Source organism: Xanthobacter sp. 91 (assembly GCF_000702385.1).
GTDB lineage: Bacteria > Pseudomonadota > Alphaproteobacteria > Rhizobiales > Xanthobacteraceae > Xanthobacter > Xanthobacter aminoxidans.
Genome location: NZ_JNIB01000001.1, coordinates 613,486 through 671,156, shown reverse-complemented (window position 1 = coordinate 671,156; position 57,671 = coordinate 613,486). Strand labels below are relative to the sequence as shown.

Here is a 57,671-nt window from a genome sequence, read left to right as displayed (position 1 = left end):
CACTGTAGAGGCTCACATCGCCCACCGTGACGGTGCGCGGCGTCGCGTGGCGGATCACCTGGCCGACGCTGAAATCCTCGAAGAAATTGCCCCGGTTGGTCTTGCTCATCTAGGGTCCCCCAATTCGTCGCCGCATGTTGCAGAGCCCGTGGGTGCGACGCAACAGGCCGAAGGGAGAACGTGCCGAATCTCGGCCGCGATGCGGGATCGGCTTGACGCATACCCCCCTAATAGTCCTCATGGGGCGTTCCGAGGCGGTGCTGGGCCGCTCCGGGAAAACGCAGCGGGCAAGAGGGGGCATTCGTGTCGGGTTCGGCGAGCCAGAATCTGTCGTTCAAGGCCATGATCTTCACGGCCTGCCTGTTTCCCTTCTACATCCTCGCCGCGACGCTCACCAATTCGGCGGCGATCCTCACCGACCTCCTTGCCACCTCCTTCGACCTTACGGCGCTCACCGCCTGCTGGCTGGTGCTGAAGCTCGCCCACAAGGCCCATGCGGGCAAATATGCCTACGGCCTCGGCAAGCTGGAAAACCTCGCCGAGCTGATGATCGCGCTGCTGCAGACCATCCTGGTGGTCATCGCCGGCACCCGCGCCATCATCCGCGTGATGCATCCGGAGGGCGTGGATGGCGCCGAGCTGGGCCTGTTCGTGGCGGCCATGGCGGTGATCGGCAATGTGATCCTGAACCGCAAGGCGACCCGCCTCGCCCACGAGACCCATTCCCCGGTGCTGGCCGCCCAGGCCCGCGTTCACCTCGTCTCGGCCATCGCCTCAGGCTCGGTGTTCACGGTCACGGTGATCCTGTCGATCTTCAACAACATCCCGATCCTGTACTACCTCGATCCGCTGGGCTCGTTCGTGGTCATCGGGTTCATGATCTACAACATCTACGCCATGCTCTCGAACTCGGTGGCCTCGCTGCTCGACCAGGCCATCGACGAGGCGGGGCAGTTGCGCATCCTCAAGGTGCTCACCACCCACTTCGACGATTTCGACGAATTGGGCGACATCCGCACCCGGCAGTTCGGCGGCAAGATGTTCGTGGAGCTGCATCTCGGCTTCGAGAGCGACTGGACGGTCGCCCGCGCCCGCGCCGTGGTGGCCAAACTCACCGAGTCGGTGAAGCGGGAGTTCCGCGAGGCCGGCGACGAGGTGGACGTGTCCATCGTCCTCATGCCCGGCCATGCCGCGGCTGCCGAGGCGAAGGCGGTCTGATCCACCGTCGCGCGTCTCCGATCGGCGATCCCGGATAGGCGCTCCCGATAGGCGATCGCTTGGCGCGGGCTCAGTGCTCGGAGAGCACGACCTCGTCCGACCACTCGCCTTCCACTTCCTTCACGATGGCCTGCCCGCAGATGACGCGGCCCTGAACGGTGTCGAAGGTGAGCGTGGGCGCACCGTGGAGCTGCCAGCCCCGGTTGAGGGCTGCGGACACGCGCTTGCAGAAGGCGGCGTCGTCAGGGCCGGTGAGATAGCGATAGAGCTTCATGGTTCAGTCCCCCCGGGGGTGTCAGAGCCGCGCGCCGATGCGACGGGCGACGGCGTCGCGCTTGTCCTGGAAGCCCTGTGTCCGTCCCCGCACTTCCTCGACGAGGCGGGGATCCTCCTGGTCGCGGGGTGGGAAGGGCGGTTCGGGCTGGTATTCGATGGCGAGGGTGATGCGCCGCGCCTCGTCCTCGCCGGCGATCTCGCTCGCCAGCGCCAGCGCAAGGTCGATCCCGGAGGAAACGCCGGCGCCGGTGAGGCGATTGCGGTCGATGACCACCCGCTCCTCCACCGGAATGGCGCCGAGGTGGGCGAGCTGCGGCAGGGACAGCCAGTGGCAGGTGGCGCGGTAGCCCTTGAGCAGCCCCGCGGCACCAAGGATCAGCGAGCCGGTGCAGACGGAGGTCACGTAGCGCGCGCCGTCCGCCATCTCCTGCAGGAAGCCGAGGGTTTCCCGGTCCTCCATCAGCTCCAGCTGGCCCGGCCCGCCGGGCACGAACAGCACGTCGCAGTCGTGGATTTCCTTAAAGGCGGCGGTGGGCATGATGGAGAGGCCGGCCACGTCCTTCACCGGCTTGGTGCTCGTCTTCCAGACAATGTCGATCTTCGCGCCAGGCAGCCGCGCGAACACCTCGAACGGGCCGGTGAGGTCGAGCTGCGTCATGTCCGGGTAGGCGACCATGACGATGTGCAGGGGCGCGGGAGCGGTAGGTGCGGAGGGCGTGGTCATTGTGCGGTCAGCCGCGGGCGGCGATGGCGTCGGCCAGCGCGACGGTGCGCTTGGCCATCTCGGCGTGGAGCAGCTCCACCATGCGGCCGTCCAGCGTGATAACGCCCTTGCCCGCATTCTCCGGCAAAGCGAAGGCCGCGATGATCGCCCGGGCGCGCGCCACATCGGCCTCCGGGGGGCTGAAGGCGATGTTGCAGGGCTCGATCTGGCTGGGGTGGATCAGCGTCTTGCCATCCATGCCGAATTCAACGCCCTGGGCGCATTCGGCCTTGAAGCCTTCGAGGTCCTGGAACTGGTTCCACACGCCGTCCAGCACGTCCACGCCATAGACGCGGGCGGCGGCGACGACGAGGCTCAGCCAGCCGACCATGGGCGCGCGGCCGGGCACAAGAGCGGCGCGGGTTTCCTTTGCGAGATCGTTGGTGCCGAGAACGAACACCGAAAGCCGGGTCAGCGGGTCCTGCGCGGCGGCGGCGATGGCCTTGATGTCGAGGATCGCCAGCGGCGTCTCGATCATCGCCCAGACCCGCGTGGTGGCGGGCACGTCCAGCGCCTTGAGGCGGCGGCCCACCGTGACGAGCTGTTCCACCGACTGGACCTTGGGAAGCAGGATCGCGTCGGGCGTGGCGGATGCTGCGGCTTCCAGATCGTCCGGTCCCCACGGCGTGTCCAGGCCGTTGATGCGGATGACCACCTCGCGCGGCCCGAAGCCGCCGGCCTTCACCGTCTCGACGATGCGGCCGCGAGCCTCAACCTTGGCGTCGGGGGCGACCGCGTCCTCGAGGTCGAGGATCACCGCGTCCGCCGGAAGGGTGCGCGCCTTCTCCAGCGCGCGGGCGTTGGAGCCGGGCATGTAGAGGACGCTGCGGCGCGGACGGATGGACGCGGCGGAATTTCCCTCGGACATGACGGCTCCTCGACCGATGTGGCGGGCGGCGCCCGCATTTCTTCCCTGAAATCGGTAAAGCGCCGCTCCGGCTTTGCAAAGCGGATTTTGCCGCGCTGCGGCAGAGCTGGTCAGGCCGCCGGAAAACGGGAGGCGTCAGCGTGCCGGCGGAGCGGCGGCCGGCTCGGCACCGGGGGGCGGCCAGGTGAAATCGTCGGCCCGTCCGCGAACGGGCGGCGGCGCGACACCGTCCTTCAGCACCTTCGCGGCGGAAGCGGCGCTGGTGGACACCTGAACCGCATCGGGGCGCGCTTCGCGGCCTGTCGCCGGCGCACCGGCGAGGGCCGAGGGCCGCTCCGGTCCGCTGGTCGCGTCCGGTGTCGCAGAGGCCTTGGCGCCGCCGCTCTCCTCCAGCATGCGGTTGATGTCCTTCTGCACGAAGAAGGCCAGCTTTCGCCCGCCGGCGCGGGTAAAGCGTACGCCATCGTTGAATCTCAGGCGCCTGCGCTGGCCGTCCACCGCCGGGCCATTCGCCATGTACTTCCCGTCCTCGTCGACGAAGCCGTCCCAGACGTTGGCAAAGGTGAGCCCCGCGCGGGCGACGCGGGCACGCAGGATTTCGTTCAGCTTGGCGTAGTCGTCGGACAGCTGGCCGTTGGCTACGGGGGCAAGGCCGACCACGATCACCCGGCCCGCCTTTTCGCGAAGCGCGGCGAGCACCTCGTCGACGCGCTTGCCATAGAGCTCGCTCCACCGCTCGGTCAGCGGCTGGGCCTGGCCATCGCCATCCTTGATGGGCTGGAGGTCGTCGGCGCCGAGCGCAACGACGGTCACGGACGGCCGTGCGACAGCGATCGCATCGGGAAGGCGGGCGAGCCAGTCCACCGGCGTCGGCAGGAAGCCGCTCTCGTCAACCGTGTTGTCGATGATCGCGATGCGCTGGCGTTCCGGCACGTAGGAATCGGCGAGGCCCTGCGCCAACTGCCCCGCCATGCGGTCGCCCAGCACCAGCACGAACTGGCTGGGCGGTACGCGCTTGCCCTGGCTCGCGGCATCGGCGGAGCCATAGACGACGCCCGTCGGCTCGGCCGGCGCCTGGGGCTTGGCCTGCTGGGGCGGAGGAAGGACCTCGGGTTGGGGCTGGAACGGCCACCAGCCGGAATTCTGCGGGGGGCGCTGCTGCTGCTGCCGCTGCTGGGGCTGAGGATTGCCGCGTGGCACGTTGGCCGGGGGGCGCAGGAAGAAGAAGAAGTCGTTCTGCGCGAAGGCGGGGCGGGCCGAATCGGCGGCCAGCGTCATCCCCGTGAGGAGTGCGAGCAGCAGCAGGGCGAGGGGATTGAGCCGCACGGACAAACGGCCTCGCCTCCGGCTCGGCCCGGTCTGGGAAGAACGTGTTTCCGCTGCGCGCCACATATCCTAGCAATGGACCAGCGCGGCGGCTCAATCAAGGCGTCCGCGGAGCTGGGAGGCGCCGGGGCAGGTTCGCGGCCGGGAGCAGCGGGCCCGCTGCCGGAGCGGATGGCGACGCTTCGTCGAAATAGGTCGCGTCGCCGAGCTTTTCGAAAACGAAAAAGGCCGCCAATGGCGGCCTTCCGGAGGAACGGAGCTGATTGCGCTCAGTTCAGCTTGGTCCTGACCTCGCCGATGGCGTGGGAAATCAGGCGGTCGGAGACATCGCCGGTAGCGGCACGACCCAGCAGAACCTCGGCGGCCTTGGCGGCAGCCTCGGCGGCGATTGCCTTCACATCGGCCACGGCCTGGTGCTCGGCCTGGGCGATCTTGTCCTCGGCCATCTTGGTGCGGCGGGACACGAAGTCCTCAAGCTTGGCCTTCGCCTCGGCGGCGAGGCGCTCGGCCTCAGCCTTGGCGGCGGTGACGATGGATTCGGCCTCGGCCTCGGCCTCGCGCTGCTTGCGCTTGAACTCGGCAACGAGCTTCTGCGCCTCTTCCTTCAGCCGGCGGGCTTCTTCAAGCTCGGCGGAGATGCGCTGACCGCGGCTGTCGAGCGCGGAAGCGATGGCGCGGTGGGCGCCGGCATAGATGAGGATGCCGACGAAGACCACGAAGGCGATGGCGACCCAAAGTTCAGCCAGTGACATCTCGTTCATAACGTGGTCCTCGGGTCCGTCTGCGTCCGCCCGGTCCGGGCCTGCGCGACGTTGAAACGTCAGGGTCTCGTCGAGAACGCGAACCGATCAGGCGCGTTCAAAATTCCAGAACCCGGCTGCCCTGAAGGCGCGCGGGGGTCGCGACCCTCAGGCCGCGTCCTTCTTGGCGAGGGCGCCGTCGACGGCCTGTTCCACCTCGTGCTGAGCAGGGCTCGTGCCGATGAGGGTGGAGACGATGGCGCCGGTGGCGTCCACGGCGATGCCCTTCACATGGGTGAGGGCCTCGGTCTTGGTGGAGGCGATGCGCTCCTCGGCGGCAGCGAGCTTGGTGGCGAGCTCCGCCTCGAGCGACTTGCGGTTGGCGTCCTGCTCGGCGTTGAGACGGTTGCGCGTCTCGCCGGCGATGGAGTTGGCCTTGGCGCGAGCCTCGTTGAGGGCCTTCTCGTAGGCCGCCTGGGCGGCCTCGCTGTCGGCCTTGTGCTTCGCCGCTTCCTCAAGGTCGTCGGCGATGCGGTCGTGGCGCTCTTCCAGGATGCGACCGATGCGCGGCAGGGCGATACGGCTCATCAGGAGATAGAGCAGGCCGAAGCTCAGGGCGAGCCACAGCAGCTGCGAGGCGAAGGTGGTGCCGTCGAAGGGCGGAAAGTGGCTCTTCTTGCCGTGCTCTCCGGCCGCATCCGCATGTCCCGTACCGGGAGCTGCGGCGGCAGGCTCGTGGGTCCCGTGCCCGGCGGCGCCGGTGGGAGGAGCCGCCTGCGCAACCACGGCCGGCTTGCCGGCAGGATCGCTCGCCGCCGAGACGGGAGCGCCCATCAGGACCGCACCCGCAAACGCCAGCGCGACAGTCACTTTCCACGACTTCATCATGGCTTGCCCGCCTTCGCACCTGTCAAGACATGGGTGTCTCAAGCACAGGTAGTCAATCACTGCGCCCGGGCGCTTGGCGCCCGGGAGACCTCTTCCGTCGCGAACCTGAAATCAGGCCACGAACAGCAGGACGAGGGCGACGACGAGCGAGAAGATGCCGAGACCTTCCGCGAGCGCCGCGCCGATGAACGCGCGGGCGAACTGGCCGTCGGCAGCCGACGGGTTGCGCAGGGCGCCGGAGAGGAAGTTACCGAAGATGTTACCGACGCCGACGCCGGCGAGACCCATGCCGAGGCAGGCGAGACCGGCACCAATGAACTTACCAGCTGCGGGATCCATGGACTGCTCCTTCAAAAACTCGAGTGTTGGGGAAACGGCGGAACGGCGAGGCGACGTCCGGGTCAGTGACCCGGGTGGATCGCGTCGTTGAGGTAGATCGAGGTGAGCACCGCGAACACGTAGGCCTGCAGCACCGCCACCAGAAGCTCCAGCGCGGTGAGCGCCACGATCATCAGGAAGGGCAGCGTCGCGCCGAACCAGCCGGCGACACCGGCGGAGGCGAGGCCCACCACGAAGAAGGCGAACACCTTCAGCGCGATATGGCCAGCCAGCATGTTGGCGAACAGACGCAGCGACAGGCTGATGGGGCGGGAGAGGAACGAGACGACCTCGATCACCACCAGGAAGGGAAGCAGGAAGCCCGGGACGCCCGACGGCACGAACAGGTGCAGGAAGTGGGTGCCGTGCTTGACGAAGCCGTAGATGATGACGGTGCCGATCACCAGCAGCGCCAGGGCGGCGGTGACGATCAGGTGCGCCGTGACGGTGAAGGTGTAGGGGATCAGGCCCACCACATTCGCCACCAGCACGAACATGAACAGCGAGAACACCAGGGGAAAGAACACCATGCCCTGGTTGCCGGCGCTGTCGCGCACCATCTTGGCGATGAATTCGTAGCTCATCTCCGCCGCCGACTGCGCCCGGCCCGGGACCAGCGTGCGGCCGCGGGTGGCGTAGGTGAGGAAGAAGAAGATGATCGCCACGATGCCGAACATGAACACGGCGGCGTTCGTGAACGAGAATTGCACGCTGCTGAAGTTCAGCAGGTCAACGTAGCGCTTGATCTCGAACTGGTGGATCGGATCGACGGTCATCCGAACGCGCCCCCTGCCATCGCGGCCTCGGCCGCTGAACCCAAGATCACGGCCGAAGCCGCCAAATACATCAACAGGTCGAAATCCGTCGCCGGACCCGGCCCAATGACCCGGACGGCTCGCGCCGCCCCGAAAACCCGATCCCGCCGCGCCTAGCCCCTTTGCCGAGGCGGCGCCCGTCAGGACTTGCCAGGGCCGATCTTCCGGCCTTCGCCGGACGCCCTCAGCATGTTCGTCACGCCTGCGGCAAAGCCAACCAGCGTGAACACGATCAGCCCCCAAGGCGTGATCGAGAAGAAGCGGTCGATGCCGTAGCCGATGAGAGACCCCACCAGAACGCCCGACACAAATTCGGCACCCAACCGGAAGGCAAGCGCGACGCCCGATTTGGACGAGGTATCCTGCTCTTTTGGAGCCGGCACCTCGGCTTTGGCGCGCACGTGGCCCAACGAAGTGTTGAGCCGCTCAAGCCTTGCGGAGAGCTCGGTATCGCTGGGCCGGGAGCTTCCCGCCCCGTCCGGTCCGCTTTTGCCTCCTGCGGAGGTATCGTCAGGTCCGGACATGGCGCAAGTTCCTGGCTCCGGTGGAGGACCGCAGCCCTCTCCCTTGAACCGCGGCGCACCATAGTTGCGTCAAAATTGGGTGTCAAGGCGGCCGTATATGGTATCAAGCTGCTGAAAATAAAAGAGAAAAATGTGGCTGCGACATCGTGCTTCGCCGTCTCGGCGCTGCCGCCGCGGAAAGCTTGCGCCTGCCAGCTTCAGCGAGGGCCACTCCGTCGTGACGGAAAGGTCCCGCTCAAGCGTGCTCCAAAGCGTTACACAGCCTCCCGCAGGCGCTCTGCGCTCTGCAGATCCACCGACACCAGACGGGAGATTCCCCGCTCCGCCATCGTCACCCCGAACAGGCGATTCTGGTGGGCCATGGTGATGGGATTGTGGGTGATGGTGAGGAAGCGCGTGTCCGTGAGGCGCGTCATTTCCTCCAGCAGGGTGCAGAATCGCTCCACGTTGGCGTCGTCGAGCGGCGCGTCCACCTCGTCCAGCACGCAGATGGGGGCGGGATTCGTGAGGAAGACGGCGAAGATGAGCGCCATGGCGGTCAGCGCCTGCTCTCCGCCGGAGAGCAGCATCAGCGTCTGCGGCTTCTTGCCCGGGGGCTTGGCGATGATGTCGAGGCCGGCCTCCAGCGGATCGTCCGCATCGGTGAGCACCAGTTGCGCCTCGCCGCCGCCGAACAGCGTGTCGAACAGCTTACGGAAATGCCCGTCCACCACCGCGAAGGAGGCCTGAAGCCGTTCGCGCGCCTCGCGGTTGAGGCTCTGGATGGCGGCGCGCAGGCGGCGGATGGCCTCGTTCAGGTCGTCGCGCTCGGTGGTCAGCTTGGTATGCTGGGCCTCGGCTTCTTCCAACTCCACGTCGGCGCGCAGGTTCACGGCGCCGAGTCGCTCCCGGTCGCGCTTCGCCCGCTCCAGCGTCGCCTCGATGGCCGCGACGTTCGGCGGCGGGGATGAGTCGGTGAGGCCGGCTTGTTCGCGGGCGAGGTTCGGCGGGCCGTCGAGAATGTCGGCGATTTCGCGCTGGAGGTCGTCGCGGCGCTGGCGGGCGCCCTCCAGCCGGGCGTCGGCGCGGGCGGCCTCGGCCCGGGCGCCGGACATGGCTTCCAGCGCGTCGCGGGCGGCCCGGTCGGCGGCAGCAAGTGCCTCCTCGCCCTCGGCGAGCCGGTCGGCAGCCTCGCGGCGGGCGGCCTCCGCCTCTTCCAGCGCATTCATGATTGCACGACGGCGGCGGATGAATTCGGAGGGCGCTTCCTCGATCTCGGCGAGCTCGGCCTTCGCCTCGGCTTCTCGGGCAGCGACCGCGGCAAGCCGTTCCCCGGCACCTCCGGCGCGCTGGCGCCAGGAGCGTTCTTCCGCGGCGATGGCTTCCAGCCGGCGCATGCGCTGGGTGGCATCGCGTCGCAGCGCATCGAGCCGGGCGCGGGCCTCGGCCACGGCGGCGCGGCGCTCGGCGGTGTCCGCACGGGCGCGCGCCAGCTCCGATTCGAGCACCTGCGGCGTGTCGAGTGCGGCGAGCTGGCGCTCGGCATCGGTCAGCGACGCCTCCGATTCGGCCCGCACGGCGGCGAGGCGGTTGCGCGCCTCGGCCAGTGCGGAGAGCCGCGCGAGATGCTGGGCGGCGCGGCGCTCGGCCGCCTCCAGCGTGGCGCGGCTCGCCTCGGCGGATCGCTGCGCGGCGCGGCGGGCCTCCCGGGCGAGATTTTCGCCCTCGGCGGCCTGACGCAAGACGCCTTCGCGGTCGGCGAGGGTCGCGCGCACTTCGTCGAGATGTGCTTCAGCCAGCGCCGCCTCGGCCTCGATGTCGGCGAGCCGATTGCGCTCGGCGAGGCGGCGAGCGGCGGCTGTGGGGGCGTCAGCGGCGGCAACCACGCCGTCCCAGCGCCACAGGTCCCCCTCCATGGAGACGAGGCGCTGGCCGGCCTTCAGCCGGCTTGCTAGCGCGGGACCGTCGGCGCGGGCCACGATGCCCACCTGCGCCAGCCGTCGTGCCAGCGCCGGGGCGCCGGAGACGAAGCGGGAGAGGGGCTGGGCGCCGTGCGGCAATGGGGGGTCGGACGGGTCCAATGCCGCACCGGCCCAGCGGGCGGGGGCGGCGCCGTCCACCGGCAGGTCGAGATCATCGCCCAAGGCGGCGCCGAGCGCCGTCTCATAGCCCTTGGCGACGGTGACGAGATCGGCCACAGGCGGGAAGCGCGCATCGCTGGACTGGAGCACCTTCGCCAGTGTTCGCGCCTCGGTCTCCAGACGGCCGAAGCGCGCCTGCGCTTCGGCGAGGGTCGGGCGCAGTTCCTCAATGGCGCGGCGCGCGACAGTGTGGGCCACCTCGGCGTCGATGCTGGCTTCCTCGGCCTCGGCCAAGGCGTCGCGAGCGGCCTCGGCCTCCATGCGCAGGCCTTCGAGGGCGTCGGTTCCGGCCTGCTGCTTCAGGCGGCTTTCCTCGGCCTCCACGGAGGCGCGCTCGGCGGCGTTGCGCACCAGCCGGTCGCGCGTCTCGCGCAGAAGCTGCTCCAGCGAAGCGCGGCGGGCGCCAAGATCGGCAAAGTGCGCGGTCTTTTCCTCAAGGGCGCGCTCGGCCTCCTCCAGAAAGGCGGCGGCCTCCTCCTGCATGTCGGCGGCGATGGCTTCGCGCTCGGCCGCCTCCTCCTGCTCGAAGCGCAGGTTTTCGGCCTCGGTGGCGAGACGCTCCAGCACGCTCTCGGCGTCGTGGGAGAGGGCCTCCTCGCGGGCGGTATCCTGAGCCAGCTGAACGAGACGACGTTCCAGCTCCTCCTTGCGGGCGGCAAGACGCGCCTCTTCGGCGTCCAGCTCCTGCCGGGCATGGGTCAGGCGCTGCAAGGCGGCGGCGGCTTCCGCCTCCTTCTGGCGGAGCGCCGGGAGCGCATGGGCGGCAAGGGCCTGAAGGCGCGCGGCCTCGGCCTGCAGGCGCGTGTGCTCGGCGCCATCGCGCTTTGCGGCTTCAACGGCTTGCTCGGCGTCGGCCAGCGCCTTGGTGACGTCCTGCCAGCGCAGCCAGAGCAGGGTTGCCTCGCACTGGCGGATTTCGGCGGCCAGCGATTTGTACCGCACGGTCTGGCGGGATTGGCGGCGCAGGCTGTCCACCTGTGTGCCCAGCTGCGTGATGACGTCTTCCAGCCGCAGCAGGTTCTGCTCGGCGGCCTTCAGACGGGTCTCGGCCTCATGGCGGCGGGCGTGAAGGCCGGCGACGCCGGCGGCCTCTTCCAGAATGCGGCGGCGGGCATTGGGCTTGGCGCCGACGATCTCGCCGATCTGCCCCTGCCGCACGAGGGCGGGGGAGCGGGCGCCGGTGGAGGCATCGGCGAAGATGAGCTGGACGTCGCGGGCACGGACGTCCTTGCCATTGATGCGGTAGCTCGATCCGGCGCCGCGCTCGATGCGGCGGACGATCTCCAGCTGGTCCCACTCGTTGAAGGCGGCAGGGGCGGTGCGGTCGGAATTGTCGAGGTGCAGCACCACCTCTGCGGAATTGCGCGCCGGCCTCCCCGTGGTGCCGGAGAAGATGACATCCTCCATGTCGTTGGCGCGCATGGCCTTGTAGGAGCTTTCGCCCATCACCCAGCGCAGCGCCTCGACAAGATTGGACTTGCCGCACCCGTTCGGCCCCACCACGCCGGTAAGGCCGGGCTCGATCAGGAGATCGGTGGGCTCGACGAAGGTCTTGAAGCCCACGAGCCGCAGGCGGTCGAACTTCATGCCGCGATCTTGGCTGTGGGAATGGGGAACAGGGTCATCGCCGCGGGGTGTGCCAGCCTTTCCGGTGGAGGTCAAACCAGCGTGCATGGGCCATCACCCCCGCGCAAGCCTTGGTTTGTCAACGATCCACAGGGGGTGCCTTGTGCGTCGGCGGGAGGTGCACGCAGATGCGTCTTGTGGTTGCGCCGGCGCCTCCTGCCTTACCTTCCACCGTTGAAAAGGGTACAAGGCGGCAAGCGCCGCATTGCGTCGGTGTGTCTGCGCCCCATTTATGGGGGGCCGACCCGGCGATGGCGCCTTCGGGCGCTGCGGGGCTGGATTTTCGGGGATTGCGACACATGCTGCTCAATCAGGCAGGCGCCACGGGTGCCAAACCGGCTGCGGGTTCGGACAGCGCCGGCGGCGACATCATCGACACCACCACCCAGACCTTCATGGCCGAGGTGATGGAGGAATCGAAGCGCCGTCCGGTCCTCGTGGATTTCTGGGCGCCGTGGTGCGGCCCGTGCAAGACGCTGACGCCGGTCATCGAGAAGGTGGTGAAAGCCGCCAAGGGCAAGGTGCGCCTCGCCAAGCTGAACATCGACGACCATCCGGTGATCCCCGGCAAGCTCGGCATCCAGTCGGTGCCCACCGTCTATGCCTTCGTGAACGGCCAGCCGGTGGACGGTTTCATGGGCGCCCTGCCGGAGGGGCAGGTGAAGGCGTTCATCGATCGCCTCATCGGGCCTGCCACGGACGGACTGGAGGAAGCCCTTGCGGCGGCCGAAGGCGCGCTGGCGGATGGCGACCTGACCGCTGCGGCCGAAATCTTCGCTGGCGTGCTGGGCGAGGAGCCGGACAATCTGAAGGCCCTCGCCGGCCTCGTGCGCACCCAGGTCGCGGCTGGCGCGCTGGAGCAGGCCAAGGCGACGCTGGCGCTTGCGCCCGCCGACAAGGCCAACGACCCGTCCGTTGCCGCTGCCCGCGCCGCCCTCGATGTCGCCGAGCAGGCCGCCTCGCTGGGGGACCTCGCGACGCTGCAGGCGAAGCTCGACCTCGACCCGGCCGATCATCAGGCCCGCTTTGATCTCGCGATCGGGCTCAATGCCAAGGGCCGGCGCGAGGACGCGCTGATCCACCTGCTCGACATCGTCAAGCGCGACCGCGCCTGGAACGAGGATGCCGCGCGCAAGCAGCTGGTCCAGTTGTTCGAGGCCTGGGGCCCGACCGATCCGCTCACCCTTTCAGGACGTAAGAAATTGTCGGCGATCATGTTCGCCTGAGAGCGCGGCCTTTCCTTATTCCGGGGCGAGACGCAGCTTTCGATCATTGGTCGATGCGCTTTGCCGACGCGGACGGAGTTTCGCTCGAAGGCGCTCGAGAAGGATTTTTTCGTGGCTAACAACCGCAATTACCTGTCGCCGGCGGACATTCCGCCGGTGATCCCCGTGTTTCCGCTCACCGGTGCCTTGCTGCTGCCGCGGGCGGAACTGCCGCTCAACATCTTCGAGCCGCGCTATCTCGCCATGGTGGACGATGCGCTGGCCGGCGCGCGGCTCATCGGCATGATCCAGCCCGACGAGGCGGCGCCTGCGGGCGCGAGCGGACCGGCTGTGCACAAGGTGGGCTGCGTGGGGCGTCTCACCCAGTTCGGCGAGACCGGGGACGGGCGCTACCTCATCACCCTGAGCGGCATCTGCCGTTTCCGCGTGGTGGAGGAGATGGCGGTGACAACCCCCTATCGCCAGTTCCGCATCGATACGGCCCTGTTCGCCGAGGATTTCGATGTCTCGGCCGGCGAGGCGGAGGTGGACCGGGAGGCGGTGCTGGCCGCGCTCGCGGCCTTCCTCGACGCCAACAAGCTGGAAGCCGACTGGGACGGTATCCGCCAGGCCGGCACCGAGACTTTGGTGAACGCCCTTTCGGTGATGTCGCCCTACGGCGCGCTGGAGAAGCAGGCGCTGCTGGAGGCGGAGAACCTCAAGGCCCGCGCGGACATGCTGGTGGCCATCACACAGATGATGCTGGCCCGCATGCCGGGGGACGGCGAGGGATCGCTCCAGTAGCTCAGGGCTCTACCGCAAAGCGCAGCCGGCCCGCCGGGGCGAGGGTGCGGGCGTCGAAGGTGCGGATCTCGGTCGCGCCGTTGACCTCGATGGCCACCACCACCACGTCGCCGGAGACGGCGGTGGAGACAATGCGGGCGCCCTTGGGCAAAAGCGCGGTCATTTCGCCCGACGCAAGCGGTTTCGCCCGGATCATGCGATAACCGATCACGCCGAACACGGCCGCCACCCCCAGCACCATGACCAGCATGGAGATGCTGGAGAAGCGGCGGAACTTGCGGATGACGCGCTCCTGTTCCGGCGTCAGCGCCTCTTCGGGGGTGTCGATCTGGGGCGGGCGGTGGAACATGAGGGGCCGGGGCTCCTGACGGGACGAGAATGAACGCGAAGACGACCGAAGCTGCCCTTGTCGACGGCTTCGACGACCTCACCGACGACATCGGGCCGGACGAAGCCGGTCAGGACGCTGGCGCGAGCCTCACCCTCGCCGTCGCCCCCGAGGATGCGGGGCAGCGGCTGGATCGCGTCCTGGCGCGTCTTGCGCCCGAACTCAGCCGCACCCGCATCCAGCGTCTCGTTGCGGAAGGGCAGGTGTCCATCGGCGGGGGAGTGGTAGGGGACGCGGCCGCGAGGGTCAATGCCGGCGAGGTCTACACCCTGACCCTGCCGCCTCCCGAGCCGGCCGAGCCGGTGGCGGAAGACCTCCCGCTCACCATCGCCTTCGAGGACGATCATCTCATCGTCATCGACAAGCCGGCCGGGCTGGTGGTGCACCCGGCGCCGGGCCATGCCTCGGGCACGCTGGTGAACGCGCTCCTGCACCATTGCGGCGACAGCCTCTCCGGCATCGGCGGGGTGCGGCGGCCGGGTATCGTCCACCGCATCGACAAGGATACGTCGGGCCTGCTGGTGGTGGCCAAGTCCGACGCCGCTCACAAGGGCCTCGCCGCCCAGTTTGCCGACCATGGCCGTACCGGGCCGCTGGAGCGCGCCTATCTCGCTTTTGTCTGGGGCGTACCCGAGCCCCGCGGCCGGGTGGATGCGCCCATCGACCGGCACCCCACCCATCGCCAGAAGATGGCGGTGCGGGGTTCCGGCCGCCATGCGGTGACCCATTGGGAGGTGCTGGAGACTTTCGTCGGCAAGACCGGCACCGAGGTCGCGAGCCTCATCGAATGCCGGCTGGAGACCGGGCGCACCCACCAGATCCGCGTCCACATGGCCCATGCCGGCCATCCGCTGCTCGGCGACGAGGTGTACGGCCAGGGCTTCCGGACCAAGGTCTCGCTGCTGCCAGATGAGGCCCGGGCCTGCCTTGCCGCGCTTGGCCGGCAGGCGCTGCACGCCGCTCGGCTCGGCTTCGCGCACCCGGTGACCGGCGAGGAATTGTCGTTTGAAAGCGAGCTGCCGCAGGATCTTGCGGCGCTCAAGGCGGCGCTGCGCGACTGATCGCGAGCGTGCAGAAACGCAATCCGCTCTCGCAGCGACGTGAGAGGATGAAACCTATCCGCCTTTCGTTCGTATCTATATTATCGTGCGTCGCGGTCGGCGTCATGCGGCCGCACGAGCGGCTGCCCGGATGGGGGCCGCGGGAGAAGGAGGCCTCGTGATGGCCCAGCAGAAGTCCATGCCCATTCCCTCCGCAGAGGGCGGGCTTTCGCGGTACCTGGAGGAAATCCGGCGGTTCCCCATGCTGGAGCCGCAGGAGGAATATATGCTCGCGAAGAGCTGGCGCGAGCACGGGGACCGGGACGCCGCTCACAAGCTGGTGACGAGCCATCTGCGCCTCGTGGCCAAGATCGCCATGGGATACCGCGGCTATGGCCTGCCCATCTCCGAGGTGATCTCCGAGGGCAATGTGGGCCTCATGCAGGCGGTGAAGCGGTTCGAGCCCGAGAAGGGCTTCCGCCTCGCCACCTACGCCATGTGGTGGATCCGCGCCTCCATCCAGGAATACATCCTGCGCTCGTGGAGCCTCGTGAAGATGGGCACCACGGCGGCGCAGAAGAAGCTGTTCTTCAACCTGCGCAAGGCCAAGAGCCAGATTTCCGCGCTGGAAGAGGGCGACCTGCGTCCCGATCAGGTGAAGCAGATCGCCACCAAGCTCGGCGTCACCGAGCAGGACGTGGTGGACATGAACCGCCGCCTGTCCGGGGACGCCTCCCTCAACGCCCCCATCCGCGAGGATTCGGAAGGCGGCGAGTGGCAGGACTGGCTGGTGGACGAGCGTCAGGACCAGGAGGAGCAACTCGCCGAGAGCGAGGAGCTGAGCAACCGCCGTTCGGCCCTGTCCGGCGCCCTGTCCGTGCTCAACGACCGTGAGCGCCGCATCTTCGAGGCGCGTCGGCTCTCCGACGACCCAATGACGCTGGAAGACCTTGCCGCCGAGTTCGGCGTCTCACGCGAGCGCGTGCGCCAGATTGAGGTGCGCGCATTCGAGAAGGTGCAGAAGGCGGTGATGGACCGCGTTCGGCAGATCGAAGCACCGGAGGCGGTCTCGGCCTGAGCCGGGACCGCGCCATCTCGCCATCGACCTGTAAGGTTCCGGTCGAGTAGCCGGCTCGCGGCCGGCGCTGTCGCCTATGGCCGTCACCCCCCTCTCAGGATACCTCCGAAACCTTTCCGGCAGGACGTGGCCACGCTTGGGTTGACGTATACGGCATTCAATCAACTCTAAATATCTGCTCCTTGGCGAAAATTGGTCCAAATGGGGATAGATTGGATCGATCTGATCTGGATCGCATGAGCCTAGCATGATACCCGCCTAGCTCGACCTCCGGGGTGGCTTTGACAGGAACTCCCGTGCCGACGGCTGTTCGTGCCGGGGGTGGCCATGGCGCGTGTGATGGCAGTTGGGCGATGCGGGATGTTGCGGTCATCGTCGTCGATGACGACAAGGAGTTCCTTCTTGAGGTGCGAGAGGGCCTCGCGCTCGAGAACCTGCCAGTGGTCTGCGCCTCTTCGCCTTTGAGCGCTCTCGATATCGTCGAGCAGAACTTCGCCATACGCGTGCTGGTCACCGACCTTGCCATGCCGGATCTTGACGGTCTTGAGCTGATCCGTCGTGTGGGTGAACTTCGTCAAGGCCCGCAGATTCTCCCCATCATACTCACGGGAAATGCATCGCTGGAGAACTCCGTTGCCGCCCTGCGCATGGGCGCGGTGGATTTTCTCCAGAAGCCGGTCGAAATCGCCAATCTCGTGGCCGCCATTCGGCGTGCGCTGGATCTCTCCGTGCAGAAGCGGCGGGCAGCGACCTTGTTCGACGATCCTCTGTCTCTTCTGCGCCTGCTTGACGGCCTGCGCATGGACCGCAAGCGGGTTCTTCCGAGGATTGCCGGCGGAGATGCCGCCTGGGAAATGCTGCTCGATCTCGCCATGGCGCAGGCTGCTGGCCGGCAGGTTTCGGTCTCGGCGCTATGCGCGGGGGTCGGAACCTCCACCACCACAGCCTTGCGTCGCCTCGAAGCGCTTGAGCAGGAAGGGCTTGTCGAGCGCCATCCCGACCCCGAGGATCGCCGAAGGGTATGGCTCCAGCTGACCCACAAGGGCGGAGCATCCGTGCGTCAGGCCGGCCGGCGCTTTGCCGAAACCCTCCGGGCGCTCATTTAGTAATATGTCCGAACGAAAATTGTATTTCGCTAAAATTGCGTGTTGCAACGAACTATTTTTGACCTCATATTTTAATATAGATAGGTCCATTCTGGACATTATGACTACAATCTGAACCCGATTATCATTGTGAAAATTTCGGTACCCGGGCACTTTCCGCGGAGTTAAGCGGGTGGAGTGCCATGGGTGCAGCTGTTCTTGCTGATGACGGTGGTCGCGTCATCAATCCCTCTCACCATGAGAGAGGACTTGTGGCGGCTTGGCTCGGAAATGCCGTCGGAACGTTCGTCGATGTCGGTGCGGGGGATCCCATCCGCGGCAGCCAGACCTATCATCTCGAGCTGAACGGCTGGAAGGGTCTGCTCATCGAGCCGTCCGTCGAGCTGGCCAAGGCATTGGAGACGACACGAAAGTCTCCGGTTGTCCCGGTCGCCTGTGCGGCGCCCGGAGCGCCAGACATACTTCAGCTCTGGCTTCTGGGATGGGAGGCGCGGTCACACCTGTTCCCCGGCGACCAGCCGAGCGGCGTGATGCGCGTGGCGGCCAGAACGCTTGATGACATTCTGGCGGAGGCGGGCATCACCAGCTTCGACTTCCTGTCCCTCGACGTGGGGGGCACCGAGGCGGACGTTCTTTCCGGCTTCACCGCCTCCCGTTTCAAGCCGCGTCTCATCCTGGTCGACGACCGGGTGGATTTCGGCCGCAGCCGCCGCCTGTTGCGGGCACATGATTATGTGCCGGTCCGTCGCACCGGGCACAACGCCTGGTTCGTGCCCCGCAAGGTCGCCGGCCTTGCGTTCGCGGACAGGGTGACGCTCGCGTGGCACTACGGGCCGGCGCGCCTCGCGCGGCGGCTGCAGCGCCGCGTTCTGGCCTGATGCTGGAGAGGGCGCCCTCGCCAGACGGGTCGACAGTCGGGGCTGGGCGTGAGCCGCCTGTTGTGAAGCGCGGACAGGAGTGACGCGATCAGCATCAGGGCGACGCCGATGAAGATGCCGGCGAGGCGTTCCACGACCGGCATCAGTTCGGCGGGCGGTCTGCCATCGGTGAGCAAGCGGGAGAAATAGAAGATGCCGCCCGCGAGCGCCGCCAGATAGCATGAGGTCGAGATCGGCGGTCAACGGCGCCTCCCCACACAATCGCTGCGCCGGCCTGTCCGGATGACGGCGTCGGGGCGTACAAGCGCTTGATACCCTTTGGAAACCCCTCGGCGCCAGCGCCCGATCGCAGAGGGTCCGACGCCGTGCTCCGTTCAGCCGTGCCTGTCCTTGTCCTCGCCGATGGACGTGGCGATGTCGGTGAAGGTCGGGGAGGGGCCTTCCTGGCGATTGGTGGCCGCGCGCAGGAAGCGGATGGGGAACAACACCCCTTCGGCCTGGCCCGGGCTGATGGTGCGGCAGGCGGCATCGCGGCGGCAGGCGTCCTCCGCCTCGGCGAGCGCTGTCTCGATCTCGCCGGAGGTGAGAAGGCCCTTGTTCCGCATGGTCTCGACCAGGCGCGACAAGGCGAGGAGCACGCCTTCCAATTGCAGGTTCGCGGTGTTCATGGGGTTCTCCGCTCTGGTGCGGCGTTCCGCCGTCCAGCCATGCCAACGCTGCGGACCTCGCACCGGTTTCCCCGCGCCGGCCGCAGGTTCTCAACCGCACCGTTGCCGCATAGGATGCGCGCCCGCCCCGGCGCCTGCCCGCCACTCCACTTTCGGTGTTCGTTTCCCGCAGCGCTCCAGCCGGATGGCCGGATGAGCGGCGGCCTACGGCCCACCGGTGCGCAAAGACCGATTCGAATACACGGTTCGACCGGCGCCTGCGCGATCCACGGCGCGGCGCCCCAAGGAGGAAGCCCGATGTCCGATGCCTATCCCAACGTCCAGCTCCACATTGACGGTGTCTGGCGCGACGCCGAGGGTGGCCGCCGCATCCCGGTCATCAATCCCGCCACGGAGGAGGAGATCGGCTCGGTCGCGCACTGCTCGCGGGCCGACCTCGACGCGGCGCTGGAGGCGACCGAGCGCGGCTTTGCGATCTGGAGCAAGGTATCGGCCTTTGATCGGTCCAAGCTCATGCGCAAGGCCGCCGACCTGCTGCGCGAGCGCGCCGACGGCATCGCCCGGCTGATGACGCTGGAGCAGGGCAAGCCGCTCATCGAGGCGCGGATGGAGACGCTGGCGGCTGCCGACATCATCGACTGGTTCGCCGAGGAAGCCCGCCGCGCCTATGGCCGCGTCATTCCCGCCCGCGCGCCCGGCGTCTATCAGCTCGTCATCAAGGAGCCCGTGGGGCCTGTCGCGGCCTTCACGCCGTGGAATTTCCCCCTCAACCAGGTGGTCCGCAAGCTGTGCGGCGCGCTGGCGGCAGGCTGCTCCATCATCGTGAAGGCGCCGGAGGAGACGCCGGCGTCTCCCGCCGAGCTGATCCGTGCCTTCGTGGACGTGGGCGTGCCGGCCGGTGTCATCGGGCTCGTCTATGGCGTGCCGGCGGAAGTGAGCGAATATCTCATCCCGCACCCGACCATTCGCAAGATCACCTTCACCGGCTCCACCCCGGTGGGCAAGCGGCTGGCGGCGCTGGCGGGCGAGCACATGAAGCGCGCCACCATGGAGCTGGGCGGGCATTCGCCGGTCATCGTTTTCGATGATGCGGACGTGGCTGCCGCGGCCAAGCAGATCGCCACCGCCAAGTTCCGCAACGCCGGGCAGGTGTGCGTCTCGCCGACCCGCTACCTCATTCAGGAGAAGGTCTACGAGCAGTTCGTGGACGCCTTCGTCACCGTCGCCAAGGCGGTGAAGGTGGGCAACGGCCTGGACGCCGGCACCACCATGGGCCCGCTCGCCAACGAGCGCCGCATCCCGGCCATGGAAGCCCTCATCGCCGATGCCCGCCAGAAGGGGGCCGAGGTGGCGACCGGCGGCTCGCGCATTGGAAACAAAGGCTATTTCTTCGAGCCCACGGTGGTCACGGGCGTCACCCGCGACATGCGGATGATGAACGAGGAGCCGTTCGGCCCGCTGGCGATGATGCTGCCCTTCTCGGATTTCGAGGAGGCCGTCACCGAGGCCAATCGGCTGCCCTATGGCCTTGCGTCCTATGCCTATACCCGCTCGGCCAAGACCGCCCAGCAGGTGGCGCACCGGGTGCAGGCGGGCATGATGACCATCAACCATCTGGGCCTTGCGCTGCCTGAGGTTCCCTTCGGCGGCATCAAGGATTCCGGCTATGGCTCGGAGGGTGGTTCGGAGGCCATCGAGGCTTATCTGAACCCCAAGTTCGTATCCCAGGCCGGGATCTAACCCTCAGGAATAAAACGACTTTCGCCGCCCTCCGGCTGGGCTGGAGGGCGGCGGCGGTTCAGGTGCCTACACCAGCATCTGCATGTCGCCGTCCACCGCGATGGCCTGGCCGGAGATGGTGGAGCCCATCGGGGACGACAGGAAAACTGCAACATTGGCAAGGTGTTGCGGTGGGATGAGGCGCTTCAGCGAGGTGGCCGAGAGGGCCATCGCCTGCACCTCCTCCATGGACATGTTGCGCTCGCGCGCCTTGTTCTCGAACACCGATCGGATGCGCGGCCCGTCCACCGATCCGGGCAGTATGGCATTGGCGCGTATGCCGAATTCGCCCAGCTCCATGGCCAGGGACTTGATGAAGCCGACCACCCCCCACTTCGCCGCCGCATAGGGCGAGCGGAGCGGAAAGCCGAAGCGGCCGGCGGCCGAGGACAGGCCGATGATGGAGGCGTTCTCGCTCTCCTTCAGGGCCGGCACGGCGAGGCGGGTGACGTTGAAATGGCCGGTGATGTCCACCGCCAGAGTGCGGTCCCAGTCCTCCGGCGAGATCTGGTCCACGCGGCCGGTGGGGCCGGCGATTCCCGCATTGTTTACAAGCACATCGAGCCCGCCGAGACGGCCCAGCGCGCCGTCCATGAAGGCGGCGACCGAGGCTCGATCCGACACGTCGCACCAGGTGCCGACGGATCCCGGCGCGGTGGTCCCCAAGGCCTCCAAGGCGGCCTCGTCCACGTCGCAGACTTCCACCTTCGCCCCCTCCTTCAGGAAGGCGCGGGCGATTTCCAGGCCGATGCCGCCGGCGCCGGCGGTGACGATGACGCGGATGCCGGCAATGCCGAGGTCCATGGCGTTCTCCCTAGGTTTTCGGGTGGGGTATCGGTGCTGTCAGGTGCCGGTTCAGGCACGTTCAGTCTTGAATCAGTCCGGAAGCACGTCGCGCGAGAGGATGAAGTCGCCCGCGCTCCAGATATCCGCGACCAGCGCGTCCCGTGCCGCGTCCGAATCGCGGGCCTTGAGGGCGGCGACGAGGCGGGCGTGGTGGAGGTGCGCCTCCCCCTGCCGCACCCGCTCCGGGCCGGCGCGGAAATCGAGGTTGAGAACGGGGCCGATCTGCAGCCAGAGGCCCTCGATCATCCCCATCAGGGTGGGCAGGTGGGCGGCGCGGTAGAGGGCGAAGTGCAGGTCCTTGTTGTGGCGCATGGCGGCGGCGCCGTCCGGTCTCTTCTTGTCCCGCTCGGCGGCGAAGGCGCGCTCGCAGCGGACCACCTCGGCGATCTCTTCATCCGTCGCCTCGCGGGCGGCGGTGGCGGCGGCGAGGCCTTCGAGGCTGATGCGGATGAGGCGCAGTTCGGCGAAGCGGGCGCGGGGCATGAGGGGCACGCGCACGGCGCGGTTGGGCAGCACTTCCAGCGCGTTCTCGGCGACGAGGCGCGACACCGCTTCCCGGACCGGCATGGCGCTGGTGCCGATGGCGGCGGCCAGCCCCCGCAGGGTGAAGCGCTCGCCCGGCGCGGCACGGCCGGAGAGCAGAAGCTCCTTCAGATCGCCATAGACCTGATCGGCCAAAGTCTGGCGGACGATGCGGCCGACACGGGCATCGAGCGTCGCCGCCGGCTCGTCGCCGCGGACCTCTGAGGCATCGCCGTCTGCGGCGGAAGGTGTCTTGTGTTCCATGTTCCGCGTCTGCTATGTGTGATCACAGATAACAGATAGCCGAGCCAGTCGGCAATCATTCCGGAGCGGTCCGAACGGGAAAAATCCTGCCGCCGCAACGTCCAGCCGGATCCATGGGAGGAGACGACGCCGTGAACGACATTCCCCATCACGCCCGCATTGCGTCCGCATCCGTCGGTCGTCGCACGCTCCTGAAGGGCGTCGGCGCGGCCGCGCTTCTCGGTGGCGTCGGCATGCCGGCCATCGTGAAGGCGCAGGCCGACACCGTGACCTTCGGCCACCTCACCCCGCTCACCGGCTTCCTCGGCCCGCTCGGCGCCTATGGCCAGATGGGCGTGCAGCTCGCGGTGGAGGAGCTGAACGCGGCGGGCGGCATCAATGGCCGCAAGATCAACCTCGTGATGGAAGACAGCGTGAACCCCGCCACCGCCTCCTCCAAGGCGGAGCGCTACATCGAGCGCGACAAGGCGGCGGTGATCGTGGGCGAGATTTCCTCCGCCTCGGCGCTGGCCATCGCCCAGGTGGCGGCGCGCAACAAGATCGTATTCGTCAACACCGGCGGCAATTCCGATGCCCTGCGCGGCAAGGATTGCAACCGCTACATGTTCCATGTGGAAGGCGCCAACACCCAATATGTGAAGGCGGTGGGCGCGGCGATGCTGCGCGACGGCCTCATCAAGGGCAAGAAACTCTTCTTCCTCACCGCCGACTACGCCTTCGGCCACGATCTCTCCCGCGTCGCCAAGCGCTACATCGCCCAGAATGGCGGCGAGGTGATCGCCGACGAACTGGTGCCCACCGATGCCACGGACTTCTCGTCCTATCTCCTGAAGGTGCGCCAGTCGCGCCCGGACGTGGTGATCTCCAACCTCGCCGGAAACCAGATCACCAACTTCATCAAGCAGTATTCGGAATTCGGCCTCCAGTATCCGTTCGGCGGATTCGGCTTCGATACGGCGGTGGCCTGGGGCGCGGGCAAGGATGCCTTCGGCGGCATCTGGCCGCTCATCTGGCACCATGACGTCTCCGCCCCGTCCTCCAAGGCCTTCGTCGCCGCCTTCGTGAAGAAGTGGGGCAAGCCGCCGGAGAACCAGGCCTGGGGCGACTATGTGGCCACCAAGCTCGTCGCCCGCGCCATGATCGAGACCAAGAGCACGGATTCCGCGCAGATCATCTCCTTCTTCGAGAAGGAGAAGGAGCTGGACATCCTGAAGGGTCGCAAGGGCTACTTCCGCGACTGGGACCACCAGCTCATCCAGGAGATGTACACGGTGACGCCCCGCCCGGTGGCGCAGGTGAAGGACAATTGGGACATCATGGTCCTCGGCCCGGCCGTGCCCGGCGCCGGCACCGCCCTCGACGTGATCGCGCCCACCCCGGAAGAGAACGCCTGCACCTTCCCCGCGGGGTGAGGGGCGCCCCTCTCCCTGCAATGCGAGAGGTGCCGCTTTCACCGCCGTCGTGCCCGGCCTTGTGCCGGGCATCCACGTCGGGCCGAGGGGACGTTGTTCGGGAAGATGTTCCCAGCCGAACCACGTGGATGGCCGGGACAAGCCCGGCCATGACGGTTGATGCGGATAACCTATGTTCCTCCCCTCTCCCCCTGCGGGAGAGGGGCCGGGGGTGAGGGGTGGGGATGCCTCCGCGGGCACCGGCCAATGGCGCTCGCGGCGCCATACCTCTCACCCCAGCCTTCTCCCGCAAGGGGAGAGGGAGTCTGAGCGGCGCGGGGGCCGCCGTCGATGTCTGCCAGTAAAAACGCCTAAGGCCGGAGAAGATGCAATGCCCATGGAACTCGTCTTCCTCATCGAGCAATTGCTCAATGGGCTTCTGGTGGGTGTCGCCTATCTCTTGATCGCGCTGGGCCTCTCGCTCATCTTCTCCCTCGGCGGCATCGTGAACCTCGCCCATGGCGGCTTCTATGCCATCGGCGCCTATATCGGCGTCGAGGTTGGCAACCGCTTCGGCTTTCCCGCCGCCTTCGTCGCCGCGCCCCTCTCCGTGGCGCTCATCGGCATGGTCATCGAGCGCACCCTGTTCTCGCGCTTCTACCGGGCCGATCCCATCCTCTCGCTGCTGCTCACCTTCGGCCTCGCCATGGTGATCGAGCAGGCGCTGCGCATGGCCTTCGGCGCCACGCCCATTCCCTTCTCCATTCCCGCCTTCCTCAAAGGGCAGGTGTTCCTCGGCGACTTCATCTATTCGCGCTATCGCCTCGCCATCCTGGTGGTGGCGGCGGCGGCGGTGCTGGGCCTGTGGCTGCTGCTCCAGCGCACCGCCTTCGGCCGTGTGGTGCGGGCGGGCGTGCAGAACCCGGACATGGTGGGCGCGCTCGGCATCTCGCTTACCCCCTATCTCACGGCGGTGGCGGCCATCGGCATCGGCCTTGCGGGCCTCGCCGGCATCATGCTCGCGCCGATCTCCGGCGTGCATCCGGCCATGGGCTCGGAAATCCTCACCGCCGCCTTCGTGGTGGTGGTCATCGGCGGTCTCGGCTCCTTCTGGGGCGTGGTGGCGGCGGGGCTGCTGGTGGGCCTCGTGCGCGGCCTCACGGTCTATTTCATCCCGCCGGCGGCCGAGGCGTCCATGTACGTCCTGATGCTGGCGGTGCTGCTCGCCCGGCCGCGCGGCCTGTTCGGCGAGCGCATCCTGCGCTTCGAGTGACCGCCATGCCCAAGGCCTCCACCGCGCCTTCCGTGACTGCGACATCTCCCTCGCCAGAAGCCGCGCCGAGCGCGGCGTGCCCTCCCGCCACAGGAGCCGCGATGCTCGCCCGCAATGCCAACCTCATCGTCGCCGCGGTGGCGCTGGCCCTTCTGCCCGCGTTGCTCTCCGCCCTCGGCCTGACGGTGACCTCCGCCACCGACGTGGTGATCCTCGCCCTCGCCTGCATGGCGCTGAACCTGCTCGTGGGCTACACCGGCCTCGTCTCCTTCGGCCATGGCGCGTGGTTCGGGCTCGGCGCCTATGCGGCGGCGCTGGTGCAGCAGCGGCTGTTTCCCGAGTGGGGCCTCGTGCTCGCGATCCCAGCGGCGGTGCTGGTGACGCTGGCGGCCATCCCGGTGGGCTACGTGGTGCTGCGCCGGCGCGGCGTCTATTTCTCGCTGCTGACGCTGGCGCTGACTGCGCTGGCCTACACCATCGCCTTCCGCTGGACCGCCGTGACCGGCGGCGAGAACGGCCTCGGCGGCGTCAATCGCGGCCCCTTCCTCGGCCTCGATGTGGATCGCAACGCCACCTTCTACTGGGTGGTGGCGGGCGCGGCCTTCCTCATCATCCTCACCCTCCAGCGCTTCGTGCGCTCGCCGGTGGGCACGGTGCTCGTCGCCATCCGCGAGAACGAGCAGCGGGCGCGCTTCATCGGCTACGATACGCGGGCCTACAAGATCGCCTGCTTCACCCTCTCGGCCGGCCTCACCGCGTTCGCCGGGGCGCTGCTCGCCTTCAACCACCGCTTCGCCTCGGCCGATCCCATCGCCATCGCCTTTTCCGGCGAGCTGCTGGCCATGGTGGTCATCGGCGGCATGCGCTCCTTCCTCGGGCCGGCGCTGGGCGCGCTGTTTTTCGTGCTGTTCCGCGAGTTCCTGTCCATGTGGACGGCGAACTGGCTGTTCTGGTTCGGCCTCCTGTTCATGGCCTTCATCGTCTTCTCGCCCACCGGGCTCGTGGGCGTCGCCGGCCGGCTGCTGGCACCGCTCCGGAAGAAGACCATCGAGGCCGCCGCCATGGGCCGGCGCACCTCGGCGGAAAAACGGCCGCTGCCGTCCTCCCTCACCGCCCGCGCGCGGTGGGAGAGCCCGGCGCCGCTGCTGGAGGCGAAGAACCTCGCTCTGGGCTTCGGCGCCATCAAGGCGGTGCGGGCCGGCGCGGTGGCGGTGAAGGACCGCACCCTCCACGCCCTCATCGGCCCCAACGGTGCGGGCAAGACCTCCACCTTCAACATGATCTCCGGCATGTTCGCCCCCAATGCCGGCGAAATCCGCCTCGCCGGCGAGCGCATCGACGGGCTCTCCCCCAATCAGGTGTGCATGAAGGGCCTCGCGCGCTCCTTCCAGATCACCAATCTGTTCCCGACCCTTTCCGTGGAGGAAAACCTGCGCCTCGGCGTGCAGGCCACCCACAAGAGCCGCTTCGACCCCTGGCGCGATGCCGCGTCCATCCCCGAGATCAATGCCGAGACGGCGGAGATGGTGGCCTTCCTGGGCGTCGCGGGCATGGAAAGGGCGGAGGCGGGCGCGCTCTCCTACGGCGGGCAGAGGCTGCTGGACATGGGTCTTGCCCTCACGTCCCGTCCGCGCGTGCTGCTGCTGGACGAGCCTTTGGCGGGCCTCGCGGCGGCGGAGCGCAACCGCGTCTCCAACCTCATCAAGGACATCTCCGCCGAGGTGCCGGTGCTGCTGGTGGAGCACGACATCGACCGCGTGTTCGAACTGGCCGACGCGGTGACCGTGATGGCCGACGGCGCGGTGCTGGTGGACGGCACGGTGGAGGATGCGCGCTCCGACAAGCGCGTGCAGGAGGTCTATATCGGCTCCGGTGCCGCGGCGCTGGCCGCCCGCGACCTTCAATCCGCCGCCACCGACACCATCATGCTGCGGCTCCACGGCATCGACGCCTTCTACGGCAAGAGCCGCATCCTGGCCGGCGTCTCGCTGGAGGCGAAGGAGGGCGAGATCCTCGCGCTGCTCGGCCGCAACGGGGCGGGCAAGTCCACGTTGCTCAAGGCCATCACCGGCATCGTCAAGCCCATGAACGGGTCGCTGACTTTGGCGGGCGAGGAACTCATGGGCCTCTCCTCCGCCGCCATCGCCCGGCGCGGCGTCGGCTACGTGCCGCAGGGCCGGGCGCTGTTCCACGGCATGAGCGTGCGCCACAACCTCGAACTCGGGCGGCTGAAGCGCATCACCGGTGCCGGAAAGCATTTCAGCGAGGAGGAAGTGCTGGACCTCTTCCCCCGCCTGAAGGTGCGCATGGACACGCCCGCCGATCTCCTCTCCGGCGGCGAGCAGCAGATGGTGGCGGTGGCCCGCGCGCTCATGGGCGACACCCGCGTGCTGCTGCTGGACGAGCCGTTCGAGGGCCTCTCCCCGGCCGTCACCGAGGAACTGTTCGACGCCTTCGACCGGCTGCGCCGCTCGCTCACCCTCGTCATCGTCGATCACCATCTCGATGTGGTGCTGAACCTCGCCGACCGCGCCGTGGTGCTGGAGCGCGGCGAGGTGGTCCACGAAGGCCCCGCCCGGCCGCTGGCGCGCGACCTCGATCTGCGGAGGCAGGTGCTGTGGCTGTGAGGGGTGGGGCAATGACCTCCAAAAGCCACCCCTCTCCCCTTGCGGGAGAGGGGATGGGGGTGAGGGGTGGGAGCCCCTCCTCCATCGCGCTCATCGGTCAAACGACACCACCCCCTCATCCGGCTCGCGGCTTCGCCGCGATCCACCTTCTCCCGCGAGGCGAGAAGGGTCGTCCGATGGGCATCGCCGGCTGCGCCGACTTTTCCCCTGGGCCCCGGCTCGGCGCTCCGGCTGCGCCGTCGCTGGTCCGGGGCGCAAGCTTATTCGACCTCAAGAGGCATCCATGACCAAGATCGCCATCATCGGCTCGGGCTTCATCGGCCGGGCCTGGGCCATCACCTTCGCCCGCGCCGGGTTCGACGTGGCGCTCGCCGACAAGGCGCCGGGCGCGCCGCAGGCGGCGCTCGCTTATATCGAAGGCGTGCTGCCGGACCTCGCGGCCAACGACCTGCTCAACGGCGCCACCCCCGAGGCCGTGCGCGCGCGCCTTTCCGCAGCCGGCTCCTATGCGGAAGCGCTGGAGGGCGCCGTGCACGCGCAGGAGAACGCGCCGGAAGACCTCGCCCTCAAGCAGGCGCTCTATGCGGAGCTGGACGCGATTGCCGCGCCCGAGACCGTGCTGGCCTCCTCCACTTCGGCGATCCTGCCGTCACGCTTTTCCGAGAACCTGACGCATCGCGAGCGGGTGTGCGTGTGCCACCCCATCAACCCGCCCTATCTGATCCCGGCGGTGGAAGTGGTGCCCGCGCCGTGGACCTCCGCGGACACCATGACCCGCGCCGCCGACCTCATGCGCGCGGCCGGCCAGTCGCCCATCGTGATGAAGCGCGAGCTGGACGGATTCGTGATGAACCGCATGCAGGGCGCGCTGCTGGAAGAGGCGTTCCGCCTCTTGGCGGACGGCTATGCCAGCGTCGAGGACGTGGACATCGGCATCCGCGAGGGGCTGGCGCTGCGCTGGTCCTTCATGGGACCGTTCGAGACCATCGACCTCAACGCGCCCGGCGGCGTCGCCGACTATGTGGCGCGCTACCAGCAGATCTACGAGCGCATTTCGCCCGACCAGTGGCGCCGCGTGGACTGGGCCGGGCCGGTGCTGGAAACCGTGCTGGCCGAGCGCCGCGCGCGCCTCGCCCATGATGCCCTTCAGGAGCGGCAGGTGTGGCGCGACCGCCGGCTGATGGCGCTGGCCGCCCACAAGCGCAAGGCCGACAAGGATATCGGCGCCTGAACTTTCGTGCCTTCCGACATTCCCGACCATAGAGGCAAGACCATCATGACCGAGGCAGCCCCCAAGAAATCCAATCGCAAGGTCATCATCACCTGCGCCATCACGGGGGCGATCCACACGCCCACCATGTCGCCCTACCTGCCCATCACGCCGGACGAGATCGTCGCCGACGCGCTGAAGGCGGCCGAGGCCGGCGCGGCCATCCTGCACCTGCACGCGCGCAACCCGGAGACCGGCCAGCCGGACCAGACGCCGGAGGCCTTCGCGCCCTTCCTGCCGCGCATCAAGCAGGCCACCAGCGCGGTCATCAACATCACCTCCGGCGGCAGCCCTTACATGAAGGTGGAGGAGCGCGTGCTGCCCGCCGCCACCTTCAAGCCGGAAGTTGCCTCCCTCAACATGGGCTCCATGAATTTCGGGCTGTTCCACCTGCTCGACAAGTACAAGGAGTTCAAGCACCCGTGGGAGAAGACGCATCTTGAGAACACGCGCGATCTCGTCTTCCGCAACACCTTCAAGGATATCGAATATATCCTGACCACCTGCTACGATAACGGCACGCGCTTCGAGTTCGAGTGCTACGACATCGGCCATCTCTACAATCTCGCGCACTTCCTGGAGCGCGGGCTGGTGAAGCCGCCGCTGTTCGTGCAGTCCGTGTTCGGGCTCCTCGGCGGCATCGGTCCCCACCCCGAGGACGTGATGCACATGAAGCGCACCTGCGACCGGCTGTTCGGCGACCAGTATCGCTGGTCCGTGCTCGGCGCCGGCCGCAACCAGCTCCCCATCGCCGCCATGGCCGCCTCCATGGGCGGCAACATCCGGGTGGGACTGGAGGATTCGCTCTGGGCCGGCCGTGGCAAGCTCGCCACCTCCAACGCCGATCAGGTGAAGCTCGCCGCCAAGATCATCGAGGGGCTCGGGCTGGAAGTGGCCAGCCCCGACGAGGCGCGCGAGATCCTGCAGCTCAAGGGTGCCGACAAGACGAACATCTGAGGGGGCTCGGCGGCGGGGGCTCGTCTCGCGAGCCCTCGCATTCCCGCCACCGCCGTCATGGCCGGGCTTGTCCCGGCCATCCACGTGGATGGGCCGGGAACATGCGTTTTGGCCATCGTCCTGTCGGCCCGACGTGGATGCCCGGCACAAGGCCGGGCATGACGGCGGGTCCGGGAACCGCCCTCGCGCCCCGGACGCATGCAGCGATAGCGGAATGCGATCCGGGGCCCAGCGCAAGGGACCGCCGAAGGCGCTTCTCTATTCAGGCGCTCCCGGGAATTGCCCCGCTGCGCGGGGAGTCTTGCGCTGGCCCCCGGATCAGCGCTCCGGCTTGCGCCGTCGCTTGTCCGGGGAACGGGCGCTCAGCGCGGCAGGGTCGTCGCGCCCATCAGGTCCTTGTCGATGGCGTGGGCGGCCTGGCGGCCTTCGCGGATGGCCCAGACCACCAGCGACTGGCCACGGCGCATGTCGCCGGCGGCGTAGAGCTTCGGCACGGAGGTGGCATAGGCCTCCTCGTCCGCCTTCACGTTGCCGCGCTTGTCCAGCGCCGCGCCGGACTGCTCGATGAGCCCGGCGAACAGCGGGTGGGCGAAGCCGATGGCGAGGAAGACGAGATCGGCGCGCAGCACGAACTCGGTGCCGGGAATGGGCTGGCGCTTGGCATCCACGCGGGCGCACTTGACGCCGGTGACGCGGCCGTTGCGGCCCTCGATGCCCAGCGTCGCGCAGGCGAACTCGCGCTCGGCGCCCTCGGCCTGGGAGGAGGAGGTGCGGAACTTGGTGGGCCAGAAGGGCCACACCGCCAGCTTGTCCTCCTTCATGGGCGGCACCGCGCGGATGTCGAGCTGGGTGACGGAGAGCGCGCCCTGGCGGAAGGCGGTGCCCACGCAGTCGGAGGCGGTGTCGCCGCCGCCCACCACCACCACATGCTTGCCGCCGGCGAGGATCGGGATCTCGTTCACCGGCTCGTCGCTCTCGCGGCGGTTGGACTGCACGAGATAGGGCATGGCGAAGTGCACGCCCTCCATCTCCTGGCCGGGGAGGCCCGGATCGCGCGGGGCCTCGGTGCCGCCGGCGAGCAGCACCGCGTCGTGGCCGTCGAGGAGTTCCTGCAGGGGGCGGACCACACCGATGTTCTCGTTGTAGTGGAAGGTGACGCCTTCCGCCTCCATCTGCTTCACCCGGCGGTCGATGTGGTGCTTCTCCATCTTGAAGTCGGGAATGCCGTAGCGCAGCAGGCCGCCGGCCTTGGGCTCGCGCTCATAGACATGCACGTCGTGGCCGGCGCGGGCGAGCTGCTGGGCGGCGGCAAGGCCGGCCGGGCCGGAGCCGATGATGGCCACCTTCTTGCCGGTCTTCACCGCGGCGGGCTCGGGCTTGATCCAGCCCTTCTTCCACGCCTTGTCGGCGATGGCCTGCTCCACCGTCTTGATGGTGACGGGCACGTCCTCGAGGTTCAGCGTGCAGGCTTCCTCGCACGGGGCGGGGCAGATGCGGCCGGTGAACTCGGGGAAATTGTTGGTGGAGTGGAGGTTGCGCGCGGCCTCTTCCCACTCGTTGCGATAGACGAGGTCGTTCCAGTCCGGGATCTGGTTGTTGACCGGGCAGCCGGTGGAGCCGTGGCAGAAGGGGATGCCGCAATCCATGCAGCGCGACGCCTGGTTCTCCACCTCGGCGTCGGGCAGCGGCAGCGTGAACTCGCGGAAATGGCGGATGCGGTCGGATGCGGGCTGATACTTCTGCTCGCGCCGATCAATCTCCAGGAACCCCGTGACCTTGCCCATAAAAACCTCGTTGGCGAACCTTGAGGGAACCGCCGCGCGCGCCGGATGTCTCCGCGTGCCGCACCACCAGTTCCATTACAAGAATTGTTCCAGCTTGAGGACTCGGTTTTCGCGCGCGTTTCCGCACGGGCGACCGGCCCGCGTGCCGGCCGTTCGGGGCCGGCCGGCGTCCCCTCCGGAGAGGGGACGCTCCTGCCTCATTCGGCCGCCGCGAGGCCGCGGCGCTTCTCCATCTCGCGCAGGGCACGGCGGTATTCCACCGGCATCACCTTGACGAACTTGGAGCGGTAGTCCGCCCAGTTGTCGAGGATCATCTGCGCCCGCGCCGAGCCCGTGTGGTGCAGGTGCTTGGCGATGAGCTGGTGCAGGCGCTCCTCGTCGTGGCGGGACATGTCGCCCTGCACGTCGATGCGGCCCTTGAACTCCAGGTCGCCGCCGTGGTGGTGGAGGCGCTCAAGCAGGTCCTCCTCCTCCTCCACCGGCTCCAGGTCCACCATGGAGAGGTTGCAGCGCTTGGCGAAGCTCTTGTCCTCGTCGAGCACGTAGGCGACGCCGCCGGACATGCCGGCCGCGAAGTTGCGTCCCGTGGGGCCGATGACCACCACGATGCCGCCGGTCATGTATTCGCAGCCATGGTCGCCGGTGCCTTCGACGACGGCGATTGCCCCCGAATTGCGCACCGCGAAGCGTTCGCCGGCGATGCCGTGGAAGTAGCATTCACCCTCGGTCGCGCCATACATCACGGTGTTGCCGACGATGATGGAGTTCTCCGGAACGATGGCCGAATGCGCCGGCGGCCGCACGATGATGCGCCCGCCCGACAGGCCCTTGCCCACGTAGTCGTTGGCCTCGCCGATGAGGTCGAAGGTGACGCCCGCGGCGAGGAAGGCGCCGAAGGCCTGGCCCGCCGTGCCCGAGAGGGTGACGTGGATGGTGTCGTCCGGCAGGCCGGCGCCGCCATGGGCCTTGGCCACCGCGCCCGAGAGCATGGCGCCGGCGGAGCGGTCCACCGAGCGGATGGGGGTCTCGATGACCACCTTCTCGCCGCGCTCCAGCGCCGGGGCCGCCTTTGCGATGAGAGTGCGGTCGAGCACCTTCTCGATGGGGTGGTGCTGGCGCTCGGTGTGGCGGATGCCGACCTCGGCCGGCACCTGCGGCACCGCGAAGATGCGCGAGAAGTCGAGGCCCTTGGCCTTCCAGTGGTCGATGGCGGCCTTCTGGTCCAGCACGTCGGCGCGGCCCACCATCTCTTCCAGCTTGCGGAAGCCGAGGGAGGCCATGATCTCCCGCACCTCTTCCGCGATGAAGAAGAAGTAGTTGATGACGTGCTCGGGCGTGCCCTTGAAGCGCTTGCGCAGCACGGGGTCCTGCGTCGCCACGCCCACCGGGCAGGTGTTCAGGTGGCACTTGCGCATCATGATGCAGCCCGCCGCGATGAGCGGGGCGGTGGAGAAGGCGAACTCGTCGGCGCCGAGCAGGGCGCCGATGATGACGTCCCGGCCGGTGCGCAGGCCGCCGTCCACCTGCAGCGCGACGCGCGAGCGCAGGCGGTTGGCCACCAGCGTCTGCTGGGTCTCGGCGAGGCCCATCTCCCACGGCGAGCCGGCGTGCTTGATGGAGGTGAGCGGGCTCGCGCCCGTGCCGCCCTCGAAGCCGGAGATGGTGATGTGGTCGGCGCGCGCCTTGGCGACGCCGGCCGCCACCGTGCCTACGCCGACCTCGGAGACGAGCTTCACCGACACGTCCGCGTCGGGGTTCACGTTCTTCAGGTCGTAGATGAGCTGGGCCAGGTCCTCGATGGAATAGATGTCATGGTGCGGGGGCGGGGAGATGAGGCCCACGCCCGGAGTGGAGTGGCGCACCTTGGCGATCACCGCGTCCACCTTGTGGCCGGGCAACTGGCCGCCCTCGCCGGGCTTGGCCCCCTGCGCGACCTTGATCTGCATCACGTCGGAATTGACGAGATATTCCGCCGTCACGCCGAAGCGGCCGGAGGCCACCTGCTTGATGGCGGAGCGCATGCTGTCGCCATTGGGCAGGGGCTTGAAGCGCTCCGGCTCCTCGCCGCCCTCGCCGGTGTTCGACTTGCCGCCGATCCGGTTCATGGCGATGGCAAGCGTGGTGTGCGCCTCGCGCGAGATGGAGCCGAACGACATGGCGCCGGTGACGAAGCGCTTCACGATCTCGGAGGCGGGCTCCACCTCGGAGATGTCCACGCTCGCCTGCCCGATCTCGCCCGCCGACCGGATGCGGAACAGCGAGCGCACGGTGAGGAGGCGCTTGTCCTCCTCGTTGATCATGGCGGCGAACGCCCTGTACTTGTCCTGCGCGTTGCCGCGCACGGCGTGCTGGAGCGCCGAGACCGAATCCGGCGACCACGCATGGTCCTCGCCGCGGATGCGGTAGGCGTATTCGCCGCCCACATCGAGCGCCATGCGGAACACGGGTGCGTCCGAGAAGGCGAGGGTGTGCCGCAGCACGGTCTCTTCCGCGATCTCCGGCAGGCCCACGCCCTCGATGGTGGTGGCGGTGCCGAAGAAATACTTCCGCACCAGCTCGGAGGAGAGGCCCACCGCGTCGAAGATCTGCGCGCCGCAATAGGACTGGTAGGTGGAGATGCCCATCTTGGACATCACCTTCAGCAGGCCCTTGTCAATGGACTTGATGAAGCGCTTCACGATCTCCTTGTCGTCCACCTCCTCCGGAATCTCGTCCTTCATGGAGAGCAGGGTCTCGAAGGCGAGATAGGGGTTGATGGCCTCGGCGCCGTAGCCGGCGAGACAGGCGAAGTGATGCACCTCCCGCGCCTCACCGGTCTCGACCACAAGGCCGACCGAGGTGCGCAGGCCCTTGCGGATGAGGTGGTGGTGCACCGCCGCCGTGGCGAGCAGCGCCGGGATCGGGATGCGGTCCGGTCCGATCATGCGGTCGGACAGGATGATGATGTTGTAGCCGCCGTGGACCGCCGCCTCGGCGCGCTCGCACAGCCGCTCGACGGCATCCTCCATGCCCGCCGCGCCCTTGTCGGAGGGGTAGGTGATGTCCAGCGTCCGGGTGTCGAACCGCTCCTCCATGAAGCCGATGGAGCGGATCTTCTCCAGGTCCTCGTTGGTGAGGATGGGCTGGCGCACCTCAAGCCGCTTGCGGCGGGCGTTGCCCTCCAGGTCGAAGATGTTCGGCCGCGGCCCGATGAAGGAGACGAGGCTCATCACCAGCTCCTCGCGGATCGGGTCGATGGGCGGGTTCGTCACCTGCGCGAAATTCTGCTGGAAGTAGCTGAACAGCGACTTGGACTTGTTGGACAGCACGCTGATGGGCGTGTCGGTGCCCATGGAGCCGACCGCTTCCTGGCCGGTGATGGCCATGGGCGCCATGAGCAGCTTCAGGTCTTCCTGCGTGTAGCCGAACGCCTGCTGGCGATCGAGCAGCGACACGTCGGTGCGCACCTCGCGCGCCTCCACGGGGCGCAGGTCCTCAAGCACGAGCTGGGTGTGCTTCAGCCACTCCTTGTAGGGGTTGGCGCGGGCCAGCTCGGTCTTGATCTCCTCGTCGGGGACGAGGCGGCCTTCCTCAAGGTCCACCAGCAGCATCTTGCCGGGCTGGAGGCGCCACTTGGTGACGATCTTTTCCTCGGGCAGCGTGAGCACGCCCATTTCCGAGGCGAGGACGATGGTGTCGTCGTTCGTCACCATGTAGCGGGCGGGGCGCAGGCCGTTGCGGTCCAGCGTCGCGACGATCTTCCGGCCGTCGGTGGCGACGATGGCGGCAGGGCCGTCCCACGGCTCCATGAGGGAGGCGTGATACTCGTAGAAGGCGCGCCGCTCCTCGTCCATGAGCGGGTTGCCGGCCCAGGCCTCGGGCACCAGCATCATAGCCGCGTGGGGCAGGGAATAGCCGCCCTGCACCAGAAATTCGAGCGCGTTGTCGAAGCAGGCGGTGTCCGACTGCCCTTCATAGCTGATGGGCCAGAGCTTGGAGATGTCGGCGCCGAACAGCTCGGAATCCACGCTCGCCTGCCGCGCCGCCATCCAGTTGACGTTGCCGCGCAGGGTGTTGATCTCGCCGTTGTGCGCCACCATGCGATAGGGGTGGGCCAGCGGCCAGGCCGGGAAGGTGTTGGTGGAGAAGCGCTGGTGCACGAGGGCGAGCGCGCTCTCGAAGTCCGGGTCGTGCAGGTCCGGATAATAGGCGCCGAGCTGGTCGGCCAGGAACATGCCCTTGTAGACCAGCGTGCGGACCGACAGCGACACCGGATAATAGCCGGCGGTGCGCGGGTCCCGTGCGCCGTAGACGGTGTTGGAGATCACCTTGCGCAGCACGAACAGGCGGCGCTCGAAGCCGTCCTCGTCGCCCGCGAACTCGCCGCGGCCGATGAAGATCTGCACGTGCTTGGGCTCGGTCGGCAGCACGCTGACGCCGAGGGAGGAATTGTCGGTGGGCACGTCGCGCCAGCCGATGAGCTCGAAGCCCTCTTCCGCCACCACACGCTCGTAGGCGGCGCGGACGATGGCCTCACCCTCGGCCTCGCGCGGCATGAAGATGTGGCCGACGGCATACTGGCCGGGCTCCGGCAAGGCGAAGCCGAGGCGGGCCGCTTCCTTGGCGAAGAACTTGTGCGGGATCTGCACCAGCATGCCCGCGCCGTCGCCGGCGCGCGGATCGGCGCCCACGGCGCCGCGGTGCTCCAGATTGAGCAGGATGTTGATGCCGTCCTGCACGATGCGGTGGCTCTTGCGGCCCTTGATGTCGGCGATGAAGCCGACGCCGCAGGCGTCACGCTCGTGCGCCGGGTCGAACAGGCCGAAGGCGTCCGGACGGCCGACGATCGCCGTGTCTTTCACGGCGGCGGCAGTCTGAGCCACGCTTCCGATCAAGCCATCCTTGCGATCCATCGGTGCCATCTGACCATTCCTTTTCCATAGGGCGGCGCGCCGCCCGCATTTTCCGGCTGTGCCGCCGGCTTCCCCAGACTGTCGGTGCCCATGCGCATCGCGCCGGGCGCCGGACCCCCTTCGCCCGGACGGGGCGTCCCGGCGATATCCGATACCTGCTTTGCAACTTTTGCACCACAGCCGCGCCGCGCGGAACTGCGCCTCCGTCCGACTTCGGCCGGCGACGCGCCGGCCCTGTGGAACGTGAGCTCGGCAATTCGGCGCGCACGGGAGATAGGGAAGTACGACTGCCCTATCTCGGCGAAGATGACAGAAAAGCAGCAGCCTCACAAGCGCCACGATGGCGCAGAAGCGGTCAAATTGGCGAAAAATTGCGCGACTGGCGGTTCTGGCGCAAGAACGGTACGGGGCGGTTGGCCCGCGCGCAACGGGATTTCGGCGCCTCCCGGCGGGTCCGATGCCCGATGCGGCCGATTGCCGGCTCCCGCCCCAATTTTGCGTCCCGAGTTGCGTCCTGACTTGCGTCCTACGGCTGCCGCATTGGAAGGCTTAGGTGAACGGGAATCAGGCGGCTCCGCCGGGTCCCGTCCTCGCATGCGTGGACGCGCGCGGAGAAGAAGGGGCGCAAGCCGACCGACCGCCTCACGTTTCTACCGTTCCGGAGCAGCGCCGTGCACCACACCCTCTCCCATCCCCTCGGCTCCCGGCCGGTGCTGCGCGCGGCCGCCGTTTCTGCCCTTCTCATCGGCAGCGCTCTGCCGGCCGCGGCGCAGGTGCTGATCTATGAGGGGCAGCCGGGCCTTGCGCCGCGCGGCTATCCGGTGCCGCCCGGCGCCTATCCGCCCGGCACCTATCCCGGCGGGGCGTATGGGGTGCCGCAGGCGCGCTATCCGGTGCTGCCGCCCGAGGAGATCCGGTCCATCGTCCAGAGCATGGGCTATTGGAGCATCGGTGCGCCCAAGCTCTCCGGCCGCTTCTATCTGGTTGCCGCATCCGATCAGGAGGGGCGGGCGCTCCTGCGGGTGAATGCCTTCACCGGCCGGGTGGTGAGCGCGCGCGCCATTCCGGGTGGTCCCGGCGGTCCCGCCGTGGCCGCGCCGGCCCCCGCGCCCCAGCGCCAGGCACCGCCCGCGACGGCGCGCGCCGTTCCCCCGGCCCCGGCACCGTCCTATTCCGCCCCGTCGCCGTCGGTTGCCGGAACCCCGGCGCCGCTGCCGCCCCAGCGCCCGCCGGAGGCGACCATGGCCGCCATCACGCCCGCGCCTGCGGTGGTTGCGCCCGCCGCGCCCGAGCCTGCTGCTGCCGCGGCTCCCGCGGCCCAGCCGACGCCCGGCGCCAGCGCGAATGCGCCGGCCGGGCAGACGGCCGCCCAGCAATCGGCCAACGCCGCCCCCTCCGCGACCCCAGCGAGCCCGGCCCAGCCGCAGAAGCGCAAGGCGGGCGCCGGCACGGCGACCACCGACAGCGCGTCGGCGGGCACCGCCTCGGTGCTGTCGCGTCCGAAAGGTCAGTAGGGAAGGCCGGCGGCCTCAGACGAAATAGGCCGCCGCCACCAGTCCGATCACGATGACGGCCAGCAGCCCCAGCGTGACGAGGCCGAGCCGCTTCTCGATGAACTCGCGCGCGGACGGGCCGAAATAGTACAGGATCGCCGCCAGCAGGAAGAAGCGGGCGCCGCGGGTGATCACCGACAGCACGAAGAACCAGAACAGGCTGTAGTTGGCGAAGCCCGAGGTGATCGTGACCAGCTTGAACGGGATCGGCGTGAGCCCCTTCAGGAGGATCACCCAGTGCCCGTAATGGGCGTAGGCGGCGCGGAACTGGTCGACCTTCTGGCCGTAGCCGTAAAGCTCGATGAGGAACTTGCCCACGCTGTCATAGAGCAGCGCGCCGATGGCGTAGCCGACGAGGCCGCCCAGCACCGAGGCGATGGTGGCGATGAGGGCGTAGCGCCAGGCCTTGTCCGGCCGCGCCAGCGTCATGGGCACCTGCAGCACGTCCGGCGGCACCGGAAACACCGAGCTTTCCGCAAAGGCGACGAGGGCGAGGGCCCAGGGTGCCGACGGCTTCGACGAATACGCGATGATCCAGTCGTAGAGCTTGCGGAGCATGGGCGCCTTGCTGCGTCGCGAAATGGTGCCCTCGCTTAGAGCCTGGAACGATCCGAGTAAAGCGCCGCGCGGGCCTGCCGGCACGGCCTTTCGCCAGCCCGCGGCGCGGGCTCTCCTTCGCCGCGTCTGCGCCGGGATGTACCCCGCTGCGGCACCGCGTAAACCGCTGCTTTACCACCCCGGTTCACGCAAGGGCGCTGTGACTCGCAGGACACAGACACGTGACGCGGCGCGGTGTAAACCCGGTTTCGCTGCGGTCGAGTCGCGGGGGCGATACCCCGGTCGCGGTGCCGGCGGGGCGGGCCACGCCCCGGACGATTTCCGGGGAACACCCCGGTGCCGTTCAGTCTTTATGAACCGCTGCTGAAACACTCATTCAGCTCCGGTGCCGCACGGGAAGCGTATTTCGTGCTGCACCGCCGCAAGCGGGTGTCGTCGGCGACGGAAGCCGCGACGCAAGTTCTGAGGATCGAGGATGACCAAGCGAATCGCCGTGTTTGCCGCTCTCGTGCTGGGCTATGTGCTGACAGGCATGGCGCTGAACGCCAGCCAGCCGGCCGACGCCGCTTCCCCCGTTTCGCCTGCCGCCGCGCAGAGCGAGGCCGACTGAACGCATCCCGATCAAGGCGCCCGTCCGGGGCGCCTCCCGTCCGTGGGGCGGGTGTGAGGTCGAGGGCCGCGCGGTTTTCCTGAAGCGACGCAGACATGAAAAAGGCCGGGCAAGCGCCCGGCCTTTTCATTTTCAAGTCACCCTGCTGCCGCGTCCGATGACCGGGCGGACCCGGCCATCGGGAGGGGAGGTCTCAGTGCACCGCGGCCTTCTTCTGCGGCTCGAGATCGGCGGCGGTCAGCGGCGGGTTGGCGAGGATGCCGCCGAGGCCGGCCATGGCGGCGCGCTGGCGCACCAGGGCCAGCACCACGTCGAGGGTGGGGGTGGGCATGTCCAGCATCTGGCCCATTTCCTGGACGACGCTGACCAGCGGATCGATCTCCATGGGGCGGTCGCGCTCCAGGTCCTGGAGCATGGAGGTCTTGTGCGCGCCCACGGCGCCGGCACCGTTGATGCGGCGTTCCACGTCCACGCGGAAGTTGACGCCGATGCGCTCGGCGATGGCCTTGGCTTCCAGCATCATGGCCTTGGCCACGGCGCGGGTGCCGGGATCGGCGGCGATGAGGTCGAGGGTGGCGTGGGTGAGGGCGCTGATGGGGTTGAAGCAGAGGTTGCCCCACAGCTTCAGCCACAGCTCGTCGCGGATGTTGGTCATGACCGGCGCGCGCAGGCCGCCCTTTTCCATCATCTGGCTGAGGGCGGTGACGCGGGGCGTGATCTCGCCCGACGGCTCGCCGAGGGGGAACTTGTCGCCATAGATGTGCTGGATGACGCCGGGCGCCACCACCTCGGTCGCGGGATAGACGATGCAGCCGATGGCGCGCTCGGGGCGCAGCACTTCCCACTGCTTCGCGCCGGGATCGATGGTGGCGAGGGTGCGGTTCTCCAGCGCCCCGCCATGCTTGTAGAAGTACCAGTAAGGCACGCCGTTCACGGCGGTGACGACGGAGGTGTCGTTGCCGAGGAGGGGGCGCATCTGCTGCACCACGCCGGGCACCGAATGGCCCTTGAGGGCGATGATGACGTAATCCTGCGGCCCCAGCTCGCGCGGGTCGTCGGTGGCGCGCACCTTGGCGACGCGCTCTTCGCCATTGATCAGCAGCTTCACGCCATTGGTCTGCATGGCCTCCAGATGGCCGCCACGGGCCACCAGGCTGACATCGGCGCCGGCCTGGGCGAGCTGCACGCCCAGATAGCCGCCAATGGCTCCGGCACCGTAAATGCATACCTTCATGGCTGATCCTCCCTGCTGAGCGCGATCTATGTCGTATTATGTATACCAGATTAGCGGGCAGCCCCGCCGTCCGGCAAGTCCCGGACACAATACTTATGGAAATTAATTCCGCAACGTGGAAAATTTGACGCAGGGGCAGCGCACGGGGTGGACGGGCGCGAGGGGAAAGATAGTTTGATGCGCAACGAAACGGGAGGAGAAAGCGGCATGCCGGACACCGAGGTCGCACCGCGGCGCAGGGGACGGCCGGCCTCCGGCACGGCGTCGGAGGGCGGGGCCGAGGTCCAGTCGCTGGACCGCGCCATCGCCCTGCTGCGCGTGGTGGCCGATCAGGACGGCATGGCGCTGGCCGAGATCGCCCGGCGCGCCGAGCTGCCCGTCTCCACCGTGCACCGCCTTTTGACCACGCTGGAGAAGCGCCAGCTGGTCAATCACGACCTGTCCACCGGGCTCTGGACGGTGGGGCTCGGCCTGTTCCGCATCGGCTCGGCCTATCTGCGCATCCGCAAGCTGCCGGACATCGGCCGCCCGGTGATTCGCCGTCTCCTCCACGAGACCGACGAGACCGTGAACCTCGCCATGTTCGATGCCATGGAGCTGGTGGTGGTGGCGCAGGCGGAGGCCCACGCCCCCGTGCGCGCCTTCTTCCGCCTGGGCGCGCGCCTGCCGCTGCATGCCACCGCCGCCGGCAAGGCGGTGCTGGCCGCTGCGAGCCCCTCCTTCCGCGGCGCCTGTCTCGCCCAGATCCGCTACGAGCCCTTCACCACCGCCACCCGCCGCGAGGAGCGGGCGCTGATGGATGATGTCGCCGAAATCCTGGAGCGCGGCTTCGCCGTGGACCGGGAGGAGCACGCCCCCGGCATGCGCGCGGTGGCGGCCGCCATCCTCAATGAATGGCGCGAGCCCATCGGCGCGGTGTCCGTGTCCGGCCCGGCGGTGCGCATGAGCGAGGACCGCATCCAGCGCCTCGGCCGGCGCGTGGTGGCGGCGGCGGAGCAGATGACGCGCCTGTATTCCGGTGCCGATGAAAACCTGCCGCAGGACTACGCCGCCTTCCGCTGAGGCGGCCTTCCGCAACTGGAATACAGTATTCCAAAGTTGTGGCATACAACGTACCTAATTCCGAATTGAAAATTCCAATTGACACCCCTCCCTTGGTCTATACTCTTGCCAAGCCGCCGTAACGGCAACGGTGGGAACGCCAACTAAATTGCCGGCATAAATCGCGTATTGGTGAAGATGCGCGATGTAAAACAGGCTGAAGTCCCGTTTTCGTCTGCTCCATAGAGGCTAAGCCCGGGGGTTCGACGAACAGAAGTGTTTTCGGGACCTTGCCCGGCGCAACAGGCGTCGGTTGATACAAGCTCTGGAATTGCGATCCGCACCAAAAAGAACGCGGACGTGGGGAGGAAAAATCAGATGCATTCGGCAATCGCCAAGATCGTCAGGAGAGGTGCGGCTGCGCTCGCGGTCACGACGGCGCTCGCGCCGGCCGTTATGCCGTCCTGGGCCCATGCGGCCTGGGAGCCCACCAAGACCGTGGAATTCATCGTTCCCGCCGGCACCGGCGGCGGCGCCGACCAGATGGCGCGGATGATCCAGGGCATCGTCCAGAAGAACAATCTGATGAGCCAGCCGCTCGTCGTCATCAACAAGTCCGGCGGTGCCGGCGCCGAGGGCTTCCTCGACGTGAAGGGCTCCAACCGGAACCCCCACAAGATCATCATCTCCCTCTCGAATCTCTTCACCACCCCGCTCGCCACCGGCGTGCCCTTCTCCTGGAAGGACATGACCCCGGTCTCCATGCTGGCGCTCGACGAGTTCGTGCTGTGGGTGAACGCCAAGGCGCCCTATGACGACGTGAAGGGCTTCCTCGCCGCGCTCAAGGCCGCCTCGGGCGACCAGACCTTCAAGATGGGCGGCACCGGCTCCAAGCAGGAAGACCAGATCATCACCGCCGCCATCGAGCAGAAGACCGGCGCCAAGTTCATCTACGTGCCCTACAAGGGCGGCGGCGACGTTGCGGCCCAGCTCGTCGGCGGCCATGTGACCGCCTCGGTCAACAACCCCATCGAGGCGGTGTCCCAGTGGCGCGCGGGCGAGCTGAAGCCGCTCTGCGTGTTCGACTACCAGCGGCTGCCCTACAAGGAGCCCATCGCCAACGGCAAGTCCTGGGCGGACATCCCCACCTGCAAGGAATCCGGCCTCGACATCGAATATCTGATGCTGCGCGGCATCCTCATGCCGCCGAATGCCACGAAGGATCAGGTCGATTACTTCGTCGAGCTGTTCAAGAAGGTCCGCGCCACCCCCGAGTGGCAGGAATTCATGCAGAAGGGGGCCTTCAACACCACGGCCCTGAGCGGTCCTGAATATTCGGCCTGGCTCACCAAGGCCGAGGCCACGCACAAGGACCTCATGGAGAAGGCGGGCTTCGTCGCCAAATAAGCGACGAGGTTCGCGGCGCCGGTGCCGTGTGGCCGCAGAGCCGCGGGCGCCGGAAGGGCAGGGACGGCAGGGGCTTCACCGCGCGACGGCGGGGCTGGGCCGGCCGCCGACCCTGTGCGCCGATCTGGGAAGCCCATCCGGGACGCCGCGCGGAACGCGACCGCCGTGCGCCCCGGCCGTGACCGGCCCCGTTTTGAAGCCCCGCACGAAGCCTGAGACGGATGCCTGACCGGCGGGGCGCTTCAAGGATCTGATCCCATGAGCACTGAAAGCGGACATTCCGCCCCCACCGCGCACAATGAGAAGACCGTCACCAACCGCACCATGGATGCGGCGGTGGCGCTGATCTTCATGGCCCTCGCGGCCCTCGTCATGTCCGACAGCTGGCGCGTGGGCGCGCGCTGGGCCTCGGACGGCCCGCAGGCCGGCTACTTCCCCTTCTATGTCGGCCTCATCATGTTCATCGCCTCCACCGTCACCCTGGTGACGGCGCTGGTGAGCCGCCATCCGGATCTCGGAAACTTCGTCGATCGCTCCCAGCTCGTCTCGGTGATGCAGGTGCTGATCCCGACGACGGTCTATGTGGGGCTGATCTTCCTCGTCGGAATCTATCTCGCGTCGGCGGTGTTCATCGCCTTCTTCATGTGGTGGCTCGGCAAATACCCGGTGGCGAAGATCATCCCCGTCGCCGTGGGCGTGCCGCTCGCCCTCTTCGTCATGTTCGAGATCTGGTTCCTGGTGCCGCTGCCCAAGGGCCCGCTCGAGACCGCGCTCGGCTACTGACCGCCGGCGCCCCGCGCCGCGGTCCCGCCCGCGCGCCCCGCCTCCGGGGCCGCGGGAGGCGACAGACGATCTCCGCCCGGCCCCGCCCGGCGGACCCACGGGCGATCCGACGCCCATCCATCTTTTCGAGACCATCGACGCACAACAGGCAACGCGCCCGACCCCGCGCGAGCCGCCACAGAAGCGGCCGGGGGGCGCAACGGAGGACCCCGTGGAAGCGCTCACGTCACTCATCGGAGGGTTCGGTGTCCTCGCCGACCCCATGAACATCGTCTACATGTTCGTCGGCATCTCGCTCGGCGTCCTCATCGGCGTGTTGCCGGGGCTGGGCGGCGCCAACGGCGTCGCCATCCTGCTGCCGCTCACCTTCTCCATGTCGCCGGTGTCGGCGATCATCATGCTCTCCTCCATCTATTGGGGAGCCCTGTTCGGCGGCGCCATCACCTCCATCCTGTTCAACATTCCCGGCGAGCCCTGGAGCGTGGCCACCACCTTCGACGGGCATCCCATGGCCCAGAAGGGGAAGGCCGGCGAGGCGCTGACGGGGGCCTTCACCGGCTCCTTCATCGGCGCCTTCTTCGCCGTGCTGCTCATCACCTTCCTCGCGCCGGTCATCGCCAAGTTCGCGCTGCAGTTCGGCCCGGCCGAGTTCTTCGCCGTCTACCTCCTCACCTTCTGCTCGTTCGTCGGCATGGGTAAGGAGCCGCCGGCCAAGGTGATCGCGGCCATGATGCTCGGCTTCGCCCTCGCGGCGGTGGGCATCGACACGGTGACGGGTCAGCTGCGCATGACCTTCGGCTCGGTGGAGCTGCTGCGCGGCTTCGACTTCCTGGTGGCGGTCATCGGCCTGTTCGGCGTGGGCGAGATCCTGCTCACCATGGAGGAAGGCCTCGCCTTCAAGGGCAAGAGCGCATCCATCAATCCCAGGGTGGTGCTGCACACCTGGGCGCAGATCCCCAAATACTGGGCGGGCCTTCTGCGCTCGGCCATCGTCGGCTGCTGGATGGGCGTCACCCCCGGCGGCGCCACGCCCGCCTCCTTCATGAGCTACGGCCTCGCCAAGAAGTTCTCCAAGAACGGCCGCAACTTCGGCAAGGGCGAGCTGGAAGGCGTCATCATGCCGGAGACGGCGGCCCACGCCGCCGGCACCTCGGCGCTGCTGCCCATGCTCACCCTCGGCATTCCCGGCTCGCCGACCGCGGCGGTGCTGCTGGGCGGCCTGCTCATCTGGGGCCTCCAGCCCGGCCCGCTGCTGTTCGTGGAGCAGAAGGACTTCGTGTGGGGCCTCATCGCCTCGATCTATCTCGGCAACATTGCCGGCCTGATCGTGGTGCTGACCACCGTTCCGATCTTCGCGGCCATCCTGCGCATCCCGTTCAGCGTGATCGCGCCGATCATCCTCGTGATCTGCGCGGTGGGGGCCTACACGGTGCACAATGCCGGGCTCGACATCGCCGTCATGCTGATCTTCGGCGTCATCGGCTACCTGTTCAAGAAGCTCCAGTATCCGCTGGCGCCGCTGGTGCTGGCCCTGGTGCTCGGCGACATGGCCGAATCGTCGTTCCGGCAGGCCATGCTGGTGTCGCAGGGCCACCTCTCCATCTTCTGGTCCAACCCGCTGGTGGGCTCCATCGTCACCCTCGCGCTGGTGATGCTGGTGTGGCCGCTGGTGTCCAAGGTGATGGCCCGCCTCAACGGGGGGAAAGAGGCGGCGGCCGCCGAGTGAAAGACGGCGGGCGGGCTGGACCAAAGGCCCATGAGCCCGGCTCATGGGCCTTTGGTCCAGCCCGCGCGGCGCCTGAGCGTGGCCCTCTCGGCCTCGGACAAAGACCGAGGCCGATGGCACAACAGCCTCCGCCCGCATCGCTTTTCCGGGCCGTTGACCCTGGGTCGTGCTGCGACGCGCAATCGAATTCCCGGCGGACGGGATTGATATGGCGCAATGAACACCGTATACAGTATTTCACGGATGAGGAACGCCTCGACAGAAGGCGGCCGCTTCCAGGGAGAGGAAGTCCAGGTCGTGCAGACGCCCGTGCATCAGACGCCCGCGCTTGAGGTCGTTGATCCTCCGAAGCTCAAGGTCGAGCCTCTGGAGGCCGCGTCCAGCCTGCGCATGCTGGCCTACGAAGCCCTGAAGCGCGCCATCACGCAGATGGACATCTACGGCTCGACCACCGAATTCCGTCTCGACGAGCGCCAGCTCTCCGAGACGCTGGGCGTCTCGCGGACCCCGATCCGCGAAGCCATGACCGTTCTGGAGCAGGAGGGCTTCGTGCGCTCCGTTCCGCGCCGCGGCATCTTCGTGGTGCGCAAGACCAAGCGCGAGATCCTCGACCTCATCGTGGTCTGGGCGGCGCTGGAGGCGATGGCGGCGCGCCTGGCCGCGACCCACGCCTCCGACAGCGAGATTGCGGGCCTGCGCCGGCTGTTCCACGAGTTCGAGGCGCAGCCCCTCGCCAGCCACATGAACGAGTATTCGGAGGCGAACATCGCCTTCCATCAGGCCGTGATCCGCATGGGCGGGTGCCGGCTGATCGTGGACATGACGGAGAACCTGTTCCTGCACATGCGCGCCATCCGCGCAGTCTCGGTGCGGCAGGAGAACCGGCACGAAATCTCCATGCGGGAACACATGGCGATCATCGATGCGCTCGAGACAAGAGACCCAGATCTCGCCGAGCGCCTGGTGCGGGAACACACCATGGGCCTTGCGGCTCATGTGGAACGGCACGGCGTCTTCCCCGAATAGGCCGGTCACAGGCCACGGAACGACGCCCTAGGAGATCCTCATGGCTACGGCGGAAAAGTCCAAGATCGAAGACAACGTGGTGCACATCGACCCGGCCGCCGAGGCCGAGCGTGAGCTCACCGACGGCTTCCACCTCGTCATCGATGCCCTGAAGCTGAACGGCATCGAGACGATCTACGGCGTGCCCGGCATCCCGATCACCGATCTCGGCCGCATGTGCCAGGCCGAGGGCATCCGTGTCATTTCCTTCCGTCACGAGCAGAATGCCGGCAACGCGGCGGCGATTGCGGGCTTCCTCACCAAGAAGCCCGGCATCTGCCTCACCGTGTCGGCCCCCGGCTTCCTCAACGGCCTGACGGCGCTGGCGAACGCCACCACCAACTGCTTCCCGATGATCCTCATCTCCGGCTCCTCCGAGCGCGAGATCGTCGACCTCCAGCAGGGCGACTATGAGGAGATGGACCAGCTCGCCATCGCCAAGCCCCTGTGCAAGGCCGCCTTCCGCGTGCTGCACGCGGCGGACATCGGCATCGGCGTCGCCCGCGCTATCCGCGCGGCGGTGTCGGGCCGTCCCGGCGGCGTCTATCTCGACCTGCCGGCCAAGCTCTTCGGCCAGGTGATGGATGCCGAGGCCGGCGCCAAGTCCCTCGTCAAGGTGATCGATCCCGCCCCGGCGCAGATCCCGGCCCCGGCCGCGGTGGACCGCGCCATGGAGCTGCTCAAGGGCGCCGAGCGTCCCCTCGTCATCCTCGGCAAGGGCGCGGCCTACGCGCAGGCCGACGACGAGATCCGCACCTTCATCGAGAAGAGCGGCATTCCCTTCCTGCCCATGTCCATGGCCAAGGGCCTGCTGCCCGACACCCATCCCCAGTCGGCGGGCGCTGCGCGCTCCACCGCGCTCAAGGATGCCGACGTGGTGCTGCTCGTGGGCGCCCGCCTCAACTGGCTGCTCTCCCACGGCAAGGGCAAGACCTGGGGCGATGCCCCGAAGAAGTTCATCCAGGTGGACATCGAGCCCAAGGAGATGGACTCCAACGTCGAGATCGCGGCTCCCCTCGTCGGTGACATCGGCTCGGTGATCGCCGCGCTCAACGCCCGCCTCGACGGCAGCTGGAAGGTTCCCCCGGCCCAGTGGACCGAGACCATCCGCACCAAGAAGGAAGCAAACATCGCCAAGATGGCGCCGAAGCTTCTGAAGAACTCGGTGCCCATGGACTTCCACTCGGCCCTCGGCGCGCTGAAGAACGTCATCAAGGAGCGTCCCGACGCGCTGCTGGTGAACGAGGGCGCCAACACCCTCGACCTCGCCCGCGGCATCATCGACATGTACGAGCCGCGCAAGCGCCTCGATGTCGGCACCTGGGGCGTGATGGGCATCGGCATGGGCTTCGCCATCGCGGCGGCGGTGGAGAGCGGCAAGAAGGTTCTCGCGGTGGAAGGCGACAGCGCCTTCGGCTTCTCCGGCATGGAGGTGGAGACCATCTGCCGCTACAACCTGCCGGTCACCATCGTGATCTTCAACAACAACGGCATCTACCGCGGCACCGACACCGATCCCACCGGGCGTGATCCCGGCACCACGGTGTTCGTCCCCGGCGCGCGCTACGACAAGATGATGGAAGCTTTCGGCGGCGTGGGCGTGAACGTCACGTCCCCCGACGAGCTCTATCGCGCGGTCAGCGCCGCCATGGACTCGGGCAAGCCCACCCTCATCAATGCGGAAATCGATCCGGCTGCCGGCTCCGAGAGCGGCAACATCGGCTCGCTGAACCCGCAGAGCGTGGTCAAGAAGAAGAAGTGAGCGGCGCCCGGCGCATGAGCCGGTGCCACTCATGATGCAAGGCTGGTCGGCGGGGCCTCAGGTCCCGCCACCCAACCCGACGACACCAAAATAATAAAAGTAAAACCGGGAACGAAAACAGAGCGGAATTGTGAGGATACGATGGGCAAGGCACTAGAGGGGGTCCGCATCCTGGACTTCACCCACGTTCAGTCCGGACCGAGCTGCACGCAGCTGCTCGCCTGGTTCGGCGCGGACGTCATCAAGGTGGAGCGTCCCGGCGAAGGCGACGTGACGCGCGGCCAGCTCCGCGACGTGGACGGCGCCGACAGCCTCTATTTCACCATGCTCAACTCGAACAAGAGGTCGATCACCCTCGACACCAAGAACCCCGAGGGCAAGGCCGTCCTCGAGCAATTGGTGCGCCAGTGCGACGTGCTGGTCGAGAATTTCGCGCCCGGCGCGCTCGACCGCATGGGCCTCACCTGGGAGCGCCTCTCCACCATCAATCCGCGCCTCATCCTCGCCTCCGTGAAGGGCTTCGGCCCCGGCCCGTTCGAGGATTGCAAGGTGTATGAGAACGTCGCCCAGTGCGCGGGCGGCGCCGCCTCCACCACCGGCTTCCGCGACAGCCTGCCCATGGTCAGCGCCGCGCAGATCGGCGACTCGGGCACCGGCCTCCACCTCGCGCTCGGCATCGTCACCGCGCTGTTCCAGCGCGAGCACACCGGCCGCGGCCAGCGCGTCCTGTGCGCCATGCAGGACGCGGTGCTGAACCTCTGCCGGGTGAAGCTGCGCGACCAGCAGCGCCTCGCCAACGGCCCGCTCAAGGAATACAGCCAGTTCGGCGAGGGCATCCCGTTCGGCGACAGCGTGCCCCGCGCCGGCAACGATTCCGGCGGCGGCCAGCCCGGGCGCATCCTGCGCTGCAAGGGCTGGGAGCACGATCCCAACGCCTACATCTATTTCATCACCCAGGCCCCGGTCTGGGAGAAGATCTGCGACGTCATCCACGAACCCGAGTGGAAGACCGACCCGAACTACGCGACGCCGGCCGCGCGCCTGCCGCACCTCAACGAGATCTTCACGCGCATCGAAGCGTGGACCATGGCCCACACCAAGTTCGAGGCCATGGAGATCCTCAACAAGTACGACATCCCCTGCGGTCCCATCCTCTCCATGAAGGAGATCGCCGAGGACCAGTCGCTCTACGCCACCGGCACGCTGGTGGAGGTGGAGCACCCGATGCGCGGCACCTACCTGACCGTCGGCAACCCCATCAAGCTCTCGGACAACCAGGTCGAGGTGGAGCGCTCGCCGCTGCTCGGGGAGCACACCGAAGAGGTGCTCGCCGGCGTGCTTGGCCTCGCCCCCGACCGCATCGATGCCCTGCGCGCCTCCGGCGCCATCGGCACCCCCCGCCGCATGGCGGCGGAATAGCAGCATACGCCTCGGGGCGGCGGTCCTTCAGGGGGCCGCCCCATCGCCGGCGACGGCGGGAGGTGAAAGGTTCGAAAGGAAGACGCGATGAGTACGGCCGTCGATCTCGCTCAGCTCATGGATGCCGTCGCCGATGCGATCGTGGTCTGCGACAAGGCCGGAAACATCGCGCTCTGGAATCCGGCTGCCGAGCGCATGTTCGGCTTCACGCCCGACGAAGCCAGGGGGCAGTCGCTCGACATCATCATTCCCGAGCGCCAGCGCCAGCGGCACTGGGACGGCTATCACGAGACCATGCGCACCGGCGTCACCCGCTACGGGACGACGCTCTTGCGCGTGCCGGCCATCCACAAGGACGGCCACGCCTTGTCCATCGCCTTCACCGTCGCCCTCCTCGTGTCCGAGGCGGGCGTGCCCACGCACATCGTCTCGGTCATCCGGGACGAGACGGCGCGATGGAAGGAGGAGCGCGACCTTCGCAAGCGCCTCGCGGACGCCGAGACGCAGATGAAGGCGGCATCCCAAGCATGAGAGACCGGGCAAACCGGCGGGTGAAGCCGGCGGCGGCCCCGTGCCGTGACGCCGGAAGGTTTCGGGACTGCGGATGCCTCGCGTGACGCCGTCCCGCTGTCGAAGACCAGTTTTTGAAAAGGGAACGCAAATGACCAGCAAGCCGTTGGAAGGCATCAAGATCATCGACTTCACGCACGTTCAGGCCGGCCCCGCCTGCACGCAGCTCCTCGCCTGGTTCGGCGCGGACGTCATCAAGGTGGAGCGTCCCGGCTCGGGCGACGTGACCCGCAACCAGCTGCGCGACATCTCCAATGCCGACGCGCTGTACTTCACCATGCTGAACTCCAACAAGCGCTCCCTGACCCTGGACACCAAGACCCAGGAAGGCAAGGAAGTGCTGACGAAGCTCATCAAGGAGAGCGACGTCCTCGTCGAGAACTTCGCCCCCGGCGCGCTCGACCGCATGGGCTTCACCTGGGAGCACATCAACGAGCTGAACCCGGGCATGATCGTCGCCTCGGTGAAGGGCTTCTCCGACGGTCACCACTACGAAGACCTGAAGGTCTACGAGAACGTGGCGCAGTGCGCCGGCGGCGCGGCCTCCACCACCGGCTTCTGGGACGGCCCCCCACCGTGTCCGCGGCGGCGCTCGGTGACTCGAACACCGGCATGCACCTCGCCATCGGCATCCTCACCGCGCTGCACGCCCGCAACAAGACCGGCAAGGGCCAGAAGGTCGCCGTGTCCATGCAGGATGCGGTCATCAACCTCTGCCGCGTGAAGCTGCGCGACCAGCAGCGTCTCGACCGCGTGGGCTACCTCGAGGAATACCCGCAGTACCCGCACGGCACGTTCTCGGACGTGGTTCCGCGCGGCGGCAACGCGGGCGGCGGCGGCCAGCCCGGCTGGGTGCTGAAGTGCAAGGGCTGGGAGACCGATCCCAACGCCTACATCTACTTCACCGTGCAGGAACAGGCCTGGGGCAAGGTGGCGGAAGCCATCGGCAAGCCCGAGTGGATCAACGATCCGGCCTACAACACCGCCCGCGCGCGCCAGGACAAGATCTTCGACATCTTCGCGGTGATCGAGGCGTGGCTCGCCGACAAGACTAAGTTCGAGGCGGTCGACATCCTGCGCAAGTTCGACATCCCCTGCGCCCCGGTGCTCACCATGAAGGAGATCGCCGAGGACAAGTCCCTGCGCGAGAGCGGCACCATCGTGGAAGTCGATCACAAGCAGCGCGGCAAGTATCTGACCGTCGGCAGCCCGATCAAGTTCTCCGACATGAGCGTGGAAGTCACCGGCTCCCCGCTGCTCGGCGAGCACACCGACGAGGTGCTGGCGGAGCTCGGCTATTCCCCCGAGCAGATCAAGTCCATGCACGAAGGTCGCGTGGTCTGATCGCATCCGTTCCCCGGCCCAGCGAAAGCGCAGCTTGAGCGCCGAGCCGGGGGCCAGCGCAGAAGGTCTGCGCAGCAGCCCATTCCCTCTCCCGCACGCGGGGGAGGGCTTTTCGATACGGCGGCCCGTAACGCCCTCCTTCCGGCCTTGCCCGATGCGCTGAGCGCTCCGGCCGCCGGCTCCCGCGCCGCCCCTGAGGGGAGAGGCGATCTTTCGTCCGCAAGGACGGTCCGCAAAATTCACCTCGCCGAGTGCGTCACGCCTCGCGCCCCCACTGGCCTCACGCCCCCACTGGCGTCGTGTCGCACTGGAGCGTGCGCGCGATTGGGTGCAGACTGCGACTTTCGTCGCAATGGGCAGCCAAAGCGCACCTTGAGCCGCGGCAAACGCGGCCCTCGACGAGGGAGGAAACCCCGATGAACATTCACGAATACCAGGCCAAGGCCATCCTCCGCGATTTCGGCGTACCGGTCTCCCGCGGCTTTCCCGCCTTCACCCCCGAAGAGGCCGAGGCCGCGGCCGGCAAGCTCGGCGGCATCGCCTTCGTGGTGAAGGCGCAAATTCACGCCGGTGGGCGTGGCAAGGGCAAGTTCAAGGAGCTTCCCGAGGGCGCCAAGGGTGGCGTCCGCGTGGTGAAGACCGCCGCCGACGTCAAGGCGAATGCTGCCGAGACGCTCGGCAATACGCTCGTGACGCTGCAGACCGGCGCGGACGGCAAGCAGGTGAACCGCCTTTACATCGAGGAAGGCGCGCTCATCGACAAGGAATTCTATCTTTCCATGCTGGTGGACCGCGTGACCTCGCGCGTCGCCTTCGTGGTCTCCACCGAAGGCGGCATGGACATCGAGGAGGTGGCGCATTCCACCCCTGAGAAGATCCATACCTTCTCCGTGGACCCGGCCACCGGCGTGCAGCCCCTGCACGGCCGCAAGGTGGCGCAGGCCCTCGGCCTCACCGGCGATCTCGCCAAGCAGGCCGGCGCGCTCACCGCCAACCTCTACGAGGCCTTCACCGAGAAGGACATGAGCCTTCTGGAAATCAACCCGCTGGTGGTGACGAAGGACGCGCGCCTCGTCTGCCTCGACGCCAAGGTGGGCTTTGATTCCAACGCGCTGTTCCGCCACTCGGACGTGGCCCAGCTGCGCGACGAGAGCGAAGAGGATTTCAAGGAGATCGAGGCCTCGCGCTACGACCTCTCCTATATCGCGCTCGATGGCACCATCGGCTGCATGGTCAATGGCGCGGGCCTTGCCATGGCCACCATGGACATCATCAAGCTCTATGGCCGCGAGCCCGCCAACTTCCTCGACGTGGGCGGCGGCGCCACCAAGGAGAAGGTGACGGCGGCCTTCAAGATCATCACCGCCGATCCGAATGTCGAGGGCATCCTCGTGAACATCTTCGGCGGCATCATGCGCTGCGACGTGATCGCCGAGGGCGTCATCGCCGCCGTGCGGCAGGTCGGCCTGAAGGTGCCGCTGGTGGTGCGCCTCGCCGGCACGAACGTGGACGAGGGCAAGAAGATCATCCGGGAATCGGGGCTCAACGTGATCCCCGCCGATGATCTGGACGATGCGGCGCAGAAGATCGTCGCGGCCGTGAAGAAGGAAGCTGCGTGATGTCCGTGCTGATCGATGCCAACACCCGGGTCATCACCCAGGGCTTCACCGGAAAGAACGGCACGTTCCACGCCGAGCAGGCCATCATGTACGGCACCAAGATGGTCGGTGGCACCTCCCCCGGAAAGGGCGGCTCGGTGCATCTCGGCCTTCCGGTGTTCGACACCGTGATCGAGGCGAAGGAAGCCACCGGCGCCGACGCCTCGGTGATCTACGTGCCGCCGGCCGGCGCGGCCGATGCCATTCTTGAGGCCATCGACGCGGAAATCCCGCTCATCGTCTGCATCACCGAGGGCATCCCGGTTTTGGACATGGTGAAGGTGAAGCGGGCGCTCTCCGGCTCCAAGAGCCGCCTTGTGGGTCCGAACTGCCCCGGCATCGTGACGGCAGGGCAGGCCAAGATCGGCATCATGCCCGCCAACATCTTCAAGACGGGGTCCGTGGGCGTGGTCTCGCGCTCCGGCACGCTGACCTATGAGGCCGTGTTCCAGACCACCCAGGAAGGCCTCGGCCAGACCTCGGCGGTGGGCATCGGCGGCGACCCGGTGAAGGGCACGGAGTTCATCGACGTGCTGGAGATGTTCCTCGCCGACCCCAAGACCCAATCGATCGTCATGATCGGCGAGATCGGCGGCTCGGCCGAGGAGGATGCCGCCCAGTTCATCGCCGATGAGGCTCGACAAGGCCGCAAGAAGCCGATGGTGGGCTTCATCGCCGGCCGCACGGCCCCTCCCGGCCGTCGCATGGGCCATGCCGGCGCTATCATCTCCGGCGGCAAGGGCGGCGCCGAGGACAAGATCGCGGCCATGGAGGCAGCGGGCATCCGCGTGTCTCCCTCGCCGGCGCGTCTCGGCAAGACCCTCGTCGAGGTGCTGAAGGGCTGAGGGGAGACGGCTGCGGCTCCTTTGCGGGGCGCTGTTCCCCCAAACGGGCGTCATGCCCGGGCTTGTCCCGGGCATCCACGTCGGGCCGATTGTGCCTTTACCTGCGGAAAATTCCCGGCCGAGCCACGTGGATGGCCGGGACAAGCCCGGCCATGACGGCAGGCTCGGTGAGCCAGAGGCTCTAAAACAATCACCAGAGGAAACACCCATGACCACCTGGCTGCGCTTCGCCGCCGACGGAAAGACCGGCTTCGGTACGCTTCAGGGCGACACCATCGCCGTGCACGAGGGCTGCATGTTCGCGGGCGCGACCGCGACCGGCGCGACCGTGAAGCTCGCCGACGTGGCGCTGGAGGCGCCCTGCGCCCCCTCCAAGATCGTCGCGCTGTGGAACAACTTCCATGAGCTGGCGGCCAAGCTGAAGGTGGCGGAGCCCGCCGAGCCGCTCTATCTGCTGAAGGCCACCACCTCCGTCTCCGCGCCCGGCTCGGTGGTGCGCCGGCCGGCGTCCTATGAGGGCAAGACGGTCTATGAGGGCGAGCTGGGCATCGTCATCGGCAAGACGCTGACCAACGTTTCCGAGGCGGAAGCCGCGGCCGGCATCTTCGGCTACACGGTGGTCAACGACATCACCGCCGCCGACATCCTCAATCGCGACCCGACCTTCCCCCAGTGGGCGCGGGCCAAGGGCATCGATGGCTACGGCCCGTTCGGCCCCTGGATCGTGACGGATTTCGACCCCGCCGCGGCGCGCGTGCGCACCATCCTCAACGGTCAGGAGCGGCAGAACTACCCGCTCGCCGACATGATCTTCCCGCCGGCGCTGCTGGTGTCGCTCCTCTCGAAGGAAATGACCCTAAACCCCGGCGACCTGATCGCCTGCGGCACCTCGGTGGGGGTCGGCACCATGAAGGAGCCGACCAACACCATCGAGATCGAGATCGCCGGCATCGGCACGCTGGTGAATACCTTCGTTCAGTGAGCGCCGGTCAGGGCCGGGCGGTCAGCCTCTGACCGCCCGTGCGCCGGCAATGAGGATGCAGGCACCCACGAAGCCGGCGACGAGATAGCCGAGCCAGCCGGCGAAGCCCACGCCCAGCAGCCCGAACAGGAAGCTGGCGATGGCGGCGCCGATGATGCCGAGGATGATGTTGGTGAAGAGGCCGGTGTCGCTCTTCATGAACATGGAGGCGAACCACCCGGCAAAGCCGCCGATGATGATGGCGGCGATCCAGCCCACTTGCGCCTCTTGCATGGTGTCCCTCCGATATACCGCCCCGCTCGCGTGGGGGCGCGGAGGAAACGGTACAGCAGCCTAACGGTTCCGGCCACGCTCGCGAATGGACAGCAAAAAGGCCGCCCCGAGGCGGCCTTTTCAGGATCTTGCCTTCGGCCCCGGTCTTCGACCGAGGCCAAGGGGCACGCTCAGGCGCCGCGCGGGCTTAATCGCGGGGCGCCCCGGAAGCTCACTTCTTCAGCGCCGCCTGCGCCGCCGCGAGGCGGGCGATCGGCACGCGGAAGGGCGAGCAGGAGACGTAGTTGAGCCCCACCTCGTGGCAGAAGGCCACCGAGGCCGGATCACCGCCGTGCTCGCCGCAGATGCCGAGCTTGATGTCGGGACGCGACTTGCGGCCGCGCTCCACGCCGATCTTCACCAGCTCGCCTACGCCGTCCACGTCGATGGAGACGAAGGGGTCCACCTCCAGAATGCCCTTCTGCACATAGGGGCCGAGGAAGGTACCGGCGTCGTCGCGGGACACGCCGAAGCAGGTCTGGGTGAGGTCGTTGGTGCCGAAGGAGAAGAATTCGGCGCCCTTGGCGATCTCCTCCGCCCGCAGCGCGGCGCGGGGCAGCTCGATCATGGTGCCCACCTGGAAGGTGAGGGTGGCGCCGGTCTCCTGCTCCACCGCCTTGGCGGTGTCGCGGATCACCTTGTCCACGATGTCGAACTCGGCCTTGGTGGCGATGAGGGGCACCATCACCTCGGGCACCACCGCCTCGCCGGTCGACTTGGCGGCGATGACCGCCGCCTCGAAGATGGCGCGGGCCTGCATCTCTGCGATCTCGGGGAAGGCGATGGCGATGCGGCAGCCGCGGAACCCGAGCATCGGGTTCACTTCGTGCAGCTCCTTGTAGCGCCGCTCCACCCGCTCGATGTCCACGCCGAGGCTTTTCGCCACCTCCGCCGTCTCTTCCGCCGTGTGGGGGAGGAACTCGTGCAGCGGCGGGTCGAGCAGGCGGATGGTGACCGGCAGGCCCTTCATGATCTCGAACAGCTCGACGAAGTCGTCGCGCTGCATGGGCAGGAGCTTGGCCAGCGCCGAACGGCGGCCGGCCTCGTCGTCGGCGAGAATCATCTCGCGCACGGCGAGGATGCGGCCGGCGTCGAAGAACATGTGCTCGGTGCGCGACAGGCCGATGCCCTCGGCGCCGAACGAACGGGCCATGCGGGCGTCCGCCGGGGTCTCGGCATTGGCGCGGACCTTGAGCTTGCGCACCTTGTCGGCCCAGCCCATCAGGGTCGCGAATTCGCCGGAGAGTTCCGGCTGGAGCATCGCCACCTCGCCCGCCAGCACCTGGCCGGTGCCGCCGTCGATGGTGATGAGGTCGCCCTTCTTGAAGGTCTGGCCGTTCACGGTCAGCGTCTGGGCGGCATTGTCGATGCGCAGCGCACCGGCGCCGGAAACGCAAGGCTTGCCCATGCCGCGCGCGACCACCGCCGCGTGGGAGGTCATGCCGCCACGCGCGGTGAGGATGCCCTGGGCGGCGTGCATGCCGTGGATGTCTTCGGGCGAGGTCTCGACGCGGACGAGGATGACCTTGCGGCCCTGCTCCTTCCACGCCTCGGCCTCATCCGCCGAGAACACGATGGCGCCAGCCGCCGCGCCCGGAGAGGCGGGGAGGCCCGTGGCGATCACCTTGCGCTCGGCCTTGGGGTCGATGGCGGGGTGCAGCAGCTGGTCCAGCGCGGCGGGATCGACCCGGCCGACGGCCTCCTGCTCGGTGATGAGCCCTTCCGCGGCCAGCTCCACGGCGATGCGCAGGGCCGCCTTGGCGGTGCGCTTGCCGGAGCGGGTCTGGAGCATCCAGAGCTTGCCCTTCTCCACCGTGAACTCGAGGTCCTGCATGTCACGGTAGTGGTTCTCGAGCACATGCGAGATGCGCTCGAACTCCTTGAAGGCGTCGGGCAGGGCGACTTCCATGGAGGGCTTGTCGGAGCCGGCGGCCTTGCGGGCCTTCTCGGTGAGGTCCTGCGGGGTGCGGATGCCCGCCACCACGTCCTCGCCCTGGGCGTTCACCAGGAACTCGCCATAGAGCGCGTTCTCGCCGGTGGAGGGATTGCGGGTGAAGGCGACGCCCGTGGCCGAGGTCTCGCCCATGTTGCCGAACACCATGGACTGCACGTTCACCGCCGTGCCCCAGCTCTCGGGAATCGAGTGCAGGCGACGGTAGGTGATGGCGCGGGCGTTCATCCAGGACGAGAAGACGGCGCCGATGGCGCCCCAGAGCTGCTCGTGCGGGTCCTGCGGGAAGGGCTTGCCCAGCTCGGCCTCGACCTTCGCCTTGTACTTCACCACCAGGGCCGCCCAGTCGTCCGCCGACAGGTCGGTGTCGAGGGTGTGGCCGTGCTGGAGCTTGTAGTGCTCCAGGATCTCCTCGAAGTGGTGGTGGTCCACGCCGAGCACCACGTCGGAATACATGGTGATGAAGCGGCGGTAGCTGTCATAGGCGAAGCGCCGGTCGGCGAGACGGGCCACCGCGTCCACGGTGGCGTCGTTGAG

The 57,671-nt window shown here is 67.9% G+C and carries 47 protein-coding genes and 1 pseudogene (2 of these 48 only partly in view); 27 read left to right on the top strand and 21 right to left on the bottom strand.

Features of this window, described 5'->3' with window-relative positions; genetic code table 11:
• On the bottom strand, nt 1–109 hold the beginning of the coding sequence (locus A37E_RS0103275; protein WP_024280379.1) for a MaoC family dehydratase. 944 nt of this gene lie to the left of the window's left edge; 109 of the gene's 1,053 nt are visible here — the first part of the coding sequence; the start codon lies at nt 107–109; its stop codon lies beyond the left edge, outside the window.
• 194 nt (nt 110–303) lie between these two features.
• Here A37E_RS0103275 and A37E_RS0103270 point away from each other — a divergent pair, with 194 nt between their 5' ends.
• The gene (locus A37E_RS0103270) at nt 304–1,218 is read left to right on the top strand and encodes a cation diffusion facilitator family transporter (protein ID WP_029555303.1); all 915 of its coding nucleotides are present in this window, start codon (nt 304–306) and stop codon (nt 1,216–1,218) included.
• Between the two features lie 70 nt (nt 1,219–1,288).
• Here A37E_RS0103270 and A37E_RS0103265 read toward each other — a convergent pair whose 3' ends face one another.
• The 10 genes from A37E_RS0103265 to smc all read right to left on the bottom strand — a co-directional run bounded on the left by A37E_RS0103265 (nt 1,289) and on the right by smc (nt 11,503).
• Complete coding sequence (locus A37E_RS0103265; RefSeq protein WP_024280377.1) at nt 1,289–1,492, bottom strand: DUF1737 domain-containing protein; 204 nt, start codon at nt 1,490–1,492, stop codon at nt 1,289–1,291.
• A gap of 21 nt (nt 1,493–1,513) precedes the next feature.
• The gene (locus A37E_RS0103260) at nt 1,514–2,218 is read right to left on the bottom strand and encodes a DJ-1/PfpI family protein (protein ID WP_038192490.1); all 705 of its coding nucleotides are present in this window, start codon (nt 2,216–2,218) and stop codon (nt 1,514–1,516) included.
• Between the two features lie 7 nt (nt 2,219–2,225).
• The gene (locus A37E_RS0103250) at nt 2,226–3,125 is read right to left on the bottom strand and encodes a CoA ester lyase (RefSeq protein ID WP_029555302.1); all 900 of its coding nucleotides are present in this window, start codon (nt 3,123–3,125) and stop codon (nt 2,226–2,228) included.
• Nucleotides 3,126–3,260: 135 nt separating this feature from the next.
• Nucleotides 3,261–4,451: an SGNH family hydrolase gene (locus A37E_RS0103245; RefSeq protein ID WP_210165116.1), complete on the bottom strand. Its 1,191-nt coding sequence runs from the start codon at nt 4,449–4,451 to the stop codon at nt 3,261–3,263.
• Nucleotides 4,452–4,720: 269 nt separating this feature from the next.
• Nucleotides 4,721–5,212 carry an ATP F0F1 synthase subunit B gene (locus tag A37E_RS0103240; protein ID WP_029555300.1) on the bottom strand — a complete coding sequence of 164 codons (492 nt, stop codon included), beginning with the start codon at nt 5,210–5,212 and terminating at the stop codon, nt 4,721–4,723.
• Between the two features lie 147 nt (nt 5,213–5,359).
• Nucleotides 5,360–6,079, bottom strand: a complete 720-nt coding sequence (locus A37E_RS0103235; RefSeq protein WP_347881323.1) for a F0F1 ATP synthase subunit B — start codon at nt 6,077–6,079, stop codon at nt 5,360–5,362.
• Between the two features lie 111 nt (nt 6,080–6,190).
• Nucleotides 6,191–6,418 carry a F0F1 ATP synthase subunit C gene (locus tag A37E_RS0103230; protein WP_024280371.1) on the bottom strand — a complete coding sequence of 76 codons (228 nt, stop codon included), beginning with the start codon at nt 6,416–6,418 and terminating at the stop codon, nt 6,191–6,193.
• 62 nt (nt 6,419–6,480) lie between these two features.
• Entirely contained in the window at nt 6,481–7,233 is a 753-nt protein-coding gene (locus tag A37E_RS0103225) for a F0F1 ATP synthase subunit A (RefSeq protein ID WP_029555299.1), read from the bottom strand.
• Between the two features lie 179 nt (nt 7,234–7,412).
• Nucleotides 7,413–7,796: an AtpZ/AtpI family protein gene (locus tag A37E_RS0103220; RefSeq protein WP_029555298.1), complete on the bottom strand. Its 384-nt coding sequence runs from the start codon at nt 7,794–7,796 to the stop codon at nt 7,413–7,415.
• Nucleotides 7,797–8,050: 254 nt separating this feature from the next.
• Nucleotides 8,051–11,503 (bottom strand): chromosome segregation protein SMC, encoded by a 3,453-nt coding sequence (gene smc, locus A37E_RS0103215; protein WP_029555297.1) that lies wholly within the window; start codon nt 11,501–11,503, stop codon nt 8,051–8,053.
• A 338-nt stretch (nt 11,504–11,841) separates the two neighbouring features.
• On the opposite strand from smc, the gene trxA reads away from it, so the two are divergent.
• Both trxA and A37E_RS0103205 read left to right on the top strand, forming a co-directional pair.
• Entirely contained in the window at nt 11,842–12,768 is a 927-nt protein-coding gene (gene trxA / locus A37E_RS0103210) for a thioredoxin (RefSeq protein ID WP_029555296.1), read from the top strand.
• Nucleotides 12,769–12,879: 111 nt separating this feature from the next.
• The gene (locus A37E_RS0103205; protein ID WP_024280366.1) at nt 12,880–13,551 is read left to right on the top strand and encodes an LON peptidase substrate-binding domain-containing protein; all 672 of its coding nucleotides are present in this window, start codon (nt 12,880–12,882) and stop codon (nt 13,549–13,551) included.
• 1 nt (nt 13,552) lies between these two features.
• Here A37E_RS0103205 and A37E_RS0103200 read toward each other — a convergent pair whose 3' ends face one another.
• Nucleotides 13,553–13,900: a hypothetical protein gene (locus A37E_RS0103200; RefSeq protein ID WP_024280365.1), complete on the bottom strand. Its 348-nt coding sequence runs from the start codon at nt 13,898–13,900 to the stop codon at nt 13,553–13,555.
• A gap of 29 nt (nt 13,901–13,929) precedes the next feature.
• Here A37E_RS0103200 and A37E_RS0103195 point away from each other — a divergent pair, with 29 nt between their 5' ends.
• From A37E_RS0103195 to A37E_RS0103180, 4 genes are all read left to right on the top strand, one after another.
• Nucleotides 13,930–15,000 carry an RluA family pseudouridine synthase gene (locus A37E_RS0103195; protein WP_081837423.1) on the top strand — a complete coding sequence of 357 codons (1,071 nt, stop codon included), beginning with the start codon at nt 13,930–13,932 and terminating at the stop codon, nt 14,998–15,000.
• Nucleotides 15,001–15,160: 160 nt separating this feature from the next.
• Nucleotides 15,161–16,057: an RNA polymerase sigma factor RpoH gene (gene rpoH / locus A37E_RS0103190; protein ID WP_029555293.1), complete on the top strand. Its 897-nt coding sequence runs from the start codon at nt 15,161–15,163 to the stop codon at nt 16,055–16,057.
• A 296-nt stretch (nt 16,058–16,353) separates the two neighbouring features.
• The gene (locus tag A37E_RS0103185) at nt 16,354–17,163 is read left to right on the top strand and encodes a response regulator (protein ID WP_156026227.1); all 810 of its coding nucleotides are present in this window, start codon (nt 16,354–16,356) and stop codon (nt 17,161–17,163) included.
• Between the two features lie 251 nt (nt 17,164–17,414).
• Nucleotides 17,415–18,041: an FkbM family methyltransferase gene (locus tag A37E_RS0103180; RefSeq protein ID WP_051678747.1), complete on the top strand. Its 627-nt coding sequence runs from the start codon at nt 17,415–17,417 to the stop codon at nt 18,039–18,041.
• A gap of 374 nt (nt 18,042–18,415) precedes the next feature.
• Here A37E_RS0103180 and A37E_RS0103175 read toward each other — a convergent pair whose 3' ends face one another.
• Complete coding sequence (locus A37E_RS0103175) at nt 18,416–18,709, bottom strand: hypothetical protein (protein ID WP_029555290.1); 294 nt, start codon at nt 18,707–18,709, stop codon at nt 18,416–18,418.
• Between the two features lie 297 nt (nt 18,710–19,006).
• On the opposite strand from A37E_RS0103175, the gene A37E_RS0103170 reads away from it, so the two are divergent.
• Complete coding sequence (locus A37E_RS0103170) at nt 19,007–20,449, top strand: NAD-dependent succinate-semialdehyde dehydrogenase (protein ID WP_029555289.1); 1,443 nt, start codon at nt 19,007–19,009, stop codon at nt 20,447–20,449.
• A 66-nt stretch (nt 20,450–20,515) separates the two neighbouring features.
• Here the strand turns inward: A37E_RS0103170 and A37E_RS0103165 are convergent, their stop codons facing one another.
• Nucleotides 20,516–21,292 (bottom strand): SDR family oxidoreductase, encoded by a 777-nt coding sequence (locus A37E_RS0103165; protein ID WP_029555288.1) that lies wholly within the window; start codon nt 21,290–21,292, stop codon nt 20,516–20,518.
• Between the two features lie 72 nt (nt 21,293–21,364).
• A complete protein-coding gene (locus A37E_RS0103160; RefSeq protein WP_029555287.1) occupies nt 21,365–22,120 on the bottom strand; it encodes a GntR family transcriptional regulator in 756 nt (251 codons plus the stop codon).
• 131 nt (nt 22,121–22,251) lie between these two features.
• Here A37E_RS0103160 and A37E_RS0103155 point away from each other — a divergent pair, with 131 nt between their 5' ends.
• From A37E_RS0103155 to A37E_RS0103135, 5 genes are all read left to right on the top strand, one after another.
• Nucleotides 22,252–23,532: an ABC transporter substrate-binding protein gene (locus A37E_RS0103155; protein ID WP_245279258.1), complete on the top strand. Its 1,281-nt coding sequence runs from the start codon at nt 22,252–22,254 to the stop codon at nt 23,530–23,532.
• 376 nt (nt 23,533–23,908) lie between these two features.
• Complete coding sequence (locus A37E_RS0103150; RefSeq protein ID WP_029555285.1) at nt 23,909–24,784, top strand: branched-chain amino acid ABC transporter permease; 876 nt, start codon at nt 23,909–23,911, stop codon at nt 24,782–24,784.
• Between the two features lie 101 nt (nt 24,785–24,885).
• Nucleotides 24,886–27,411 carry a branched-chain amino acid ABC transporter ATP-binding protein/permease gene (locus A37E_RS0103145; protein ID WP_029555284.1) on the top strand — a complete coding sequence of 842 codons (2,526 nt, stop codon included), beginning with the start codon at nt 24,886–24,888 and terminating at the stop codon, nt 27,409–27,411.
• A gap of 283 nt (nt 27,412–27,694) precedes the next feature.
• Nucleotides 27,695–28,642 carry a 3-hydroxyacyl-CoA dehydrogenase gene (locus A37E_RS0103140; RefSeq protein ID WP_029555283.1) on the top strand — a complete coding sequence of 316 codons (948 nt, stop codon included), beginning with the start codon at nt 27,695–27,697 and terminating at the stop codon, nt 28,640–28,642.
• Between the two features lie 45 nt (nt 28,643–28,687).
• On the top strand, nt 28,688–29,638 hold the full coding sequence (locus tag A37E_RS0103135) for a 3-keto-5-aminohexanoate cleavage protein (RefSeq protein WP_029555282.1): 951 nt from the start codon (nt 28,688–28,690) through the stop codon (nt 29,636–29,638).
• Nucleotides 29,639–30,000: 362 nt separating this feature from the next.
• On the opposite strand, the gene A37E_RS0103130 is transcribed toward A37E_RS0103135, so the two are convergent.
• Nucleotides 30,001–31,422, bottom strand: a complete 1,422-nt coding sequence (locus tag A37E_RS0103130; RefSeq protein ID WP_029555281.1) for a glutamate synthase subunit beta — start codon at nt 31,420–31,422, stop codon at nt 30,001–30,003.
• A gap of 197 nt (nt 31,423–31,619) precedes the next feature.
• The gene (gene gltB / locus A37E_RS0103125) at nt 31,620–36,323 is read right to left on the bottom strand and encodes a glutamate synthase large subunit (RefSeq protein WP_029555280.1); all 4,704 of its coding nucleotides are present in this window, start codon (nt 36,321–36,323) and stop codon (nt 31,620–31,622) included.
• Nucleotides 36,324–36,985: 662 nt separating this feature from the next.
• Between gltB and A37E_RS0103120 the strand changes: the two genes are divergently transcribed.
• A complete protein-coding gene (locus tag A37E_RS0103120) occupies nt 36,986–37,828 on the top strand; it encodes a hypothetical protein (protein ID WP_029555279.1) in 843 nt (280 codons plus the stop codon).
• Between the two features lie 15 nt (nt 37,829–37,843).
• On the opposite strand, the gene A37E_RS0103115 is transcribed toward A37E_RS0103120, so the two are convergent.
• Nucleotides 37,844–38,425 carry a YqaA family protein gene (locus A37E_RS0103115; protein WP_029555278.1) on the bottom strand — a complete coding sequence of 194 codons (582 nt, stop codon included), beginning with the start codon at nt 38,423–38,425 and terminating at the stop codon, nt 37,844–37,846.
• A 475-nt stretch (nt 38,426–38,900) separates the two neighbouring features.
• On the opposite strand from A37E_RS0103115, the gene A37E_RS27605 reads away from it, so the two are divergent.
• Nucleotides 38,901–39,035 (top strand): hypothetical protein, encoded by a 135-nt coding sequence (locus tag A37E_RS27605; protein ID WP_280938294.1) that lies wholly within the window; start codon nt 38,901–38,903, stop codon nt 39,033–39,035.
• A gap of 193 nt (nt 39,036–39,228) precedes the next feature.
• Here the strand turns inward: A37E_RS27605 and A37E_RS0103105 are convergent, their stop codons facing one another.
• Entirely contained in the window at nt 39,229–40,269 is a 1,041-nt protein-coding gene (locus A37E_RS0103105) for a 2-dehydropantoate 2-reductase (protein WP_038192482.1), read from the bottom strand.
• A gap of 207 nt (nt 40,270–40,476) precedes the next feature.
• Here A37E_RS0103105 and A37E_RS0103100 point away from each other — a divergent pair, with 207 nt between their 5' ends.
• The 12 genes and pseudogenes from A37E_RS0103100 to A37E_RS0103045 all read left to right on the top strand — a co-directional run bounded on the left by A37E_RS0103100 (nt 40,477) and on the right by A37E_RS0103045 (nt 54,871).
• Complete coding sequence (locus A37E_RS0103100; RefSeq protein ID WP_029555276.1) at nt 40,477–41,331, top strand: IclR family transcriptional regulator C-terminal domain-containing protein; 855 nt, start codon at nt 40,477–40,479, stop codon at nt 41,329–41,331.
• Nucleotides 41,332–41,688: 357 nt separating this feature from the next.
• Complete coding sequence (locus A37E_RS0103095; RefSeq protein ID WP_029555275.1) at nt 41,689–42,717, top strand: tripartite tricarboxylate transporter substrate-binding protein; 1,029 nt, start codon at nt 41,689–41,691, stop codon at nt 42,715–42,717.
• Between the two features lie 258 nt (nt 42,718–42,975).
• Nucleotides 42,976–43,500: a tripartite tricarboxylate transporter TctB family protein gene (locus A37E_RS0103090; protein ID WP_029555274.1), complete on the top strand. Its 525-nt coding sequence runs from the start codon at nt 42,976–42,978 to the stop codon at nt 43,498–43,500.
• 211 nt (nt 43,501–43,711) lie between these two features.
• Nucleotides 43,712–45,226, top strand: a complete 1,515-nt coding sequence (locus tag A37E_RS0103085) for a tripartite tricarboxylate transporter permease (protein WP_024280342.1) — start codon at nt 43,712–43,714, stop codon at nt 45,224–45,226.
• Nucleotides 45,227–45,616: 390 nt separating this feature from the next.
• Nucleotides 45,617–46,252 (top strand): GntR family transcriptional regulator, encoded by a 636-nt coding sequence (locus A37E_RS0103080; protein ID WP_051679355.1) that lies wholly within the window; start codon nt 45,617–45,619, stop codon nt 46,250–46,252.
• A 40-nt stretch (nt 46,253–46,292) separates the two neighbouring features.
• On the top strand, nt 46,293–48,053 hold the full coding sequence (gene oxc / locus A37E_RS0103075; RefSeq protein WP_051678746.1) for an oxalyl-CoA decarboxylase: 1,761 nt from the start codon (nt 46,293–46,295) through the stop codon (nt 48,051–48,053).
• Between the two features lie 141 nt (nt 48,054–48,194).
• Nucleotides 48,195–49,472, top strand: a complete 1,278-nt coding sequence (frc, locus tag A37E_RS0103070; protein ID WP_029555271.1) for a formyl-CoA transferase — start codon at nt 48,195–48,197, stop codon at nt 49,470–49,472.
• Nucleotides 49,473–49,559: 87 nt separating this feature from the next.
• Nucleotides 49,560–50,003, top strand: coding sequence for a PAS domain S-box protein (locus A37E_RS0103065; RefSeq protein ID WP_029555270.1), 444 nt, complete (start codon nt 49,560–49,562; stop codon nt 50,001–50,003).
• A 130-nt stretch (nt 50,004–50,133) separates the two neighbouring features.
• Nucleotides 50,134–51,386 (top strand): annotated as a pseudogene (gene frc / locus A37E_RS25120) (formyl-CoA transferase).
• Nucleotides 51,387–51,802: 416 nt separating this feature from the next.
• Nucleotides 51,803–53,005 carry an ADP-forming succinate--CoA ligase subunit beta gene (gene sucC / locus A37E_RS0103055; protein WP_029555269.1) on the top strand — a complete coding sequence of 401 codons (1,203 nt, stop codon included), beginning with the start codon at nt 51,803–51,805 and terminating at the stop codon, nt 53,003–53,005.
• Nucleotides 53,005–53,889: a succinate--CoA ligase subunit alpha gene (sucD, locus tag A37E_RS0103050; protein WP_029555268.1), complete on the top strand. Its 885-nt coding sequence runs from the start codon at nt 53,005–53,007 to the stop codon at nt 53,887–53,889. The genes sucC and sucD overlap by 1 nt, the downstream gene beginning before the upstream one ends.
• Nucleotides 53,890–54,097: 208 nt before the next feature.
• Entirely contained in the window at nt 54,098–54,871 is a 774-nt protein-coding gene (locus tag A37E_RS0103045; protein ID WP_029555267.1) for a fumarylacetoacetate hydrolase family protein, read from the top strand.
• 21 nt (nt 54,872–54,892) lie between these two features.
• Here the strand turns inward: A37E_RS0103045 and A37E_RS0103040 are convergent, their stop codons facing one another.
• Nucleotides 54,893–55,144, bottom strand: a complete 252-nt coding sequence (locus A37E_RS0103040; RefSeq protein ID WP_024280333.1) for a GlsB/YeaQ/YmgE family stress response membrane protein — start codon at nt 55,142–55,144, stop codon at nt 54,893–54,895.
• A gap of 211 nt (nt 55,145–55,355) precedes the next feature.
• Nucleotides 55,356–57,671 carry the 3' portion of a pyruvate, phosphate dikinase gene (gene ppdK, locus A37E_RS0103035; protein WP_029555266.1) on the bottom strand. The gene runs 342 nt beyond the window's last position, so only the last 2,316 of its 2,658 coding nucleotides appear in the window; the start codon falls outside the window, past its right edge; its stop codon occupies nt 55,356–55,358.

Coding starts and splice junctions, on each gene's coding strand:
- oxc (WP_051678746.1), top strand. CDS start 46,293: ATGGCTACGGCGGAAAAGTCCAAGATCGAAGACAACGTGGTGCACATC.
- frc (WP_029555271.1), top strand. CDS start 48,195: ATGGGCAAGGCACTAGAGGGGGTCCGCATCCTGGACTTCACCCACGTT.
- A37E_RS0103260 (WP_038192490.1), bottom strand. CDS start 2,218: ATGACCACGCCCTCCGCACCTACCGCTCCCGCGCCCCTGCACATCGTC.
- A37E_RS27605 (WP_280938294.1), top strand. CDS start 38,901: ATGACCAAGCGAATCGCCGTGTTTGCCGCTCTCGTGCTGGGCTATGTG.
- A37E_RS0103175 (WP_029555290.1), bottom strand. CDS start 18,709: ATGAACACCGCGAACCTGCAATTGGAAGGCGTGCTCCTCGCCTTGTCG.
- A37E_RS0103230 (WP_024280371.1), bottom strand. CDS start 6,418: ATGGATCCCGCAGCTGGTAAGTTCATTGGTGCCGGTCTCGCCTGCCTC.
- rpoH (WP_029555293.1), top strand. CDS start 15,161: ATGGCCCAGCAGAAGTCCATGCCCATTCCCTCCGCAGAGGGCGGGCTT.
- A37E_RS0103195 (WP_081837423.1), top strand. CDS start 13,930: ATGAACGCGAAGACGACCGAAGCTGCCCTTGTCGACGGCTTCGACGAC.
- A37E_RS0103165 (WP_029555288.1), bottom strand. CDS start 21,292: ATGGACCTCGGCATTGCCGGCATCCGCGTCATCGTCACCGCCGGCGCC.
- A37E_RS0103115 (WP_029555278.1), bottom strand. CDS start 38,425: ATGCTCCGCAAGCTCTACGACTGGATCATCGCGTATTCGTCGAAGCCG.
- A37E_RS0103220 (WP_029555298.1), bottom strand. CDS start 7,796: ATGTCCGGACCTGACGATACCTCCGCAGGAGGCAAAAGCGGACCGGAC.
- sucD (WP_029555268.1), top strand. CDS start 53,005: ATGTCCGTGCTGATCGATGCCAACACCCGGGTCATCACCCAGGGCTTC.
- sucC (WP_029555269.1), top strand. CDS start 51,803: ATGAACATTCACGAATACCAGGCCAAGGCCATCCTCCGCGATTTCGGC.
- A37E_RS0103090 (WP_029555274.1), top strand. CDS start 42,976: ATGAGCACTGAAAGCGGACATTCCGCCCCCACCGCGCACAATGAGAAG.
- trxA (WP_029555296.1), top strand. CDS start 11,842: ATGCTGCTCAATCAGGCAGGCGCCACGGGTGCCAAACCGGCTGCGGGT.
- A37E_RS0103135 (WP_029555282.1), top strand. CDS start 28,688: ATGACCGAGGCAGCCCCCAAGAAATCCAATCGCAAGGTCATCATCACC.
- A37E_RS0103045 (WP_029555267.1), top strand. CDS start 54,098: ATGACCACCTGGCTGCGCTTCGCCGCCGACGGAAAGACCGGCTTCGGT.
- A37E_RS0103250 (WP_029555302.1), bottom strand. CDS start 3,125: ATGTCCGAGGGAAATTCCGCCGCGTCCATCCGTCCGCGCCGCAGCGTC.
- A37E_RS0103225 (WP_029555299.1), bottom strand. CDS start 7,233: ATGACCGTCGATCCGATCCACCAGTTCGAGATCAAGCGCTACGTTGAC.
- A37E_RS0103240 (WP_029555300.1), bottom strand. CDS start 5,212: ATGAACGAGATGTCACTGGCTGAACTTTGGGTCGCCATCGCCTTCGTG.
- A37E_RS0103235 (WP_347881323.1), bottom strand. CDS start 6,079: ATGATGAAGTCGTGGAAAGTGACTGTCGCGCTGGCGTTTGCGGGTGCG.
- A37E_RS0103065 (WP_029555270.1), top strand. CDS start 49,560: ATGAGTACGGCCGTCGATCTCGCTCAGCTCATGGATGCCGTCGCCGAT.
- A37E_RS0103150 (WP_029555285.1), top strand. CDS start 23,909: ATGGAACTCGTCTTCCTCATCGAGCAATTGCTCAATGGGCTTCTGGTG.
- smc (WP_029555297.1), bottom strand. CDS start 11,503: ATGAAGTTCGACCGCCTGCGGCTCGTGGGCTTCAAGACCTTCGTCGAG.
- A37E_RS0103100 (WP_029555276.1), top strand. CDS start 40,477: ATGCCGGACACCGAGGTCGCACCGCGGCGCAGGGGACGGCCGGCCTCC.
- gltB (WP_029555280.1), bottom strand. CDS start 36,323: ATGGCACCGATGGATCGCAAGGATGGCTTGATCGGAAGCGTGGCTCAG.
- A37E_RS0103160 (WP_029555287.1), bottom strand. CDS start 22,120: ATGGAACACAAGACACCTTCCGCCGCAGACGGCGATGCCTCAGAGGTC.
- A37E_RS0103105 (WP_038192482.1), bottom strand. CDS start 40,269: ATGAAGGTATGCATTTACGGTGCCGGAGCCATTGGCGGCTATCTGGGC.
- A37E_RS0103040 (WP_024280333.1), bottom strand. CDS start 55,144: ATGCAAGAGGCGCAAGTGGGCTGGATCGCCGCCATCATCATCGGCGGC.
- A37E_RS0103080 (WP_051679355.1), top strand. CDS start 45,617: ATGCTGGCCTACGAAGCCCTGAAGCGCGCCATCACGCAGATGGACATC.
- A37E_RS0103265 (WP_024280377.1), bottom strand. CDS start 1,492: ATGAAGCTCTATCGCTATCTCACCGGCCCTGACGACGCCGCCTTCTGC.
- A37E_RS0103170 (WP_029555289.1), top strand. CDS start 19,007: ATGTCCGATGCCTATCCCAACGTCCAGCTCCACATTGACGGTGTCTGG.
- A37E_RS0103095 (WP_029555275.1), top strand. CDS start 41,689: ATGCATTCGGCAATCGCCAAGATCGTCAGGAGAGGTGCGGCTGCGCTC.
- A37E_RS0103140 (WP_029555283.1), top strand. CDS start 27,695: ATGACCAAGATCGCCATCATCGGCTCGGGCTTCATCGGCCGGGCCTGG.
- A37E_RS0103200 (WP_024280365.1), bottom strand. CDS start 13,900: ATGTTCCACCGCCCGCCCCAGATCGACACCCCCGAAGAGGCGCTGACG.
- A37E_RS0103130 (WP_029555281.1), bottom strand. CDS start 31,422: ATGGGCAAGGTCACGGGGTTCCTGGAGATTGATCGGCGCGAGCAGAAG.
- A37E_RS0103145 (WP_029555284.1), top strand. CDS start 24,886: ATGCTCGCCCGCAATGCCAACCTCATCGTCGCCGCGGTGGCGCTGGCC.